Below are 51,758 nucleotides of genomic sequence, written 5' to 3' on the forward strand. Positions count from 1 at the left end.
TGATCTCGTCATGCACGATCTGATACGCCGTATCCGGCAGAGACTCGGCCTGCGGGATGCGGTGCCGCGCCGCGACCGTCGCCTCCCCCGGCCTCGAGAAGTTCGGCGTCTCATCGGAGTCGAGTCGATCGGACATGTGGCCCCCCAGCATCGAGATCCGGCACCGGAGCTCGGTGCCGGCGCGGATGCCGCGGGCGGCGACGGATGGGTCCCCCCGAACCTGCATCCGAGTCGGATGCTACGGAAGATCGCGGGCGGCGTCCAGAGCCCGCGGGAAGACGGCGGATGCCGCGGGCCGGGGTGGCCCGCGGCATCCGCGTGGGCGACGCACCTCGCGGTGCGCGCGTGTGTTACTTCGTCAGGCCGTCGACCCACTCCTGGTTGTCGGCGATCCAGTCGGCCACGACCTGGTCGTAGTCGTCACCGGTGTGCTCGTTGAACATGGCGTTCTCGAGCGAGTAGAGCAGCTCGCTGTCCATCGTGAAGTTCGACAGCCACTCGGCGACCTCGGGGTGGTCGTCGGCGAAGCTGCCGCTGCCGAAGGCGTGGATGCCCTCGGCGGTGCCGAGCGTGCCCTCGGGGTCCTTCAGGTCCTTCAGCGGGAAGGCGTCGTAGGCCCAGTGCGGGCGCCACAGCGTGACGACGATGTTCTCGCCGGCGTCGGTCGCCGCGGTCAGCTCGGAGAGCATGGCGGGCGTCGAGGAGGTGACGAACTCCATGCCGTCGAGGCCGTACGTCGGGATGGTCTCGTTCTGCACCGCCTCGGTGAGGCCCGCGCCCGGCTCGATGCCGACGATGCGGTTGTCGAACTCGTCGGCGTGCTTCGCCAGGTCGGCGAGGGAGTCGATCGGAGCGTCCTCGTTGACCGCGACCGTGAGCGAGGCCTCGTCGTTCCAGGCGCCGAGGTCGGTCAGGTCGGCCCCGAACTGCTCGAGGTAGCTCGCGTGCGTCTGCGGCAGCCACACGTCGAGGGTGAGGTCGTAGTCGCCGGTGGAGAGGCCGGAGAAGACCGGCGCGACGTCGGCGTACTCGAGCGTGACGTCGTAGCCCTGCTCGGTCAGCACCGCCTTCCAGAGCTCGGAGGCGGCGATGCCCTCGTCCCAGCCGTTGAATACGGCGATCGTGAGCTGCTTGTCGGAGGCGGCGTCGCCGCTGCCCCCGCCGTCGCCCGCGCAGCCGGCCAGGGCGATCGTCGCGGCCGCGCCGATGGCGAGGGCCGAGGTGAGGTGTCGCTTCTTCATGGTGCTTCCTTTCCTCCCGCGTGCTGTGTCGCGGGTGTTGGGGATGTTCCGCGCGGGGGCGCCGCGCGGGATCGACGGGCGCCGGCGGTCGGGCGCCGGCGCCCGCGAGTCGGGGCGCCGCTCAGGCGGTCGCGGCGGGCACGCGTGGCGGCTGCGGCTCCGGGTCGGCCTCGGCGGCGGTCTGCGGCGTCGCCGCCTTGGCCTTCGTCGCCGCCTTGGCCGTGCCGGCCTTGCCGCGGAAGCCGCCGCCGAACGCACCGGTGATGCGGTCCAGGATGACGGCGAGGATGACGACGGAGAGCCCGGCCTCGAAGCCGAGCCCGACGTCGAGCCGGGTGAGGCTCGCGACGACCTGGCCGCCGAGGCCGCCCGCGCCGACCATGCCGGCGATGACGACCATCGACAGCGAGAGCATGATGACCTGGTTCACGCCGGCCATGATCGACGGCATCGCGAGCGGCAGCTGGATCTGCCGCAGGATGCGGCCCGGGGAGGAGCCGAAGGCCTGCCCCGCCTCGACCACCTCGCGGTCGACACCGCGGATGCCGAGCTCGGTGAGCCGCACGCCGGGCGCCATCGCGAACACGATCGTCGCGACGATGCCGGGCACGACGCCGACCCGGAAGAGCACGAGGGCGGGGATCAGGTACACCATCGCCGGCATCGTCTGCATGAAGTCGAGGATCGGCCGGATGATGCGGGACGCGACGTCGTTCCGCGCCGCCAGGATGCCGAGCGGCACGGCGACCGCGATCGCGATGGCGCTCGCGACGAGCACGAGGGCGAGCGAGTCCATGGCGTTGTCCCACTGGTCGACGCCGAGGATGACGAGGAGGCCGAGGGCTGTGCCGACCCCGAGCTTCCAGCCGCGCGCCCACCAGGCGAGCGCCGCGATCGCGATGATCACGGCCCAGAACGGGGGCGCTGAGAAGAGCCAGTCGACCGCGTCGTAGGCGCCGAGGAAGATCGTGCGCAGCGCGGAGAAGAAGCCTCCGGCGACGTCGGTGATGGTGCGGAAGATCGCTTCGATCCACTCGCCGAGGGGCAGGCGGAAGCCGTTCATCGTGCACCCCCCTCCGTCGCGGCGGCGACCGGCCGGGCGAGCTCCGGCGCGGCATCCGCGGTGGGCTCCGCCTCGCTCGCCGCCGCCTCGACGTCCTCGTGGGCCGCGCCCGCCGTTTCGCGGAGCGTCGCGGTCACCACGTCGATCGGCACGGTCGCGGGCGGCTCGACGATCTCGAGCTCGCCGGTCACGGCTGGGACGTTGCCGAGCGCGGCGAGCAGGGTGACGCGCGGGACGGCGCCGAGCAGGCGCCCGGCGTCGTCGACCACGGCGAGCGGCAGGGGGCTCTCGACCGAGGTCTCGAGGAGTTCGCTGAGGTGCTCGTCGGGGTGCACGACGGGGTGGTCGTCGCGGATCGCGCTCTCGAGCGAGCGGTCGCCGCGCTGCACGAGCCGGAGCGCGTCACGGTCGCGGATGACGCCGCGCAGCCGGCGCCCGCCGGTGACGACGAAGGCCATCGAGGTCTGCAGGTCGCGCATGGTGCGCAGCGCGCCACGCGGGCCGGCGGAGGCGGACACGACCGCGCGCGGGGGTTCCATCACGTTCGCGGCGGTGAGCACGCGGGCGCGGTCGACGTCCTGCACGAACTGGGCGACGTAGTCGTCGGCGGGATCGGTGAGGATCTCCTCCGCGGTGCCGAGCTGCACGATGCGGCCGTCGCGCATGACCGCGATGCGGTCGCCGAGGAACATCGCCTCGTTGAGGTCGTGCGTGATGAAGACGATCGTCTTGCCGAGCTCCTGCTGCAACTCGATGAGCTGCTCCTGCATCTCGCGGCGGATCAGCGGGTCGAGGGCGCTGAACGCCTCGTCCATCAGCAGGATGTCGGTGTCCGCGGCGAGCGCGCGGGCGAGCCCCACCCGCTGCTGCATGCCGCCGGAGAGCTCGGACGGGAGCTTGTCGCCCCAGCCGCCGAGGCCGACGCGTTCGAGGATCCGGTCGGCGCGCTCGCGACGCTCCGCGGGCGCGACGCCCTGGATCTCGAGGCCGTAGGCGGCGTTGTCGCGCACGTTCCGGTGCGGCAGCAGGGCGAAGTGCTGGAACACCATCGACACGTGCCGGCGGCGCACCTCGCGGAGCCGCTTCGGGGCGATGCCGGTGATGCGCTCCCCCATCACGGAGACGGTGCCGGCGGTCGCGGGCAGCAGACCGTTCAGCATCCGGATGAGCGTCGACTTGCCGGAGCCGGAGAGGCCCATGACGACGAAGATCTCGCCCTGCGCGACCTGGAAGTCGGCGTCGATGACGGCGGCGGTGCCGAGTCCGGCGAGCTCCTCGCGGCTCGCGCCGCGGCGCAAGCGTTCGAGGGCCTCGCCGGGACGGCGGCCGAAGAACTTGGTGAGGCCGGCGACCTCGATCGCGGGCGTCTCGGCGGCGACGGGCCGGAGCGCGAGCGGGTCCGGGTGCTGCTCGGGCTGGGACGTCGGGGGCTCGGTGCCGGGGTCGGGTCGGGTGCTGGGGTCGGGCTGCTTCGGGCGCACGGGCATAGACGGGTGCTCCTGGCGCGCCGGCGGAGGGTGCTGTGGGCTGACGCGCACGAGTCACGGCCGGGTCAGGGCGATCCGGGATCCGGGAGCGGAGCGCGATACGCGGTCCAGCGATCCGGGGATCCAGCGCGACCGGCCATCGGGACCGGGCACCACGCCCCCACCATACGTCCCCTGGCACCACGGTGCCGCGGGGCCGCGGACTGGGTTCAAACGGTCACGAGGACCTCGTCCACGCTATCCACCTTCGGGAGCAGAACTCAAACCGAACGGTTGGAAATCTGACCTGACCTGGGCTTCTGCGCCCGCTCAGCCGGCGGCGGCGAGCTTGGTGCAGTTCGCGCAGAGCCCGAAGACGTCGACCACGTGGGCGGCCTGGGTGAAGCCGTGCTCGGCGGCGACGCCCTTGGCCCAGGCCTCGACCTCGTCGGCTGCGATCTCCACCGTGAGCCCGCAATTGCGGCAGATCAGGTGGTGGTGATGGCCCGTCGTCGAGCACGCGCGGTAGAGCGCCTCGCCCTCGGGGGACTGCAGGGAGTCGGCCTCGCCGCTCGAGGCGAGGTCGCCGAGCGCACGGTACACCGTCGCCAATCCGATCGGCGAGCCATTCGCGTGCAGCGCCGAGTGCAGGGCCTGCGCGCTGATGAAGCCCTCGGTGTCGTCGAGGGCCTCGCGAACGGCTTCGCGCTGCCAGGTGTTGCGTTTCATGCGATGCGTGCGTCCTCTGCCGTCTCGACCGGGATCTGCCCCCTCCACGGTAGCCGTCGAAGCTTGGAAACGCCCAAGGCGACGGCGAAGAACGCCGTGGCGGCGAGCGCGATCGACGGCCCGGCCGCGATCGCGAAGGCGCGCGAGACGAGCACGCCGATGATGCCGGATGCCGCGCCGATCACGGGCGCGACGAAGAGCACGCCGCGATAGCTCGACACGACCAGCCGTGCCGCGGCGGCCGGTGCGGCGATGAGCGCGATCGCGAGGATCGCCCCGACCGCCGGCAGCGAGGAGACCACGGAGGCCGCGATGAGCGCCAGCACCAGGAGTTCGACGGGCCACTCGCGGAAGCCCGCGGCCCGGAATCCGGACGGGTCGAAGGTCGAGAAGAAGATCCGCGTGCCGAAGGCCGCGACGAGCACGACCGCGGCGACCGCGACGATCCCGGCCAGCAGGATGTCGCCGTCGGTGACCGTGAGGATCGAGCCGACCAGGAACGATTCGGCGTGCACCGGCATGCCGGGCAGGCTCGCCTGCAGCAGCGCGCCCGCGGCGAATCCGGCGGTCAGCACGACGCCCGCGGCGACCTGGGCGCCCTGCCGGCGCACCCGGGCGATCCCCGCCATGACCGCGACGATCGCGACCGAGGCGACCGCGGCGCCGAGCGGGACGCTGACGCCGAGGGCGGCCGCGGCGACCGCTCCGGGGTAGGTGGCGTGTGTGAGCGCCTGCGCGAAGAAGGTGCGGCGGCGCAGCACGACGAGGGCGCCGACGAAGCCGGCACCGGCGCCGATCACGACGGCCGCGAGGAGGGCGCGCTCGAAGTACCCCATCAGGCCGCCTCCCCCGCCGTCGCGGCTGCCGCCGTCGTGGTCGCCGGCGACTCGGCCGCGCGCTCCGGGCGCCGACGCGGTGCGCGCCGCCCGAGGAGCAGTGCGATCGCGAGCACGAGCCCGTAGCCGAGCACGAAGACCGCGACGATCGTCGAGCCGGCGGGAAGGTCGACCCCGGCACCCAGCGAGATCGCGTAGTTCGCCGCGAGACCGAGCCACGCCGCGACCGCGGCGAAGGCCGCGGCGATGGGGAACAGCCACCACAGGCGCACCGTCACCAGCCGGGCGACGGCGCCGGGCACGATGAGCAGGGCGAGCACGAGCAGCGAGCCGATCGTGGCCGACGCCGCGACGACGACGAGCGCGACGGCGGCGTTCAGCACCAGGTCGAGCCCCAGCGCCGAGTCGCCCATCGCGCGGCTGCCGGCGGGGTCGAAGGCGCGCAGCAGCTGCTGCTTCATCGTCACCCCGATCGCGAGCAGCGCGAGCAGCGAGACGCCGACGAGCGGCACGAGCTGCTCGGGCGGCACCGTGAGCACCCGCCCGAAGAGCAGCGCCTCCAGTTCGCCCGCGTAGTCGTCGCTGCGGGACACCACGATCACGCCGATGCTGAAGGTCGCCGTGAGCACGATCGCGATCGCCGCATCGGAGGTGATGCCGGCGCGGTCGAGCCACGTGAGCACGAGGGCGGCGCCCAGCGCCGCGACGGCGGCTCCCGGGATGAGACCCGCCGTGCCGCCGAGGGCCAGTCCGATCGCGAGTCCGGGGAAGACCGCGTGCGTCAGCCCGTCGGTGATGAACTCGAGTCCGCGCAGGTTCACGAGCACGCCGATCACCCCCGCGACGATGGCGAGCACGAGCATCACGAAGAGCGCCCGGCCCATGAACGGCATCGCGAACGCCCCGAAGAGGGCGTCGCCGAGGCTCATGCGCGCCACTCCCCCGCCGGCGACGCGTCGCCTGCTGCGCGAGCCGTGACGGTATATACGGATCGCGGCATCAATGTCCCTCGTGGCCGGGCACGACGAGGGTGTGCTCGTCGACTTCGACCTCGACGCCTTCGAAGCACTCCTGCACGTTGGCGAGGGTGAGCACCTCGTCGATCGGGCCGAACGCGAGCTGTTCGCCGTTCACGAAGAGCACCGCGTCGCAGACCTGGCGCGCGAGCTCGAGGTCGTGCGTGGAGACGAGCACCGAGACCCGTTCGGTCTTCAGCCGGCGCAGCGTCTCGATCAGTGCGTCGCGATTCGGCTGGTCGAGCCCGTTGAACGGTTCGTCGAGCAGCAGCAGCACCGGCTCCGAGGCGAGTGCGCGGGCGAGCAGGCCGCGCTGGCGCTGGCCGCCCGAGAGCTCGCCGTAGCGCCGCTTCGCAAGGGGGCCGAGTCCGACCGACTCGATCGCGCGACGCACCGCCGCGCGATCGGCGCGACCCGGCCAGCGGAACAGCCCGAGTTTGCGATACCGCCCCTGCATGACGACCTGCTCGAGCGTGATCGGGAACTCCGGATCGAGCTCGGCGGTCTGTGGCAGGAATCCGATCATGCCGTTCGCGGCATGTTCACTGCCCGCGATGCGCACCCGGCCCGCGGTCTTCGGCACCAGGCCCAGCAGCCCCTTCAGCAGGGTCGACTTGCCGGCGCCGTTGGGACCGACGAGCGCGACCGCTTCCCCCGGGGCGATCGCGAAGTCGAGACCCGAGACGCCGGAACCGCCGGGGTGCGTGAACGCGGCCCCCCGCAGCTCCAGGACGGGATCGGTCATGCCCGTCATTTTTGCAGCACGGCGGGGAGCTCGCTCGGCACGACGCCCCACGACTCCAGGATCAGCCGAACGTTGTGCTCCTGGCTGCCGAGGTAGGTGGCGCCGTCCGTGCCCTCGGCGCCGAGCGCGTCGCCGTAGAGCGCGTCCTCGCCGGAGTACACGGCGACCCCCGCCTCCGAGGCGATCGTCTCCGCGGCCTTCGGCGAGATCGAGCCCTCCGAGAAGACGGCCTTGACCCCGGTCTCGCGGATCTTCTTCACGAGCTCGTCGATCTCGGCGGCCGAGGGCTCGGCGTTGTCGTCGAAGCTCGGGATGACGCTGCCCACGAAGGTGAGGTCGTAGGCCTCGACGAAGTACGTGAAGGCGTCGTGATTGGTGACGAGCAGCCGATCGGCGACGGGCACCTGCGAGACGTTCTGCTCGATCCATTGGTCGAGCGCGTCGAGCTTCGCGGTGTAGGCCGACTCGTTCGCGTCGATCGTCGCGGCGTCGAGGCCGGGCACCTCGGCGAGGCCGTCGGCGATGTTCTCGACCATCTGCTCGGCGAGCTCGGGGTCGGTCCAGATGTGCGGGTTGCCGCCGCTGTGGTCGTGGCCGTCGTGGTCGGCGTCGGCCTCGTGTTCATGATCGGCGTGCTCGTCGTGGTCGGCGTGCTCGTCGCCCGACTCGTCGCCGTGGTCGTGGTCGTGCGTGCCGAAGAGCTCGATGCCGGTGCTGGCGTCGATGAGCGTGCCGTCGAAGCCGGAGGCGGCGACCGCGTCGTCGACCCAGTTCTCGAGGCCGGCGCCGTTCACCACGAGCGCATCGGCGCTCGCGATGGCGGCGAGCTGGGCGGCCGAGGGGTCGAAGCCGTGCGCACTCTGCCCCGGGCCGAGGAGCTGCGTCACCTTCGCCTCGTCTCCCACGAGCTCGCGGGTAAAGTCGCCCACCTGCGTGGTGGTCGCGACGATCGAGACGCCGCTGCCGTTGCCGTCGGCCGCCGCTCCCCCGGTCGAGCAGCCGGCGAGCACCAGCGCCCCGGTGGCGCCGATGGCGAGCGCGGCGATGGCGAGGGTCGGGCGGCTTGGGCGTCGTCGTGCGGTCATGCCACCGACGCTACGCTTATTGATAATGATTGTCAAAACCATCACGGCCTCGGCGGTGACCGCGTCGCTCCGGCCGTCGGCGGGGTCATCCGCCGTCTCACGGCGTCACCGCGTGACGCCGGACGCACATCGGAAACCTGCGCGTCATCGGAACGTGGGAGAGTGAAGCACGTGGATACGACGACCGAGCCCATCACGTTGCATCCGTTCACCGTCGCCGAAGCCGAGCGGCTGCTCGCCGGCGAGATCGCCGCCACAGACGGCTGGGAGGGCGGCTACGCCTTCACCGACGAGCCCGAGCTGCTCCGGGAGTTCGTGCGCACCGTGCGAGAAGACGGCGATCCGGCGCCCTTCGGCCCCTACCTCGTGCACCGTGGCGCCGAGGGTGCGGCGATCGGGGGAGTGAACCTCTTCGGCCCGCCCGACGAGCACGGCGCCGTCGAGTTCGCGTTCGGACTCGTGCCCGCGGTGCGCGGGCAGGGGCTCTCGGTCCCCACGGTCGTCGCGGCCCTCGAGCTGGCCCGCTCCGCTGGCGCCAGGCTCGTGCGCGCCCAGGCCGAGGTCGAGAACCTGCCGGCCCGTCGGGCGCTCGAGCACGCCGGCATGCAGCGCACCGCCGAAGCCGAGGGCCAGCTCGTCTACGAGCGCCGTTTCGCCTGATCGCTTCCGAACGGCAGGATGGGGGCATGCGAGTTCGACCGGCCGCCGCGTCCGTCCTCGTCCTCTCGTCCGCCGTCCTCCTCAGCGGCTGCGTCGGCCAGGCACCCGCCCTGCAGAACCTGGCCGGCCGGCTCGACGGCCTTCCCGGCGTCGTCTCGGCACGGGCGGAGCTCGCCGGGGGAGTGCTGTCCCCGGCGGAGCATCGGCTCTGGCTCGTCGTGGACCCCGCGCTGAGCGAGGACGAGGCCCGTCGCATCGCACAAGTGAGCTGCGAGGGCGACGTCGAGGTGGCCACGATGTCGATCGCGACGAACGAGGACTCGCTCGCGCCGGGCACGGTGCTGGACGTCTTCTCGCCGGAGTCCGGCACCACCTGCCTGTCGGAGCCCGGGCTCGTGCGCTTCGCCGAGGCGAGCGCCGCGATGCAGCGCCTCGGCGAGGAGTTCGAGGGGCGCTTCAACGTCTCGCTCGAAGGCCCGGATGCGGGCGGCGCGGACCCGGTCCTGGTGACGCTCGCCTCGACGGAGCGCGCGCGACTGCCGGAGGCCCTTCGCGACGTGCGCGCCGAACTGCCCGGCGTCCCGCTCGACTTCCGCGGCACCTGGGACGAGGACGGCGACCCGGCGACGCCCGGCCACGTGCACCTCGCCGCGCTGCTCGACGCGGAGACCGAGCTCGCCCCGTTCCTGCCGCTCGTCGAACGCGCGCAGGAGCTCGGCACCGGCACCGTCGCGATCGAGGGCGGCGCCGTCACGGTCGAGCTGCGCGACGACACCCCCGCGACCGCGTCGACCGAGCTGACCGCGCTCGCGGATCAGGGCGGGCTCACGCTCACCGTGCAGCCGCCGCTCCCGCCCACCGCGCGGCCGATCGCCCCGTGGGAATGAGCGGCCGCCGATCGACGTCAGTTTTTGCGGGTGCCGGGCCGAGCGCACCCGCAGAAACTGACGTCATGAGCGGCCACGACCGCGCCGCTCACTCGAGCAGCAGGGCGGGCTCCTCGATGATCGCGGCCACGTCCGCCAGGAACCGGCTCGCCACGTCGCCGTCGACCACGCGGTGGTCGAAGGAGCCGCCGATCGTCGTGACGTAGCGCGGGCGCACCTCGCCGTCGACGACCCAGGGCTTCTGCTTGATCGTGCCGAGCGCGACGATCGCGACCTCGCCCGGGTTCAGGATCGGCGTGCCGGTGTCCATGCCGAAGACGCCGATGTTCGTGATCGTGATCGTGCCGTGCTGCATCTCGGCGGGCTGCGTCTTGCCCTCGCGCGCGGTGAGCGTCAGCTGCTCGAGCGCGGCGGCGAGCTCGACCATCGACATGTTCTGCGCGTCCTTGACGTTCGGCACGATGAGCCCGCGCGGGGTCGCCGCGGCGATGCCGAGGTTCACGAAGTGCTTGACGATGATCTCCTCGTCGGTCCACTGCGCGTTGACCGTCGGATTGCGGCGGACGGCCCAGATCATCGCCTTCGCCATGATCAGCAGCGGCGAGACCTTCACGCCCGCGAAGTCGGGGGAGGCCTTGAGCCGCTTCACGAACTCCATCGTGCGCGTGGCGTCGACGTCGGCGAAGACCGAGACGTGCGGCGCGGTGAACGCGCTCTGCACCATCGCCGAGGCGATGGCCTTGCGCACACCCTTCACGGGGATGCGGGTCTCCCGGCCCTCAGGGAGCTCCGGCGTCTGGATGTTGCGGAAGACGCTCGCCTGCGTCGCCTCGCGGATGACGTCGTCGCGCGTGACGTCGCCGATCGGCCCGGTCGGGGTGACCCTGGTGAGGTCGACGCCGAGGTCCTTCGCGAGCTTGCGGATCGGCGGCTTCGCGATGACGGGGATCTGCGACTCGACCGAGGGGCGCGGAGCGGATGCCGCGACCGGCGCCGCCTCGACGGCCGGCGCCGTGGGGGGAGCGGGCGGCACGTGGGCGTCGCCGAGGTGGGCGTGCGCGCCGTCGGCGACGGGGTGCCGGCGACGGCGGCTGATCGCGGGACCGGATGCCCCGTGCCCGACGAGCACGGCGCCGCCCTCGTCGGCCGCGATGGACGCGGCGGTGTCGGCGACGAGCTCGGCCGCGTCGGACGCGGGCGCAGCGGGCGCGCCGGCCGGAGCCGCGGGCGCCGCGGCGTTCATGCCGTTCGAGGCATCCGTCTGGATGACCAGGATCGGCGTGCCCACGTCGACTGTCGAACCCTCGTCGACGAGGAGCTCGGCGACGACGCCCTCGTAGGCGCTCGGCAGCTCGACGAGCGACTTCGCGGTCTCGATCTCGACGAACACCTGGTCGAGCGCGATGCGGTCGCCGGGGGCGACCTTCCACTGCACGATCTCAGCCTCGGTGAGGCCCTCGCCGACGTCGGGAAGGGGGAACCGGATCTCGCTCATGGGCGGGTGCGCCTCTCGTTCGAAGGGTCGTGCGGTGTTGCGCGATGCCTGGTCCAGCCTGCTCGATGCCGCATGCTGGCCCCGGCATGCATCAGAAGGCCAGGGCCCGGTCGACGGCCTCGAGCACCCGGTCGGGGCTCGGCAGGTACTCGGTCTCGAGGGCGGCGGGCGGGAAGGGGGTGTCGAATCCGGAGACGCGCAGCACCGGGGCCTCGAGCGAGTAGAACGCCCGCTCGGCGACGGTGGCGGCGATCTCGGAACCGACGGAGACGTTGCCGTACGCCTCCTGCGCGACGACCAGGCGGCCGGTGCGGTGCACGGACTCGAGCAGGGGTCCGTAGTCGATGGGGGAGAGGCTGCGCAGATCGACGACCTCGAGGCTCGTGCCCTCGCCCGCGGCGATGTCGGCCGCCTGCAGGAGCGTGGCGACCATGGCGCCGTGGCCGACGACGGTGACGTCGGTGCCCTGACGGACGACGCGGCTCTCGTGCAGCGGGATGCCGGCGTGGTCGAGGTCGACCGGGCCCTTGGGCCAGTAGCGGCTCTTGGGCTCGAAGTAGAGCACGGGGTCGTTCGAGGCGATGGCCTCCTGGATCATCCAGTACGCGTCGTGCGGGTTCGAGGGGCTCACGACCCGCAGGCCCGGGGTGTGCGCGAAGTACGCCTCGGGGCTCTCCTGGTGGTGCTCGATCGAGCCGATGTGGCCGCCGTAGGGCACGCGGATCACGATGGGCATCGGCATGCCGCCGCCGTGCCGCAGGTTGATGCGGGAGAGCTGCGTCGTGATCTGGTCGAACGCGGGGAAGATGAAGCCGTCGAACTGGATCTCGATGACCGGGCGGTAGCCGCGCATCGCGAGGCCGATCGCCGTGCCCACGATGCCGGACTCGGCGAGCGGGGTGTCGAGCACCCGGCGCTCGCCGAACTCGGCCTGCAGGCCCTCGGTCACGCGGAAGACGCCGCCGAGCGGGCCGATGTCCTCGCCCATCAGCAGCACCTTCTCGTCGGCGCGCAGCGCCTCGCGGAGCCCGGCGGTGATGGCCTTCGCCATGGACAGGGTCTGCACGCCGCGCACGGCGGGATCGGCGTCCTGCTGCGAGGGCCGGGCGGATGCCTCGGCCGTCGAGTCGTTCGTCACGGGGAGCTCCTGGTCCTGCGCCCGGGCGGTGCCGGGCTCGTCGAGGGGTCGGATGGCGTCGCCGGCGAGGCTCATGCGTCGCTCCCGTCGAGCGAGCGCTCGAAGCGGTCGAGCCAGGCGTACTGCTCGGCCATGAGCGGGTGCGGCTCGTGGTAGACGTGCTCGAAGATCGTCTCGCGCGTGGGCGAGGGCAGCTCGAGCGCGCGGCGGCGCACATCGGCGGCGAAGTCCTGCGCCTCGGCGTCGACCTCGTCGAAGAACGCCGCGCTCGCGCCGCGGCCCTCGAGCCAGGTGCGGTAGCGGGTGATCGGGTCGCGGGTCGTCCAGAGGTCGACCTCGTCCTGCGTGCGGTACTTCGTGGGGTCGTCGGCGGTGGTGTGCGCGCCCATGCGGTAGGTCACGGCCTCGATAAAGCTCGGCCCCTCGCCGGCGCGCGCCTCTTCGAGGGACTGCCGCGTGACCGCGTAGCTCGCGAGCACGTCGTTGCCGTCGATCTGCACGCTCGGCATGCCGAAGCCGGTGCCGCGCAGCGCGAGCGGGCTCGGCGACTGGCGGGAGACCGGCACGGAGATCGCCCACTGGTTGTTCTGCACGAAGAACACCTGGGGCGTGCGGTAGCTCGCGGCGAAGACGAGCGCCTCGCTGGCGTCGCCCTGCGAGGTGGAGCCGTCGCCGTAGTAGACGAGCACGGCGGCGTCGCTCTCGGGATCGCCGGTGCCGCTCGCCCCGTCGAACTGGATGCCCATCGCGTAGCCCGTCGCGTGCAGCGTCTGCGAGGCGAGCACGAGCGTGTACAGGTGGAAGTTGCCGTTCTGCGCCGGGTCCCAGCCGCCGAGCGTCGCGCCGCGGAGCAGCGAGAGGATCGCGACGGGGTCGAGGCCCCGGATGATGCCGACGATGTGCTCGCGGTAGGAGGGGAAGAGATGGTCCTGCGGGCGGCTCGCGCGCGCCGAACCCACCTGGGCGGCCTCCTGACCGTGGCTCGGCACCCAGAGCGCGAGCTGGCCCTGCCGCTGCAGGTTCGCGCCGGCGACGTCGAGGCGGCGGGAGGTCACCATGTCGCGGTAGAACTGCTCGAGCGTCACGTCGTCGAGCGCCTCGACGAGGTGCAGGTACGGCTCGGCCTCGGCGCTCGGTCGCAGCTGGCCCTCGGGGGTCAGCAGCTGGACCGTCGGTACGGTGAAGTCTCGTTCGCGGGCTACCACTGTTCCACGCTATCCGTTCGTTTCGACGGGGTTCTTGTCAACCCTCGACAAGCTCATTCAGGATCCGGAGGAGGGTGTCGACAGACTCCTCCTCGCCGATCGAGACCCGGATGCCCTCCGGCGGGAAGGCCCGGGTCACGAGTCCGGCGTCGAAGAGGCGCTCGGCGATCTCGCTCGTGCGCTCGCCCACGGGGAGCCAGATGAAGTTCGCCTGGCTGACCGGGATCGGCCAGCCCTGGGCGAGCAGCGCGGCCCGCACGCGGTCGCGGCGCTCCGCGATGACGTCGACGCGCGCGCGCAGCTCGGCCTCGGCGGCCGGCTCGAGCGAGGCGATCGCGGCGGCGCTCGCGGCGGCGGTCACACCGAGCGGGATGGCGGTCGCGCGCGCCGCGTCGAGGATGCCGACCGGGCCGATCGCGTAGCCGACCCGCAGCCCGGCGAGGCCGTAGGCCTTGGAGAAGGTGCGGAGCACGACGAGGTTCGGGTGCCGGCCGATGAGCTCGCGGCCGTCGACGGCGCCGGCGTCGCGCACGAACTCGACGTAGGCCTCGTCGAGCAGCACGAGCCGGTCGGCGGGGATGCGGGCGAGGAACGCGTCGAGCTCGGCGCGGGTGATCGTGACCCCGGTCGGGTTGTTGGGCGTGCAGACGATGACGACGCGGGTGCGCTCGGTCACGGCGTCGGCGATGGCGTCGAGGTCGTGCCCGTGGTCGGGGCGGTTCGGCACGGCGACGCTCGTGGCGCCGGCGATCGTGACGAGCCCCGGGTAGGCCTCGAAAGAGCGCCACGAATAGACGACCTCGTCGCCGGGGCCCGCGGCGGCGAGCACGAATTGCGCGATGAGCGCGACCGAGCCCGCACCGATGATGACCTCGTCGGCGGAGACGCCGAAGCGGGCGGCGAGCACCTCGCGCAGGGCGAGCGCCGTCGCGTCGGGGTATCGGTTGATCGAGCCGGCCGTCTCGGCGACCGCCTGCTGCACCGAGGGCAGGGGATCGAAGGGGTTCTCGTTGCTGGAGAGCTTGAACCCGTCGGCGGGCGCGGGACGCCCCTGGCGGTAGGGCGGCAGCGCCGCGATCTCGGGGCGCAGGCGCACCCCGGTGCTGGCAGATTCCGTTGCGGTCGACTCCGTTGCGGTCACGCGTTCCACCGTACTCCGTTGCATATTCCGCGAGCGGTTCGGTTGCGCGCCCCCGTCGCGCGGCAATTTGCTTATCGGATCGGACATTCGGGGGCCAGCCCCCTTCGCAGACGCGCCCGGCTCTGGGAGAGTGGCGGTATGCGCTTCATCGTCAAAACCATCGTCGTCGCGCTCGCGCTCTGGCTGACCACGTTCATCGTGGCGGGCGTCTCGGTCGTGCCCTACGAGGACACGCAACTCGCCACGATCCTCACCTACCTGCTGGTGGCCGCGATCTTCGGCGTCGTCAATGCCATCGTCGGCGGGTTCATCAGGGTGGTGGCCTTCCCCATCTACGTGATCACGCTGGGCCTCATCTCGTTCATCGTCAACGGGCTGCTGCTGCTGCTCGTGGACTGGATCAGCGGGCTCATCGGCTTCGGCCTCGAGGTGGACGGCTTCTGGTGGGGCGTGCTCGGCGCGCTCGTGCTCGGCCTGATCAGCTGGCTCATCGGCCTCATCGTTCGCCCGTCGAAGGACTGAGCGGGGCTTCCGGCTCGCGCTCGGCGAGCCAGAAGCTGGCCTCGCCCTCGCGCCCGGCCGTGAAGTCGGTGACGAGCGCGCTGAATTCCACGAGCCTGGGGTCGCCCGAGGCATCCACGAGCTCAGCCGTGCGCCGGTAGGCCTCGAGCTCGTGGGCCGTGAGGATCGGGCCCGGTCGCTCGGGCGGGGTCGCCACCTCGCGCTGCACGACGAGCGGCCCGAGCGGCCGGTCGGCCCCGCCCGAGCCCGGCACCAGGTCGTCGCGGTGCTCGAGGTTCAGCAGCGGCGCCGACGGATCGACCCGCGCCGGCCCGCCGAGGTTCGCCCCCGCCGTGAAGCCGAGCTCGGGATCGGCCATCAGCTCGGCGACGATCGCACCGCCGCCGGAATAGCCGATGCCGATGAGCTCGTCGCCCGGCCGCACCCCGGCCTCGGCGAGCGCGAGCCGCACCGCGCGCTCGCCTGCTGCCACGGGCAACGACCCTGCGACGACCTCCGCCCCACGCCCGGCGACGGTGTGCACATTGCTCGTCATGTCGAAGGGCTGCGCGCCGGCTGCGGGCGACGGCGCGATCGTGCCGGTCACGTAGACGACCCATCGGCGCGCCCCCTCGCCCGCGCGATCGCCGCCGACGGGCGCGGGGTACTGCTCGATGCGGATCTGCGGCGCACCCTCGCGCGGCGGGGGCACGCGCGCCGCGAGGCCGGCCACACCGACCGGGGGCGCAACCGGCGACGCCGCGGCGGGCGGCGCCGGCACCCGTGCGCCGCCGGGAACGCCGGCAGCCTCGGCGACCCGGCGCACCCCGACCGGGCGCTCGGCCAGGAGGCCGACCCCGAGCCCGCCGAGCGCCGAGGCCCCCAGCGCCACCGCGGCGGCGGAGTCGGGGGCGTCGACGAAGCCGCCCGCGACGACCGCCATGGGCAGGGGGACCCCGGCCGCACCGGCCACCAGTTCGTCGCTCGAGTCGAGTGCGGCGGCCAGCGCGTCGCCCGCTCCGGGGTGCACGAGGAGCTGTCGAAGGAGGGGGAGCGCGCCCTCCCGCGACACCCCGAGGGCGTCGAGCATGCGGTCGCCGAGGAAGACGCCGCCCGCCGCCGCGAGCAGCGGCCAGGCGAGGAACCGGGCGGAGGCGCCGAACGTCCAGGCGGCGAACTGCCCGGCGAGCTGCCGCAGCGCGCCGAGTCGCTGCTCGACGGCGCCGTAGCGGAGCGCGGATTCGTCGAGGTTGCGTGCGAGCGATGCGGCGAGCTCGGCCGACTGCCCGAACTGATGCGTGGCGAGCGCGAGTTCGTGCTCGGCGCGCCCGGCCGCACCACCCGCTCGACCGATCGTGGCGAGCAGCCCCGCCGCGCGCTCGGCGAAGCGCGAGCAGCCCACCTCGACGACCGCGAGCCGGGCCGCTTCGGCGAAGAGTTCGTCGACGGCGACCGCGGTGCTGCCCCCGCCGGAGACGAGCAGCTCGCCGCTCATCGCCACCCCCGCGTCGGCTCGGCCGGCGCGGGGCCGGCGCCCGCCATCGCCACGAGCCGCGCCTGCGCCTCATCTCGCTCGTCCTGCAGCCGGATCAGCGTCGCGTTCAGCTCGAGCTCGGCCTGCTCAAGGGCGGAGCGGGCGAGGTCGACCCGGGAGACGAGCTCGTCGAGGCGCGCCTCGTAGTGCTCGGCGGCGGCCGAGCGCCAGCTCGCGCAGCCGACGAGCGGCAGCGACTGCTGCAGGACCGGGAGCTCGTCGAGGAGCACCCGCGTCTGCACCGCGGTGGCGCGCACGGCCTCGATGCGGCGATCGAGGCCGACGAGCTCGGCGGCGAGGGGGTCGGTGAAGGGCACGGGGTGGAGGTGGGTCGGCGAGGCAAGCGGCATCTCTCGATCGTGCCCGGGCCGGGGCGCGCACCGGCCGCGGGACCCCGATCAGGGGAGAACGAACGGCACCGCCCGCCTGGGGAGGACGAGAACCCGCTGGGCTAGTCCGCGACGTCCGCGACGTCCGCGACGTCCGCGACGTCCGCGACGTCCGCGACGACCGCGGCGAGCGCGAGCGCCCCGACCCGCCCCATGGTGCTGACGGCCCCGACCGTCTCGACGATGGCCGAAGCGATGGCGAGGGCCCAGCCGCGCGCCCTCGCCCAGTCGGCGTCGGTGAACGCGGGCAGTCCGGCGCGGAACCGCTCCCGCCCGGCCGCGTCGAAGCAGAGCCACGCGGCGGAGAGGTCGGTCGCGGGGTCGCCCGAGGTCACGTCGCCGAAGTCGAGCACGGCGGCGAGGGGGCCGGCGGCGCGCTGGAGCAGCAGGTTCCCCGGATGCAGGTCGCCGTGCACCCAGCTCGGCGGCCCCGCCCATCCCGGTGCGGCGAGGGACGCCCGCCACACGCGCTCGAGCGCGGCGCGTTCGGCGACGGCGTCGAGCGCTCCCGAGGCGATCCGCGGCCCGACGACCGGATCGCGCTCGACGAGGGGCACGCCGCGGTACGGGTTCGCCGGGGCATCCGCCGGCGCCTCGCGCTGCAGGGAGGCGACGAACGCCGCCAGCGCGGGGGCGGCCTCGCGCCGCGCGGGCGGATCGAGTTCGATGGCGGCGACGCCGTCGAACCAGGGGCCGATGCTCCAGACGAAGGGGTAGCCCGCCCCCGGCGCCCCGGCGCGCACCGGCACCGGGAGCGCGACGGGGGAGTGCCGGGCGAGTTCGGGCAGCCAGCGCAGCTCGTGCTCGACGAGCCGGGCGGCGACGAGCCGGCGCGGCATCCGGATCAGGTGCTGTTCGCCGAGCCGCAGCATGGCGTTGTCCCAGCCGTTCGCGACGAGCCGCACCGGGGCGGCGAGATCCGGGTGCTGCTCGGCCACGAGGCGGGCGGCGAGCGCCTCGTCGATCTCGACGTCGGCGGTGGGCGCGTCCATCATCCCCCGGTCCTGCCCGTCGGTCGGGTGCCGGCAGTGCCGACCCAGCGTAGCGCCGCGAGCGCGAATGCCCCCTGTTCCCCGCCCGCCGATTCCAGCAGAATGGAGCCATGACGCGAGCGGAGCCCGTCGGCCTGCCCGCGCAGCCCTTCCGGGTCTCGTTCGTGTGCACCGGCAACATCTGCCGGTCGCCGATGGCGGAGGTCGTGCTGCGCCACCTCGCCGCGCAGGCCGGCCTCGAACGTGCGCTGCGCGTCGACTCCGCCGGCACGGGCGACTGGCACGTGGGCGAGCGCGCCGACCATCGCACGATCGCCGCCCTCGAGCGCGCCGGGTACGACGGCTCCCGGCACCGGGCGCGCCAGTTCGAGCCGGAGTGGTTCCGCGAGCTCGATCTCGTGGTGGCGTTCGACCGCGGCCAGGCGCGGATCCTGCGCAACTGGGCCCACCACGACGGCGAGCTCGACAAGGTGCGGCTGCTGCTCGAGTTCGAGCCGGAACCGACCGGCCTCGTCGACGTGCCCGACCCCTACTACTCCGACGATGCGATGTTCGATCGTGTGCTTGAGATGATAGAGCGGTCGACCACGGCGCTCTTCCGGCAACTCGCGCCGGCTCTCAGACAAGGAATCCGATGACTTCGCTGCCTCCCCAGCCGCTCAGCCCGCTCGATGGACGCTACCGCGCCGCCGTCGGAGACCTCGGCGAGCACCTGTCAGAAGCGGGCCTGAACCGGGCCCGCGTCCACGTCGAGATCGAGTGGCTGATCGCCCAGACCGACCGCGGCTTCTTCGGCACCTCCCCGCTCAGCGAGCACCAGAAGCAGGCGCTGCGCCAGGTCGTCGCCGACTTCGGGCAGCCCGACATCGACGAGCTCGGCTCGCTCGAGGCGACCACCCGTCACGACGTGAAGGCTGTCGAGTACTACGTGCGCCGCCGCCTCTCCGACCTCGGCCTCGACGCGATCGCCGAGCTCACCCACTTCGCCTGTACGAGCGAGGACATCAACAACCTCTCGTACGCGATCACCGTGCGCGACGCGGTGCAGCAGGTCTGGCTGCCGAAGTACCGCGCGGTCGTCGCGGCGATCGCCGAGCTCGCGCGCGAGCACCGGGACGCCTCGATGCTGTCCCGCACGCACGGTCAGCCGGCCACCCCCTCGACGATGGGCAAGGAGCTCGCGGTGTTCGCGCACCGGCTCGAGCGCATCGCGAAGCAGATCGAGGCGACCGAGTACCTGGGCAAGTTCTCGGGCGCGACGGGCACCTTCTCGGCGCACGTCGTGGCGCTGCCGGATGCCTCGTGGCCCGAGGTGTCGCGCGAGTTCGTCACCTCGCTCGGGCTCGACTGGAACCCGCTGACCACGCAGATCGAGTCGCACGACTGGCAGGCCGAGCTCTACGGCAAGGTCTCGCACGCGAACCGGGTGCTGCACAACCTCGCGACCGACATCTGGACGTACATCTCGCTCGGCTACTTCCGGCAGATCCCGGCGGCGGGCGCGACCGGATCCTCGACGATGCCGCACAAGGTCAACCCGATCCGCTTCGAGAACGCCGAGGCGAACCTCGAGCTCTCCAGTGCCGTGCTCGACTCGCTCGCCGCGACGCTCGTCACCTCGCGGCTGCAGCGCGACCTCACCGACTCGAGCGCGCAGCGCAACATCGGCGTCGGCTTCGGGCACTCGCTGCTCGCCCTCGACAACATCCAGCGCGGCCTCACCGAGATCGACCTCGACCGGGAGCTGCTGCTCGCCGACCTCGACGGCAACTGGGAGGTGCTCGGCGAGGCGATCCAGACCGTCATCCGCGGCGAGGTCGTCGCCGGGCGCTCGACGATCAGCGACCCGTACGCCCTGCTGAAGGAGCTCACCCGCGGCAAGCGAGTCGGCGCGACCGAGCTCGCGGCCTTCGTCGAGGGTCTCGAGATCGGGGATGCCGCGAAGCAGCGTCTGCTCGCGCTGACCCCGGCCTCGTACACGGGCCTCGCCGACGAGCTCGTCGACCGGCTGTAGCGGGACGGGCGGCGGTCGCCGCTCGCCGGTCGCCGGTCGCCGCTCGCCGCCCGTGCTTGCGCGCTGGCTGTCGCGTCAGCGCCACTTGCGCGCCGTTGCGCCAGCAGAGGTGGCGCAACGGCGCCGAAGTGGCGCGGGCGCGGGGGCAGGGCGGATGCCCCGGGCGAGGCGGGCCGCTAGACGCGTGCCCGAGCCTCCGGTGCCCGCCAGTGGGCGCTCGGCAGGTGGATGACGACGAGCGCGATGAGCGCGAGCACCGAGTTCCGGAACGCCGGGTCGAGGCCGTTCCACGAGGTCGACTTCCACATCTGGAACCACTCGCCGCCGATCGTGATGAAGCCGCCCATGAACAGGACCAGGAGCATCAGCAGGCCGATCGTGGAGAGCGCGCGAGCGAGGCGGTAGCCGCGGTGGCGCTCGCGGATCCAGAATACGACCGCGGCGATCAGCACGATCGCCGTCGCCGATTCCCAGACGATGACGCCGAGGTAGCCGAGGTTCTGCAGCACCGGATCGGTGATCGCCCGCCACATGACGTCGGGATCGAGGTCCTCGCCGGCGGGGGCGCCGAAGTTCGTGGTGTCCATCGCGAGCACGTGCTGCACGAAGGCCTGATTCGTGCCGAAGTCGGTGATGTTTCCGAACGCGACGAGCAGGATGTAGAGCCCGTTGAGCCCGACGAGCACGGCCGCGACGACCGGCAGCGTGCCGAGGCGCAGCCAGCCGCGCGTCGGTTCGTCGGGTGCGCCGAGCTCGGCGGCGGGGGCGGAACGGTGGTCGGACACGGCGTCTCCTCACTCGAACTGGATCCTCGTCGATCCGATCGAACCGTACCGCGAGGGGCGCGAGCCGCGACGGAGCGACCCACCCGCCCCCTCGCGGCCGCGCCCGCGCGGCGTCCGCGCGGCGCCCGCGCGGCGTCCGCGCCAGTTGCGCGCCATTGCGCCAGTAGAGGTGGCGCAATGAGGCCGAAGTGGCGCGCGCGGGCCGGGGCATCCCGCGGCCGGCGGGCAGGGGCTACGCTGACTCCGTGGAAGCTGCGCGTCATCCGAGGGACCCGATCCTCGACGACGTCGACCGGGAGATCATCGATCAGCTCCGAGTCGACGGCCGACGCTCCTTCGCCGAGATCGGGCGCCGGATCGGCTTCTCCGAGCCGACCATCCGCCAGCGCTACAACCGGCTCGTCTCGCTCGGCGTGATCTACGTCGCCGGGATGTACGACGAGACGAAGATCGGCGGCATCGCCGCGCACGTCGGGATCCGCGTCGCGGAGGTACCCGTCGCGCGAGTCGCCGAACAGCTCGCCGACCATCCGCAGATCAAGTACGTGGCATGCACGCTCGGCTACTACGACATCATCCTCGACGTGGTCGCGCCCGACGCCCAGGCCCTCGGCAAGATCGTGCTGCAGGACCTGCGGCGCATCCGCGGCATCTCCGACCTCGAGACGCTCACGGTGCTCGAGGTGCGCAAGGACACCTACCTCTGGCAGGGCTTCCGCGAGCCCTCGCCGCTCGCGCAGCTCGGCGACTGAGCGCGCGCGACTGAGCGAGCGCGAGCGCGACCGAGCCCGCCGCGGCTCAGCCGTCGGGGTCGCTGATGCTCTGCCCCGCGGTGCCGCGGAGGCCGCCCCAGCTGTAGTCCTTTGCGAGCGAGGTGACGATGATCGGCTGGATGGCGGCGACGCCCGGGTGCCGACGGATCTCGTCGAGCAGATCGATGAGCTGCGGCTGGTCGCGGCAGGTCGCCTCGAGGTAGAGGTCGTGCGATCCGGCGACGAGCGCGACGTGGTTGATCTGGCTGATGCCGACGAGCCCGTCGGCGACCGCGAGGGGCGTGAGGTTGCGCACCCGCAGCAGCAGCCGGACGACCTGGTGGCCGAGGAGCAGTGCGTTGCAGAGGGCGACGATCATGATGACGTCGTCCTCCTCGAGCTTCGCGAGCCGCGTGCGCACGGTCGACTGCGAGACGCCGAGGTCGTCGGCGAGCGCCGCGAACGTGCGCCGCCCGTCGCGGGCGAGCAACTCGATCAGCTTGCGGTCGAGGTCGTCGATCATGCGGCACCGGCCTCCCTCCCACGAGGGTATCGCGGGGCGGGAGGCCGGCCGGGTCGGCTCAGACGCGGGACAGCGTCGCGCGCTCGAGCGCGCGCACGGCGCGCACGAGCTCCGCGTTGTCGGCGGGCGTCGTGCCGTCGGCGAGCAGCACGCCGTCCTCGAAGCCGATGCGGGTCTCGCAGCCGTCGGCGATCGCGGCCTCGACGACCGGCCAGACGGTCTCGTCGTAGCCGTGGTAGAGGATCGGCGCCGTGACGCCGGCCTCCCGCAGCACCGCGGCGATCTCGCGGCACTGGGCCACGGCGGCCTCGGCATCCTCGGTCTCCGGCTCGATCAGCACGCGCACGTTCCGGTGCAGGGTCGGCGAGGCGAGCAGCGCCGGCACATCGTCCATCGACCACACCGCCGACTCGAGCACCATGCCGCGCTCGAGTACGAGCACGGCGGCCTCGGCGGCGCCCTCCTCGCAGAAGGCGACCGAGGCGAAGTCGGGCAGGGCGTCCGCCGGCCAGGCGGCGAGGTGGGCCATCCGCTCGGCGTGCGAGGCGACCGTCCAGAGCCCCGTCGTCGTGCCGATCACGATCGCGGGATCGGCCGCGCGCATCGCGCGCACCCACGCGCCGATCGCCTCGGGACGGATCGTCTGCTCGCCGTCCTCGTCGATGACATGGGCGTGCACCACGTCGGCGCCCGCCGCGATCGCGGCGACGCTGGCGGCGACGATCTCCTCGGTGGAGCGGGGGACCGCCGGGTGCTCGGTGACCGGGCGGCCGCCGTTGATGGCGGCTTTGAGCAGCATGGGATGCCTTTCCTAGGTGTTTCTCGGCATGGCGGAGCACGGCCGACGGAGCCGAAGGCCGCCGACCGCGAGTGGGAGTGCCGCGCTAGTGGGGCGTGGTGCGCGCCAGGAGCTCGGCGACGGTGTCGCTGGCGCCGGTGAGCGACCCGAGCGGCTCGCCCCGGCGGAGGTCGGCGATGAGGTCGGGCTCCTCGGCGTCGTCCTCGAGCGCGAGGTCGACGAGGCGCTCGAGCACCTCGACGGGCACGACGAGCACGCCGTTCGCGTCGGCGAGCACGACGTCGCCGGGGTGCACGACCGCGCCGCCGCACGTGACGGGGACGTTCACGCCGCCCGCGTCGATGCCGTGCAGCTTCGTGGTGAGCATGCTCGTGCCGCGGGCGTGCACGGTGAGCCCCAGCTCGGCGATCTCGTCGACGTCGGTGACGACGCCGTCGACCACCGCGCCGGCGGCGCCGCGGGCGACGAGCTGCGCGGCGACGACCTCGCCGAGCGGCGCGTGGCGGCGGTCGCCGCCGGTGTCGAGCACGAGCACCTGACCGGCGCCGATGAGGCCGGCGGCGTGGTGCAGGGCGGTCGAGTCGCTCGCGGTGGTGCGCACGGTGAAGGCGGTGCCGATGACCCGGCCGCCGGCCGCGACGATGCGACGCACCTCGGGGTCGACGAAGCCCTCCTCGAGGTAGTGGCCGAGGGTGGGGAAGCTCAGCCGTTCGAGCTTCTCGCGGAGCGGCTGCGACAGGGGTGCGGGGGCGGTCCCGGTGTGGAAGAACATGGTCCTCTTTCTGGGTGAGTCAGGCGAGGTGGGTCAGGCGACGGGGGTCAGGCGAGGGTGTACGCGAGCTCGATGCGGCGGTTGTCGAGCGCGGGCAGCATGGCGCGCGCCCGCTCCGAGCGCTCGAGGTCGAGCTCGGCGACGACGAGGCCCTCGTCGTGGGCGTTGAGCCCGGCGACGACGACGCCGAGCGGGTCGATGACGCGGCTCAGGCCGGCCGAGTCGGGGCCGACGGTCGCCGAGGCGAGCAGCCAGCTGACGTTCTCGATCGCGCGGGCCTGGGTCAGCACCGACCAGTGCTCCTCCTTGCCCTTGCCGGAGACCCAGGCCGCCGAGAGCGCGATGACGTCGACGCCGCGGTCGGCGAGGCTGCGGAACAGCTCGGGGAAGCGCACGTCGTAGCAGTTGGCGAGGCCGATGCGCACGCCGTCGATCTCGATCACGGGCGGCAGCTCGGCGCCGCGGGTGACGTAGGCCGACTCCTGGTAGGCGAAGGCGTCGTAGGTGTGCAGCTTGTGGTACCTCGCGAGCTCGGCGCCCGAGGCATCCACCGCGATCATCGTGTTGAAGGGCCGGCCGCCGGGGTTCGGCTCGTAGCCGGCCGCGATGACGGCGATGCCGTGCTCGCGGGCGAGCTCGGCGACGAGCGCCTCGAAGCGGGGCCAGACGGCCGGGAGGATCTCGTCGAAGCGGGGCTTCAGCTCGTCCTCGGCGAGGAGCATCGCCTCCTCGGGGAAGACGACGAGGCGGGCGCCGCGCTCGGCGGCCTCGGCCGTGAAGCGGCGGATGGTGGCGAAGTTCTCCTCGGCGTCGATGCCGGGGGAGGTCTGGGCGACGGCGACTCGCATCGCGCGGCTCCTCTCGTGTGAACGGTCGATGGGTGGGGCGGTGGGGCGTTCGTCAGCGCACGACGATGCGGGCGTCCTGCGGCCGCCAGCTGAGGCTGAGCCGGTCGCCGGCGGCGAGGCCGGGCAGGTCGCGCTCCTTGACGAGGCTGGAGACGGATGCCCGCAGCAGGTGCTCCCCGACGCGGAGGTGCAGGTGCCACTCCTCGCCGAGGAAGGTGAGGGTCTCCGCGACGCCGACGACCCCGTCGCCCGCGTCGGCGCGGCGCACCTCGATGCGCTCGGGGCGGAGCAGCAGCGTGCCCGCCCGCGGCGTCGGCACGGTCTCGCCGAGCACGCCGCGCAGCGCGCCGACGCCCGGCACCCCGACCGCGACTTCCTCGCCCTCGGCACCGGCGGGCGCCTGGACGTCGAGCAGGTTGCAGCTGCCGATGAAGCCGGCGACGAAACGGGTCTCGGGGCGGTTGTAGATGTCCTCCGGCCCGGCGACCTGCTGCACGACGCCCTCCGACATGACCGCGATGCGGTCCGACATCGTGAGCGCCTCCTCCTGGTCGTGCGTCACGTAGATGAACGTGATGCCGACCTCGCGCTGCATCCGCTTCAGCTCGTACTGCATCTCCTTGCGGAGCTGCTGGTCGAGCGCACCGAGCGGCTCGTCGAGCAGCACGACCTTCGGCCCCGACACCACGGCGCGGGCGAGGGCGACGCGCTGCCGCTGCCCGCCCGAGAGCTGGTCGGGCTTGCGGTCGCCGAGGTGCCCGAGCTTCACGAGCTCGAGCGCCTCCGTGGTGCGGCGGTTCGCCTCTGCTTTGGCGACCCGCCGCACCCGGAGCTCGAACGCGACGTTCTCGAACACGGTGAGGTGGGGGAACAGCGCGTAGCTCTGGAACAGCATGTTGAGATCACGGTTCCGCGTCGGCACGTCGGTGACGTCGACGCCGCCGAGCCGCACACGGCCCGAGCTCGGCGTCTCGAAGCCGGTGATCATCCGCATCAGCGTCGTCTTGCCGCATCCGGACGGTCCGAGGATGGAGAAGAACTCGTTCTCCCGGATCTCGAGGTCGAGCGGGTGCACCGCGAGGTGCCCGGCGAACTCCTTCGAGAGCCCCTGGATCTCGACGGCCGGGGCCGTCGTCGGCGCGGTGGTGTCGGCCGCGGCTGAGGTGGTCTGCGTCGTCATGATCTCGATCTGCTGTTCGTGGCGGACAGGGGGGTCAGGCCCGGGTCAGGAGGCCTTCACGCGGGTCCAGCCGTCCTGGTAGAAGCGCATGGCCTTGCCCGGGTCGACGATGAAGTCCGCGTTCGCGACCTGCTCGTCCGAGGCGTAGACCGCCGCGTTGCTGAGGAGGCCCTGGTCGGTGACGTGCTCCTGCGCCGCGGCGTTCGCGCTCGCGAGGCCGCCGTCGTTCGTCGCCATCGCGGCGATCTCGGGGCGGAGCAGGAAGTTGATGAACTCGTAGGCCGCGTCCTGGTGCGGGGCGCCCTTCGCGATCGAGAGGCCGTCGACCCAGAGGCTGCCGCCCTCCTCGGGGAGCACGTAGTGCACGTCGGGGTTCTGCTCGACGATCTTCGCCGTGCTGGTGCCGCCCCAGGCCTCCGAGATGCAGACGTCGCCGCTCGCGACGAGCTCGCCGTAGTTCGTGGAGTTGTAGCCGGAGAGCAGCGGCTTCTGCTCGATGAGGGACTCGGTCGCCTTCGCGATCTCGGCCTCGTCGGTGCTGTCTGCGCCGTAGCCGTTCACCTGCAGGCCGGCGATGTACGCGGCGAGCATGTTGTCGAGCATGTTGATCTTGCCCTTCCACTTCGGGTCGAAGAGGGAGGTCCAGCTCGTGATCTCCTCGCCGCCGGTGCAGGCGGCGTTGTAGAGCAGCCCGGTCGTGCCCCACACCCACGGCACGGAGTACTGCAGGCCGGGGTCGTAGCTCGGGTCGGCGAACTTCGGCGCGAGGTTGTCGATGCCCTCGATCTTCGACTTGTCGAGCGGCTCGAGGAGCTCCTGGCCGACGAGCTGCTGCACGGCGTACTGGCTCGGCTCGACGATGTCGTAGCCGGAGTTGCCGGCGGCGAGCTTCGAGATCATCGTCTCGTTGCTGTCGAAGTTGTCGACGTTGACGGCGATGCCCGTCTCCTCGGTGAAGGCGTCGAACACGGTCTGGGGGATCTCGTCGGCCCAGGCGTAGACGTTGAGCTCGGTCGAGGGGCCGGCGTCGCCGCCGGTGCCGCTGCAGGAGGAGAGCGCCAGGGCGGCGACGACGCCCACACTGGCGACGATCAGCTTCTTCATGACGTGGATCCTTTCGGTGGGGGATGGTGCTGCGGGGGACTGCGTGGTGCGTGGTGCTGGTGGTGCGTGCTGCGGTGGTGCTGGTGGTGCGGTTCGTGGCCGGCGGCGCCGGTCAGGTGCGGGACTCGACGAGGATGCGCCGCATCTGGCTGACGCCGACGAGGAGCACGATGACGAGGGTGAGCAGGATGAGCAGGGCGCCGAGGGCGTTGATGCTCGGCGTGAGGCCGGTCTTCAGGCTGGAGTAGATCTTCAGCGGCAGCGTCGTGGAGCCGACGCCGCTCAGGAAGGTCGACATCACGATGTTGCTGAACGAGGTCGTGAAGCTCAGCAGCCAGGCGGCGACCACGGCGGGCCGCAGGAGCGGGAAGTAGACGCGGGTGAAGGTCTGCCACGGCGTGCAGCCGAGGTCGGTGGCCGCCTCGGGCAGGCTCGGGTCGAGCATCGCGGCCGAGCTCATCAGCACGAGCGTGGCGAGCGGCAGCGAGACGATGAGGTGCCCGAGCACGAGGGTCAGGATGCCGAGCGGCACCTTCGTCGTGCTGAAGACGCTGAGCAGCGCGACGCCGAGCACGATCTCGGGCACGATCAGCGGGAGGGCGATGAGCGCCATCAGCGCACCGCGACCCCGGCCGCGGTACCTGGCGAGTCCGAGGGCGAACATGATGCCGATGATCGTCGCGACCGTCGCCGTGATGACCGCCACGAGGGCGCTCGTGCGCAGGGTCTGCATCAGCGAGGCATCCTGGAACAGCTCGACGTACCACTGCAGGGTGAGCCCGTCGAAGCGGGTGTTCGTGCCCGCGGCGTTGAAGGAGTAGACGATCACCGCGACGATCGGGATGTAGAGGAAGACGAAGACGCCGCGGGCGATGCCGTTCACGATCCGGTCCATGCTCAGGCCTCCGTCTTCTTCGTCGTGGCGCGCTTCGTCGAGGAGCGCTTCGTCGAGGAGCGCTTCAGCGCGAGCCCGACGAGCGCCATCGAGGCGAGCATCAGCACGAGCAGCACCATCGAGACCGCCGCGCCCATGGGCTGGTTCCGGAACTCGGTGTAGAGGGTCACGATGAGATTGCCGACGAGGGGGTCCTTGCCGCCGCCGAGCAGGACGGGGATGACGAAGACGCCCATCGTGGGGATGAAGGTCAGCAGCGCGGCGCCGAGGATGCCGGGGCTCGACAGCGGGAGGATGACGCGGCGGTGCACGCCCCACCAGCTCGCGCCGAGGTCGGTGGCGGCCTCCTTCAGCGAGGGGTCGATCGAGCGCATCGACGCGTAGATCGGGAAGATCGCCGTCGGCAGGAACGAGTAGAGCAGGCCGAGCACGACGGCGAGGTTGCTCGGGATCACCGAGAAGCCGGCGATGCCGAAGATGCCCAGGATGCCGGCGATGGGGCCGCCGGAGCCGAGGATCGTGATCCACGCGAAGGTGCGCACGAGGAAGTCGGTCCAGAACGGGATGATGACGAGCAGCAGCAGGAAGCCCTGCCGGTTCGTCGGCCGCGACACGATGTAGTACGAGGTCAGGTAGCCGATGACGAGGCAGACGACGGTGTTCAGCAGGCCGAGGCCGAGCGAGAAGAGCAGCGTCTTGGAGTACACGGGGTCGAGCAGCTTGGCGTAGTTCTCGAACGTGAGCCCGTCGGTGATGCCGCCGTAGTCGTCGGCGACGGCGAAGCTGTTGCGCGCCACGATGAACAGCGGCAGGACGCCGAGGAGCACCACCGAGGCGATCCCGGGGATGAGCAGCAGAAGCGAGCCGCGCTTCGGCTTCTCCTGACGACCCAGATGGATCGCCCGTGTGGTCGCGGTCACATTGCTCCTTCGCAGCTCGCCGGTGATGGGGTGTTCACCATCATGAGCCGCCGAGCTGTGCCTGCGCTCGGCCCGGCGGCGCGGAATCCGTGGAAGTCGGCGGCAATCCTGACGGAGTCCGCGATGGGCCGGTCGGCCGCCGACGACAACGGGCCGGCCACCGCAGCGCGGAGACCGGCCCGATCGGACGCGGGTCGTCTAGTTCGCAGGGCCCGTGGGCTCGTCGTCGCCCGGCGCGGCCGCGCCGGTGTCGCGGCCGGCGGCGTCGCCCGCACCGGGGCCGGGCGCGGCCGGCGCGCCGGGGCCGGCACCGTGGCCGGTCGACTCCGCGAGCTCGGCCTGCTCGAAGGCATCCGGCTTCAGCGCCATCTGCAGCAGCGCGAGCACCATCAGCACGACGATGAAGACGCCGCCGGTGCCGATGAGCGTGAGCATCCAATCGCGCGTCGCGATGAGCACGACGACGCCGACGAAGATCGCGGCGATCGCGGCGCCGCCGACGTACTCGGCCGGGCGGAGCAGCTCGCGGCGGCTCGGCTGGTAGGGCTCGCGCGGCGGCTGGCCCGGGTTCTCGTTGGTCACGACTGCTCCGATCCGGGGGTGGCGGCGCCGGCCGCCGGGGCCTCGCCGCGGCCGGGGGCGCCGGCCCACTTCTGCGACAGCCCGCCGATGACGAGGTAGACGCCGAGGATCGCGAGGTACGCGCCGAAGAAGCCGACCGCGGTCACCGAATCGGGCGGCAGCAGCACGAACAGCACCGCGAGCACCGCGGTGAACACGCCCGCCGCGAGGCGGTCGCGCGCACCGGCATCCCGGCCGCGCCCGCGCAGGCCGAGGTAGAGCTCGAGGAATCCGGTGATCGCTGCCCAGGCGCTCACGAGGTACAGGAAGAACGGCAGTCCGCCGCCCGGCACGGTCAGCGCGAGCAGACCCGCGACGGCCGTGGCGATCGCGGAGATCAGCATGATGGCGCGCGTGGTGCGGTCGGCGACGAAGCGCAGGCTCAGGGCGCCGACGACGACGCCCACGACGACGGCCCAGATGCCGAAGACGAGCAGGCCGAGCGCGGGGGAATGGTCCTGCGAGAAGGTGATGGCCGCCGTGGCGGCGAGGGCGAGCGCACCGCGGACGACGGGCACCGCCCAGTCCTGGGCGCGCGCGGATGCGGCGGTCACGGCGACCTCTTTCGCTGTCGATGGGTGCCCCGTCGCTGCCGGGGTACCCATCCATCCTACGCGCCGTCGAACTGGGGATTCGGCGTACGCGACGGGCCCGCGCGCGACGATGCGCAGTCCGCGGGATCGGGTCAGCTGCGCCGGCTCCGCTCCGCGAACGCATCGAGGTTCGCGATGAGGTCGCGCGCGACCCAGATCCGGTTGCGCTGACGCGAGTTCGCCTGGGTGAGGATGCCGCGATCGACGAGTGTCCCGATCGCGGAGAAGATCGCACGGCCCGACCGTGGCAGCCGGTCCTGCATGAGACGCGAGTTCAGGACCGGATGCTCGAGCGCGAGGTCGGCGATCGTCCGGGCGACCGCGTCCGAGCGGACCCCCCGCAGCTTCGCCTCCCACGACTCCCTCGTAGCTTGGATGTCGGCGACGAGCTGCCGACCGTTGACGACCGCGAGCACCGCGCCCTCGGCGAACACCCCGACGATCGGCTGGACGTCGCCCTCGCGGTAGCGGTCGAGCGCCGCGAAGTACCGGTCTCGCTGCTGGAGGATGCCGGCCGAGATCGGAGCGGTCACGGACTTCGTCAGTCCCGACCGCCGCAGAGCCGACTGCACCAGCGCGCGGCCCGTGCGCCCGTTGCCGTCCGGGAACGGGTGGATCGTCTCGAACTGCGCGTGCGCGACGGCGATGCTCGCGAGCGGGACCGCCGACGGCCGCAGCGAGAACTCGATCAGGTCGTCCAGCGCGGCCTCCACCCGCTCGTGGTGCGGCGGCACGAAGTCTGCGCCATGCGGCGAATAGTGCGTCCGGTCGCCGCCGCCGATCCAGACTTGATCCGTGCGGTACCGGCCGACGATTCCCGGGTCCGACTCCTTCAGCAGCTCTCGGTGCATCGCGATGATCGTCTCGTGGTCGAGGCCGTGGGCAGCCTCGACGGCCGCTTCCATCGCCCGAACGTTGCTCACGATCAGCGGCGCGTTGCCGTCGACTCGTTCCCCGAGCTCGGCCTCGGCGATCGCCCGTGCGCCGGAGGTGAGGTTCTCGATCTGCGAGCTCGACGCCGACTCGCTGCGCAGCAGGATCGACGCGAACGGCGCAGTGACGGCACCGACCTCGACGTCGAAGCGGACGAGCTGCTGCTGCGCGTTCTGGACAGCCTCGGCGAGCCCCTCGGAGAGCACGACATCGAGATCCGCGATCCTCGGGGTGACCGCGGCCTCGTACGGGCGGGTGATGGTCGCGCGGATGCTCGCGGGGAGCACGTCCAACGGGACCTTCGGCGTCCACGGGCGCTCCTCGTAGCTCACCGCGGTCTGCCGTGTCGGCTGAGTCATCTGCATCCTTCACCACCCGCTCGCTGTAATGAAGTTTAGCGCCATAACCTTCACTAACGAGAGGCCCAAGCGAAGGTTCTGGGCTGGGCGCGGCCGGTCAGCTCGTCGAAGGGCTCCCGAGCGACTCGTCGAGGAGCCACATCAGCGCGACGGAGAACAGCACCAGATTGATGAGGATCAGCGCGAAGCGATACCCGCGAGGGCCCCCGGTGCTGATGCCGGAAATCTGCGCGCCGATGTTCGCGAGCGCGAGTGCCGCGACGAGCAGCATCCACAGCGGAGAGAACAGAACGGCGAGGAAGAACGCAACGACGGCGCCCCCGAGCACCGCGAGGGTGAGCGGGCCGCCGAGCCGAGCGGGCGACTGTTCCGAACGCGCTTCTCCCAAGAGATCCTCCTTTCCTCGGATGTTTCCGCCGCACTCGGTTTCGTTACCGAAGTGACGCGACTGCCCCGGGCCGTCGGGCCCGGGGCATCGCACGAGGCGCGGCTACAGCGCCCGGAGGATGTCCTCGACGCGCTGCTTGGCGTCGCCGAACAGCATCTGCGCGTTGTCCCGTGTGAACAGCGGGTTCGCGACGCCCGCGTAGCCCGCCGACATCGAGCGCTTGAAGACGACCACGTTGCCCGCCTCCCAGACCCGCAGCACCGGCATCCCCGCGATGGGGCTGCCCGGGTCCTGCGCCGCTGCCGGGTTCACGGTGTCGTTCGCGCCGATCACGAGCACGACGTCCGTCTCGGCCAGGTCGTCGTTGATCTCGTCCATCTCCTCGACGATGTCGTACGGCACCTTGGCCTCGGCGAGCAGCACGTTCATGTGCCCGGGCAGGCGACCGGCGACCGGGTGGATGCCGAAGCGCACCTTCACCCCGCGCTCGCGCAGCCGGCTGGTGAGCTCCGCCACGGGGTACTGCGCCTGCGCCACCGCCATGCCGTAGCCGGGGGTGATGACCACGCTCGAGGCATCCCGCAGCAGCGCCGCCGCCGCCTCCGCATCGAGCTCGCGCACCTCGCCCTCGACCTCGCCGCTCGAGCTCGGCGCCGCGATGCCGAAGCCGCCCGCGATGACCGAGATGAACGAGCGGTTCATCGCCTTGCACATGATGTACGAGAGGTAGGCGCCCGAGGAGCCGACGAGCGCACCGGTGATGATGAGCAGATCGTTGTTCAGCAGGAAGCCCGCCGCGGCCGCCGCCCAGCCCGAGTAGCTGTTCAGCATCGAGATGACGACGGGCATGTCGCCACCGCCGATCGAGGCGACGAGGTGCCAGCCGAGCAGCAGCGCCAGCACCGTCACGACGACGAGGAGCCACAGCTCGGGCGTGATCACGTACCAGACGGTGAGGCCCACGAAGGCGACGAGCGCGCCCAGGTTCAGCGCGTTCTTGCCCGGCAGCATGAGCGGGGCCGACTTCATCCGCGCCGAGAGCTTCAGGAACGCGACGATCGAACCGGTGAAGGTGACGGCGCCGATGAAGACGCCGATGAACACCTCGGCGTGGTGGATGTCGAGCAGGGCGCCCGACATCGCGGACTCCTCGAGCGCGCCGTTCCAGCCGACGAGCACGGCCGCGAGACCGACGAAGCTGTGCAGCAGGGCGATGAGCTCGGGCATGCCGGTCATCGCGACGACGCGGGCCCGCCAGAGGCCGATGGCGCCGCCGACGAGCACGGCGACCACGAGCAGGATGAGCCCCGTCGTGACGGAGGCCGTGCCCCAGGCGCCGGCGAGCGTCGCCCACACGGTCGCGACGAGCGCGATGACCATGCCCGCGATGCCGTAACCGACACCGGCTCGGGCGGTTTCATGCTTGCTGAGGCCCGCGAGGCTGAGGATGAACAGCAGCGCGGCGACGAGGTAGGCGGCGCTGGCCACGGAACCGGCGACGGTGAGCGTCGAGAGCTCGGTCATGTCAGGCACCGGCCTTTCCGTCGGTTCCCGCGCGCTCGGTCGTGGCGGCGGTGCCCGCAGGCGGCGCGCCGACCGAGAACATGGCGAGCATGCGGCGGGTCACCGCGAAGCCGCCGAAGACGTTGATGCTCGCGAGCAGCACTGCGACGGCGGCGAGGATCTGCACGACGAGCACGTCGCTCGTGATCTGCACCATGGCGCCGACGATGATGATGCCCGAGATCGCGTTCGTCACGCTCATCAGCGGGGTGTGCAGCGCGTGCGCCACCTTGCCGATGACGTAGAAGCCGACGACGACCGCGAGCATGAGCACCGTGAAGTGCTGGGGGAGCGGCGGCGGTGCGACGGCGTTCACGAGGAACAGCGCGGCGACGCCGATCGCGACGAGGAGCGCCTTCTTCGCGGCGGACATCGGCGCCTTCGGTGCGGCGGGCTCGGCCGCGGCCGCCACGGGCGCGCCGGCGGCCGGAGCGGCCGAGACCTGCACGGGCGGCGGCGGCCAGGTGACCTCGCCGCCGCGGGCGACGGTGACGGCGCGCTGCACGACGTCGTCGAAGTCGAGCACGAGCTCGCCGTCCTTGCCGGGGGTGAGCAGCTTCAGCAGGTTGACGATGTTCGTGCCGTAGAGCTGCGAGGCCTGAGTGGGCAGGCGCGAGGCGAGGTCGGTGTAGCCGAGGATGACGACGCCGTTCGGCGTGACGATCCGCTCGCCGGCGACCGAGCCCTCGACGTTGCCGCCCATGCCGGCGGCCATGTCGACGATGACGCTGCCGGAGCGCATGCTCGCGACGTCGGCCGCGGTGATGAGCTTCGGAGCGGGGCGGCCCGGGATGAGCGCCGTCGTGATGATGATGTCGACGTCGGCGGCCTGCTCGGAGTAGATCTCGGCGGCGCGGCGGTCGTACGCCTCGCTCGTCGCCTTGGCGTAGCCGTCGGTGGACTGCTCGACCTCGACCTCGACCTTCAGGTACTCGCCGCCGATCGACTTCACCTGGTCGGCGACCTCGGGCCGCGGGTCGGTGGCGCGCACGATCGCGCCGAGGCTGGATGCCGCGCCGATCGCCGCGAGCCCGGCGACGCCGGCCCCGGCGACGAGCACCTTGGCGGGCGGCACCTTGCCGGCGGCGGTGACCTGACCGGTGAAGAAGCGGCCGAACTCGTGCGCCGCCTCGACGACGGCGCGGTAGCCGGCGATGTTCGCCATCGAGCTGAGCACGTCCATGGACTGCGCCCGCGAGATGCGCGGCACCGCGTCCATCGCGATCGCCGTGACGCCCGCGGCGGCGAGCCGCTCGAGCAGCTCGGCGCTGAAGGCCGGGGCGAGCAGGCCGATGATCGTGGTGCCCGAGCGCAGCGCGGCGACCTCGGCGTCCGTGGGCGCGTTCACCTTGAGCACGATCTCGCTCGCCAGGGCCTCGGCGCCCGCGACGATCGTCGCCCCGGCGTCGCGGTAGGCCTCGTCGAGGAACGCGGATGCCTCGCCGGCTCCCGTTTCGACGGCCACCTCGTAGCCCAGTGCGATCAACTGCTTCACGGTCGCCGGTGTCGCGGCGACCCTCGTCTCCGGCGGCTGCTCGGTGACGACCCCGATTCGGGTCATGCGGTTCTCCTCTGCCTTCGTCTTCGTCGACGCGTCCGCGCACGGTCGGACTGCGGGCTGCAGCACTCGCCGCGGTCCCGAGCGAATGCACGGGGCGGCGGCACTGCAGCAGGGCTGGCACCACTCTAGAGGACGCTTCTTCCTCAGTGTGAAAATTACATTTCATTATGCGGAAGCGGGGAGGGTCATCGTGGTGACTGCGGCCAGCGTATGGGGTGCTGAGCTGAGGATGCCGCGATTCTCCGCGCGCCGAAGATGAAGGATTCCCGGTTCTTTCCCCAGGCGGAACTTCGGCGGCGACGCTGCGCGTAGTCGCGCGCGCTCCGCTCTTGTCGATGAGAGAAACGGGTCGTAGAGTACGTTCCCAAGGCAGATCGTGCGTTTGCCTGCTCCGGTTCTTCGACCGCCTGGAGACGACCAGCGACCCGTCGCGGCTCCGGCAGCAGGGTCCGATTCCTTCGGAGAAGAACGAAATGGACGCACACTTTCAAACGGCCGAGGCGGTGACGGGCCGAATTGAACGCGGCGCTCGGCCCGCGGCCCGCAGAGGCGGCTCGGACGCCTCGTGGCAGTCGCTGGTGTGGCGGTTGCGCTGGTCATTGCTGGCCCGGCCTTTCATGCCTCCGCGGCGAGCACCACATGGAAGGACGGCAACACGACTTCCTGCAGCACATATTCAGAAGCAACCGCATACCAGTCACGAACCGGGATTCGCGCCTATCTACCTGCAGTATGGAGCTTTCAACAGGTACAGCTGCGGGTCTGGTTCGGAACCGCGAACACCACCCAGTGGTCGAGTGATGTGACCGTCAGCAACACCCGAAGCTACGGTTCGGGCAAGTTCACCTGGCGCAATGACACATGCGAGGACAAGACTCGGGGCGTCGGCCAGGCCCTCAATGTCGGCGGCCTGGCACGGGCAGCCTCTATTGGCGCTGCCGATGAAACCGACATCAGTCGGCACCAGGGAATTGTCGATGCCGCGTCGGGCTACGGGCTCGATATCTCCCAGGCGGAGTTGCTCGCAGACGACGGGGCGACCAAGATTTGGACGATCACCGTAGGCGAAGAGGTCTTCTTCGCGACGGCACGAGGCGAGTTCACTACCCTCGCCAGGACGACCGCCGCCCAGCTGGCGACCCACGCCTACACGGTTCTCATCGAGGACGAAGGAACCGCCGCCCAGTACGTCATTGTCGACGAGGCACACGTGGGCGCGGCCAGGGCAGTGGGAGGTTTGCGTGAGCTCACGAGCGGCGTCTCCGTCGATGATGCCGTGAACGCGCGGGCTTCGTCGAAGGTGACGACACTTCGAGGTGATGCGGACAGCACCAGTCCCGGATACGACTTGGCTCTCTTCAGCCCGGAGGCGAAGTAGCCCATGTTGGACGAGCAAGATGCTGCCACACTGACAAGGGACAGCCGACGATGAACGGAGGCGACATGTTCACTTCGCTGCAAGGTGGCGGATATCTGGCCGAGGCCGAGGTCCGGGCTCGCCAGGCCGCAGAGCAAGCCCAACGCACACCGGTCCCGGTACGCACGTCGGCGCAACGGCGACCGATCCGCACGTGGCTGCGGCGACTCGTTCGCAGGAGGAAGGGCTGAACCTCCCTTCTGGGACGTGCACCGCTCCTCCGAGACTCAGTCCACGAGTTCCGTCGAATCGAACAGCTCCCGTTCGAGGCCCGCGCGGATCGCTTCGCCTCGTCGCTCCCATGCATCGGGGCTCGACCCCGGCTTCCAGCCGGCAAACGGGTCGAAATGCTCCAGCCACTCGTCGTGCCATCGGCGAATCTCGGCGGCAAGTTCCTCGCTCAACCCGAGATCAGCCGGCGAGGCGTTGAACGGCTCTGATCCGATCAGCCACAGCGGCCATGGATGGCCCCAATCGGGAGCGAAGCGAAGCCTTCGCAGCCCACCCGCCCGCCGCAGGCGCTCCCGGCGCAATACCGCATCGGGCGTGGCGAATTCAGGGACCATGACCTCGACCTGCGTCTCGGGGTCGATCACCACTCGCATGAGTTCACCTCTCGGCCGGATCCCCTCCACGGGCCCCAGCTAAAAGTATGCACAACTCCTGGGTGACGCGACCTGTATCTCACCTGGTCGTCCGCACTCCGGTCACGGCGTTCTAGTATCGGACGAGAACGCGCGGCGCATGCCGCCGGGAGAGGCGGTCCAGGTGGCCAAGGATGCCCCGGCGAACGCCGCCGGATCGCAGACGCTGAGCCGCGGCATCCGGGTGCTCGAGGTGCTGGCGGACGCCGAGCGCCCGCTGACCATCGACGAGGTCGCCACGGCGCTCGCCGTGCACCGCTCGGTCGCCTACCGCTTGCTGCGCACCCTCGAGGATCACGGGCTCGTCACCCGCGACGCGGCCGGGCGGCTGCTGCTCGGCGCCGGCCTCGCGGCCCTCGCCGCCGGGGTGCAGCGCGACCTGCAGCAGCTCGCGCTGCCCGAGCTCGCCGAGGTGGCCGAGGACCTCGGCATGACCTGCCTGCTCGCGGTGCTGCTCGACGGCGACGAGGCCGTCACGCTCGTCAGCGCCTCGCCGCGGCGCACCGCGGCGGTGTCCTACCGGCCGGGGCACCGGCATCCGATCACCCGCGGCGGACCCGGCAAGGCGATCCTGCTCGGACTGCCCGAGCGCAGCTGGCCCGCGGATGTGCCAGAGCCGCTCCGCGCCGAGGTCGTCGAGAGCCGTCAGCGGGGGTACACGGTGAGTCACGACGAGGTCGTGCCCTCGCTGCGCTCGGTCGCCGTTCCGCTCAGCCTGCCCGGCCAGCCGCCGGCATCGATCGCGGTCATCCACGTCTCGTTCCCCCGGCCGGAGGCCGAGCTCGCCGAGCGGCTGCAGGAGGCGGTCGCCCGGCTGCAGCGCGCCTCCGGGGTGTGAGCCGCCTGGTCCCCTGAGCCGGTCGAAGGGAATGTGGCCTGGTTCCCTTCGACAAGCTCAGGGGACCAACGGGCTCAGGGGACCACCGCTACCGCTGGGGGCGCAGGGCTCCCCCGAAGAAGGCCGCGAGTTCAGCGGTCGCGGCGAGCGGCAGCACGTGCGCGACGTACTGGTCGGGTCGCACGACGACGACCGCGCCGTCGCGGGAGATGCCGCGCTCCTCGAAGATGTCGGTCTTGCACCAGGCGCTCGGGGCGGCGGCGAAGACCTTCTCCCAGTCCATGAGGCCGAGCGGTCCGGTCTTCGGCCGGAACACCTCGGGCACCGCCATGATGTCGACGCCCTCGTGCGGCTGCTGATAGATCACCTTCACGTCGAACACGGCGTCGACGTCGGCGCCCTCGGGCGTGAACCGCGCGAGCGGCGACTCGGCCGAGTCGGACAGCCACTCGGCCCACGACGCGAGCGCGGATGCCTCGCCGGCGGCGGGCGCGTCGGCGAAGGCGTAGATGCGCCAGCGGCCGTCGGCCTTCGCGTGGTGGCCGAGGTGCACGACGTTGCCGTCGCACACCATCGACACCTCGGAGGACTTGAAGCGCTTGCCGATCGGGAACCCGGTGGCGAGCGCCTGGTGGGTCGCCTCGCCGACGATCGCCGACGGGGCGTACTCGGTCATGAAGCCCGAGGGGAACTCCGCGGTGCCGAGGTAGTAGTTCGCGAGCTCCTGCGGGTCGGAGATCTCCTCCGGCTTGCGCGCCATGAGCGAGGACCACTCGCGGTCGAAGTCGATGAGCTGCTGGGCGACGGGCTGGCGCTCGGCCGAGTAGGTGGCGAGCAGCTCGGCCGGGGCGAGCCCGGCGACGACGGAGCCGAGCTTCCAGCCGAGGTTGAAGCCGTCCTGCATCGAGACGTTCATGCCCTGGCCCGCCTTCGCGCTGTGCGTGTGGCAGGCATCGCCGGTGAGGAACACGCGCGGCGAGGCATCCGCCCCCTCCCCGCGGTCGTCGAAGTGGTCGGTGACCCGGTGGCCGACCTCGTAGACGCTGAACCAGGCGACCTCGCGCACGTCGATCGAGTACGGCTGCAGGATGTCGTTCGCCTTGGCGATGATCGTCTCGATCGGCGTCTTGCGCACCTCGTGGTTGTCGTCGGCCGAGACCTCGCCGAGGTCGATGTACATTCGGCAGAGGTAGCCGCCCTCGCGCGGGATGTGCAGGATGTTGCCGGCGGCGGAGTTGATCGCGCACTTCGTGCGCCAGTCGGGGAAGTCGGTGTTCACGACGACGTCCATGACGCCCCAGGCGTGCGCCGAGATGCCGCCCACGTGCTTGCGCCCGATCGCCTCGCGCACGCCGCTGCGGGCGCCGTCGCAGCCGGCGACGTACTTGGCGCGCACCGTGCGCTCCTCCCCGGCGCGCTCGCCCGCGGTGTAGCGCACGCGCACCTCGACGGGGTGGTCGCCCGCCTCGGGCGAGCCGTCGGGGTGCACCGTGAGGCCGAGGAACTCGATGCCGTAGTCGGGCTTCATGCGGCCGGGACCGTTCGCGGCGGCCTCGGCGAAGTAGTCGAGCACGCGTGCCTGGTTCACGATGAGGTGCGGGAACTCGCTGATCTTGTAGCCGTAGTCCTCGGTGCGGGAGGTGCGGGTGATCTGCCCGGGGTGCTCGGGGTCGGGGCCCCAGAAGTTCATGTAGCCGATGTTGTAGGCCTCGGCGATGATCCGCTCGGCGAAGCCGAAGGCCTGGAAGGTCTCGACGCTGCGGGGCTGGATGCCGTCGGCCTGGCCGAGCACCAGGCGTCCGTCGCGGCGCTCGATCATGCGCGCCACGACGTCGGGGTACTGGGAGAGCTGCGCGAAGAGCAGCATGCCGGCCGGGCCGGAGCCCACGATGAGCACGTCCATCTCGTCGGGCAGCTCGTCGGGCCGGTCGAGGCCGACGCCGGCGGCGGGCTGGACGCGCGGGTCGCCCGAGACGTATCCGTTGTGGTGGAACTGCACGGGGGCTCCTCACCTCGTCGTGATGGGGCGCCGCTGCGGCGTCCCGCCCGAGCGCGGCTCGCGTCTCGCCATCCGCTCTCGTTCGATAATCGAACGTGCCATTCGGTTATCGCGCAGTGATCATACGCCCGCCCCGCGCGCGGGACAACCGCGGGCGCGGCGGGGAAGAGCCGCCGCGGCGAGGAGGAGGCCCCCGAGGCCTACTTGATGCTGCCCTGGGTGAGCCCGCCCACGAGCCAGCGCTGCAGGAACAGCGCCAGCAGGTACACCGGGATCATGCCCGTGAGCGACGCCGCCGCCATCTGCCCGAACATGACCTCGCGACCGCCCTGCATGAGGGCGATGCCGACCGGCAGCGTCTGCGACGCCGTGCTCTGCGTGAGCATCAGCGGGATGAGGAAGTCGTTGTAGACGAGGATGAACGCGATGATCGCGACCGCGACCACGCCTGGCGCGACGAGCGGCAGCACGATGCGCACGAGGGTGCGCACCGGCCCGCAGCCGTCGATCTGGGCCGCCTCGTCGATCTCCTCGGGGATGCCCCGGAAGAAGCCGTCGAGCAGCCAGACCGCCACCGGGGTCACCATCAGGCCCTCGATGAGGCCGAGGCCGATCACGTTGTCCATCAGCCCGGCGGTGCGCACGAGCATGAACAGCGGGATGACGGCGACGATCGGCGGCGCCACGTACGCCGAGACGATGAGCGCCATGGAGCGCGATCCCCCGGTGCGCAGCCGCGCCATCGCGAAGTTCGCGGGGATCGCCACGGCGAGCGCGACGACGGCCGCGATGGCGGCGGCGATGAGCGAGTTGCGCAGGTAGACGAGCACGGGGGCCTGCTCGAAGGCGGAGGCCCAGTTCTCCCACGCGATGCGGGAGGGCAGGATGCGGGTGGAGAGGATGTCGTCGGGGCTCTTGAACGACATCGTCACCAGGTACAGGATCGGCAGCAGTGTGAAGCCGATCGCGATGGCGATCACCGCCCACTTCAGCACGACGACGCCGCGGGGCGCCCGCCCGATGCGACTCGTCGAGCTGGCCCGGCGGGACCGGGGCGGCTGCCCGTCCGGCACGGTCATCGCGCGGGTGGTCGGCGCGTCGGCGGCCCCGGCGGGACCGCGCTCGATGGTGGTCGACATGGTCACTCACCGGCCTTCTGGAGTCGGGTGCGGTACGAGGAGAGCGGCACGATCACGATCGTGACGAGCACGAGGAAGACGATCGTCTGCGCGGCCGCCGCGCCGACGTCGAACTGCTGCAGCGCCGTGCGGTAGATGTTGAAACTGCTCACGGTGGTGTCGAGGCCGGGCCCGCCGCCGGTCATGATGAACACCAGGTCGAAGACCTTGAACGACACGATGAGCTTCAGCATCAGCACCGTGACGAGGGTCGGCAGCACGAGCGGGAAGGTCACGTGACGGAAGGTGCGCCAGACCCCGGCGCCGTCGACCTGCGCCGCCTCGAAGACCTCGCCGGGCAGCGTCTGCAGGGCCGCGAAGAGCAGCAGCACGCAGAACGGCACCCACTGCCAGACGTCGACCACGACGATCGAGATCATCGCCGCGGGCGAGCTGCCGAGGAAGAGGATCGGGTCGGCGCCCGGGGAGACGAGCTGCAGCACGTTGTTGAAGAGCCCGCCGGTCGGGGCGAACATGAGCTTCCAGATCACGCCCGCCATGACGGGCGGCGTCATCAGCGGCAGGAGGAAGATGACCCGCACGACCTTGCCGGACCGCACCGCCACGTCGAGTGAGAGCGCGATGACGAAGCCGATCACGAGGGCGAGCAGCGCGGACGGGATCGCGAAGACGAGCGAGCGGCCGAGCGACGGCACCGTCACCCCGTCGCTCAGCACCTTGGCGAAGTTGTCGAAGCCCACCCACTCGGCGAACGGCCGACCCAGCGACGACTCGCTGAACGACACCACGACCGTGTAGATCAGCGGGTAAATCGCGACGATCGCGATCGCGAGGAACGCGGGGGCGAGGAACGCCCAGCCGATGCGCCGGCCGCGCGGCTTCCGCAGCGCCGCCGTCTCCGGGGCCACCGTTGCCATGGGGGACTTCCTTGTCTCGAGCGACCCGGGCAGGCCCGGGCGGATGGGTCGGGGCCGGCCGGCCGGAACACGGAGTCCCGGCCGGCCGGGCCGGTCAGAGCTTCTGCCAGGCGTCCCAGGTCTGGGCCATGGCCTGCTCGGCGGTCAGGTTGCCCTGCAGCATGAGCGCGAGGTTGTCGTTCAGCGCCGAGATCATCTCGGGCGCCGCGGGCGACGTCGGCCACGACTGCGCCTCGGGCAGCACCTGCGCCGACACCTCGGCGACCTGCGGGGCGAACTCGCGGTACTTCTCGCTCTCGAGCGTCGAGGTGCGGATCGGGTCGACGCCGCTGCCCGTCGTCGTGATGAGCTGCTCGTTCATCGCCTTCGAGGAGGAGAAGCGCACGAAGTCCTTCGCGAGCTCTGCGTCGGAGGCGTTCGGGCTCACGCCCATCGCCCAGCCCGCGTTCAGCGCGCCCGAGACGTGCCCCTCGGGGCCGATCGGCAGCGGCGCGACGCCCCAGCCGTCGACGATCTTCGACTGCCCCGGGTCCTGGGCGAAGACGCCGAGGTCGGTCCAGAACTCGATCATGCCGACGTTGCCGGCGAGGAACTGCGGCAGCGCCTGCTCGAAGCCGATCTCGAGCGGGCTCGGCAGGGCGTAGGGCGAGGCATCCAGCATCGCCTGCGCCGCCGCGACCGCGGCGTCCGTCGTGAGATCGGGCATCGCCGGGTCGATCGGGTCGGGCGACATCGTCGCGAGCCGGTTGAAGAAGGTCGAGCCGATGTTGAACGCGCTCTTCGAGCCGAGCAACGCGGCGCCGTAGACGCCGTTCGCCTTCTCGGCCTCGGTGATCGTCTTGGCGGCGGCGACGTACTCGTCCCAGGTGGTGGGCACGGCGACGCCGTTCCGCTCGAGGATGTCGGTGTTGTAGAAGAGCACGTGCGTGTCGCCGTCGATCGGCAGCCCGTACGTCTTGCCCTCGAACTGCGTGTACGGCCCGAAGATGCTCTGGATGAAGTCGGGCTCGTCGATCTCCTCGTCCGACGAGGCCCAGTCGGTGAGGTCGGCGAGGGCGCCGGCCTCGGCGAGCGCGCCGACCGAGGTGTACCAGTACTGGATCGCGTCGTAGTGGTTCGTGCCCGACTGCGCGTCGAGGATCGCCTTGGTCTGGATCTGGTCGTAGGGCACGACCTCGATCTCGACCTTCACGCCCGTCTCCTCCTCGTACTGCTCGGCGAGGATCTTGCCCGCGCCCTCCTGGGGCTGCGCGATCAGGACGTTGAGGGTGCGGTCGCCGTCGCCGGCGTCGCCGCCGTCGGCCGCGCAGCCGGCGAGCGTGCCGGCCACGACGAGCGCGGTCGCGATCGCGGCCGTGCGGATGGCCCGTGCGGGACGGGTCGAGAAGCTCCGTTGCTTGCTCATTGCTCGGATTCCTTTCGTGGTTCTCTCGGGGGAGGTGCAGCTGGGTGGTTCAGTCGCTCGGGCGGTCGCCCGGGTGCCAGGGGCGGTCGATCTTGTCGGCCGCGACGCCGGGCGCCTTGATGAAGAGGGCCCGGAAGGGCGCCCCGCCCGTGTTGCGCAGGAAGTGCTCGACGTTCGGCGGGCAGCTGACGAACTCGCCCGCCGCGAGGCGCACGGGCCCCTCGCGGTCGATCCAGAGCTCCGCCTCGCCCTCGACCGCGAGGAACGACTCCTCGTGGTGCTCGTGCAGGTGGTTGGCGAACTCGTCGCCCGGCCGCAGGACGATGGTGCCGAAGGCGGCGTGGTCGGCCTGGCTCAGGTAGCCGGGGCCCCAGTCGCCGAAGCGGAGCTCGGCGTCGGCGAGGCGCACAGGGCGCACAGGCACGTCTGCGCCGCTCATGCCGCCCGCCGTGCGGCCGCGAGCTCAAGGTAGCGCTCGTGCGCCTCGGCGGGGTCGAGGCCGTCGTGCACGACGGCGCGCACGGCCTGGATCATGGCGGCGGGGTCGGCGCTCTGGAAGATGTTGCGGCCCATGTCGACCCCCGCCGCGCCCGCGCGGACGGCGTTCGAGGCCATGGTCAGGGCGTCGAGCTCGGGCAGCTTCTTGCCGCCCGCCATGATGACCGGCACGGGGCATCCCGCGACGACGTCCTCGAAGCCCTCCTCGCAGTAGTAGGTCTTCACGATCTGCGCGCCGAGCTCCGCGATGATGCGGGTCGCGAGGCCCAGGTAGCGGGCGTCGCGCACGAGCTCCTTGCCCACGGCCGTGACGCCGAGCACCGGGATGCCCGCCTCGTAGCCCTCGTCGACGAGCCCGGTGAGGTTCCGCACGCTCCGCGACTCGTGCTCGCCGCCGATGAAGACCTGCACGGCCACCGCGTCGGCGCCGATCCGGACCGCGTCGCGCATCGCCATGGCGGGGTACTCGTCGGAGAGGTCCTTCAGGATCGACGGCCCGCCGGACGCCCGTAGCACGAGACCGGAGCGGGTGGTCGCGGGGAACGAGGTGCGCAGCGCCCCGCGCGTGCCCATCAGTGCGTCGGCGTAGGGGGCGAGCGGCGCGATGTTCAGGTCGAGTCGCTCGAGCCCCGAGGTGGGGCCCTGGAAGTAGCCGTGGTCGAACGCGAGCATGACCGTGCGGCCCGTCTCGCCCTCGAAGATGCGGCCGAGGCGGTGCTGCATGCCCCAGTCGTAGGCGGCGGCGCCCTTGATCGCGTGCCCGAAGCTCGCGGCGGGGACGGTGGGGGCGAAGTCCTTCGCGTTGACGTTGCCGTCGAGGTCAGCCATTGGTGTCCTTCTTCTCTCGGTCGGTGGGTCGGGCGGGCCGGTAGTGCAGGCCGCCCGGCGGGGTGAACAGGGGATCGATGCCGGCGGCGCCGGTGGCGCGCACCTGCGCGTCGTACACGGCGAGCCAGCGGCGGTAGGCCTCGTCGGAGGCGGCGACGGCGGCTACCTCGGGCGCGAGCCGTCGTTCGCCGCCGCCGGCCGGCGGCAGCTCGGCGCCGATCGCGGCGGCCGCGAGCCGGGCCGCGCCGTAGGAGGTGGCCTCGGCGACCGTCGAGGTGACGACGGTGCGGCCCGTGGCGTCGGCGATGAGCTGGGGCCAGAGCCGCCCGCCGCTCGAGCCGCCGGCGAAGACGAGCTCACCGCTGCGACCGGCCGCGCCCGCCGTGAGCTCGTCGAGGATGGCGAGGTGGGCCCGGACGACCCAGGCGGCCGCCTCCTCGACGGAGCGCACGAAGGTGCCGCGGCCGAAGCGCTCGGGGTCGTTGATGTCGAACCCGACGAACGCCGGCGCCGCGTGGTGCCAGGCGTCGGCCTGCATCGCGTTCGCGAGCACCGCGACGAGCCCGTTCGAGCCGGGCGGGACGGCGGCGGCGAGCTCCTCCATCACGTCGAAGGCGCCCGACGGACCGCGCGCGGCGACCGCGTCGACGAAGAACACGTCGCGGAGCCACCGCATGGCCAGGCCCGAGAGGAAGCTGATGCCCTCGACCATCCAGCTGCCCGGATCGACGTGGCACAGGGTGCGCAGCCGACGCTCGGGGTCGATGACGGGCCGGTCGACGAGCGCGGTCGTCTGCCAGAAGGTGCCGCCGACCACGACGGGCGCGCCCGGCACCGCGCCGATGCCGTGCAGCGCGAGCTGCGTGTCGGCGCCGCCGATCACGACGGGGGTGCCCGCCGGCAGGCCGGTGGCGGCCGCGGCGTCGGGGGTGACCCGGCCGGCGATCTCGCCGCCCTCGAGCACGGGCGGGAGGATGCCGGGGTCGATGCCGACGAGGCCGGCCAGCTCGGGCGACCAGGAGCGCGCCGACAGATCGAACAGCGCGCTCGAGGAGCCGCACGTCGGATCGGTGGTGAACTCGCCGGTGAGCCGGGTGACGACCCAGTCGCTCAGCATGCCGAAATGCCGCGCCTCGGCGAGCACCTCGGGTGCCTCCTCGGCGATCCAGCGCAGGCGCGCCGGCGCCGTGATCGACACCCAGTCGCCGCCGAGGGCGAAGATGCGGTCGGCGGCGCCCTCGTCGACGAGGCGCTGCGCCTGCCCGCGGGCCCGTCCGTCGGTGTTCGGGCAGGCCCAGAGCTCGCGGCCGCGACCGTCGTAGAGCACGAAGCCCTCGCGCATGCTCGACGCCGCGACGGCGGCGACCGGGCGGCCGTCCAGGGCGGTGACGACCTCGCGCACGGCCTCGGCGACGAGCGCCCAGTTCGCGGCGGTGTCGAAGGCCGTGCCGCCGGGGTGCCCGGCGACGGCGCGGTGGCTCCACTCGCGTCCGGCACGGGCGACGACGGCGCCGTCGAGCGCGACGGCGAGCGCCCGGGCGGAGCCGGTGCCGGCGTCGATCGCGAGGACGACCGGGTCGCGGGTCACGACGCCCGCTCCTCGGTGTGTTCGAGGTGCTCGACCACCCGGTCGACGACCATCCGCGCGCCCCGGGCGAGCGTCTCGAAGGTCGCCCCGCCGATGTGCGGCGTCAGCTGCACCTGGGGCAGCGCGACGAGTTCCCGCCACGGGCCGTCGGGCTCGCAGACGTCCATCGCCGCGGCGCGGAGCCGACCGCTGCGGAGCGCCGCGAGCAGCGCCGCCTCGTCGACGAGCGATTCGCGGGCGGTGTTCACGAGCACGGCCCCCTCGGGCAGCAGCCCGAGTTGGGCCTCGCCGACGAGGTGCCGGTTCTCGGCGGTCGCGCGGGCGTGGATGCTCAGCACGTCGACCTCGGGGAGCAGCGCCTCGAGGCTCGGCGCGAGCGTCACACCCTCCACGGCGTCGGCGACGAAGGGGTCGTAGGCGGTGACGGTCATGCCGAGCGCCAGGGCGCGGGCGGCGACCAGGCGGGCGACGTGCCCGAGGCCGATGAGCCCGAGGCGCGCGCCCCGCAGCTCGCTGCCGAACCAGCGCGCCCCCTCGAAGGCGGACTCGGCGATCGCCCGGCCTTCGGCGGCCGCGGCATCCACGTCCTGCAGCGCCGGCCGCAGGTTGCGGAAGGCGGTGATGATGAAGCCGATCGTGAGGTCCGCGACCGCCTCGGCGTTCTTGCCGGGGGTGGTGGCGACCGTGACACCGAGCTCGGCGGCCGCGTCCAGGTCGATGTTGACCGGGCCGCCGCGGGCGCAGCCGATCATCCGCACCGAGGGGTTCTGCTCGAGCACGCGCCGGGTAATCGGCGCGCCGTGCACGACGAGCACCTCGTGCCCGTCGATGAACGCATCGACCTCGGCGGGATCGCCCTCGTACTCGCGGAGCCCGTCGAGCGGCCAGCTCGGGGCATCCGTCGGCGTCATCGTACGCAGCTCGACGGCGTCGACGCGGCCGTCGAGCGCATCGGCGAAGACCTCGGCCGACATGTAGCTGTCGCCGATGACGAGGATTCGGGGCGAAGTGGGCACAGACGTCTCCTGCGGGTGCGTGGGGTCGAGGAACGGGGGCACCGGCGGTGCCGCGACGTTCGGGGGAGGATTCGGGGGAGTCGGGGGATGGTGGCGCTCAGCGCCCGGGATAGGTGCCGGAGGTCGATCTCGCGTCGAGCCCGGCGGCGTTGTGACCGCTGTCGACGGTCACGCGCATGCGGTCGGTGCGGACCGAGGCCCGTGAGAAGTCGATCGGCTCGTCGTTCTGGTCGTAGGCGACCGCTTCGACGACGACGATCGGATGCCCCTCCTCGATCTCGAGCAATCGGGCGAGCGCCCGGTCGGCCGAGTGGGCTTCGATGGTGCGGTGCATCCGGGTGATCCGGGTGCCGAGCACCTGCTCGGCCGCGACGTAGAGGCTGGCCCGCGGGTCGCGCAGGCTCGGCAGGACGGCGGCGAAGCGCTTCGGCATGTAGTTCACGACGTGCACCGCCGTGAGGGTGCCGACCGCGCGGGTGCGTTCGAGCACGAAGCCGTGCCCGTCGCCCTTGAAGACCGCCGCGGCCCACGGCGGCAGCACGTCGACGCCCGAGCGCAGCACCGTCGAGGTGAGGGCGCTGCGGTCGCCGTCGGCAAGCTGGCCGAGCAGGCTCGGTGCGCTCTCCAGGGTCCAGGACGACGGCGCCTGCGTGGTGTCGACGAACGCGCCGCGGCCCTGCTGGCGGGAGATGATGCCCGACTTCTCGAGTCGCGCGAGCGCTTCCCGGATCGTCGTCCGCGACACCCGGTAGTGCTCGCGCAGCTCGTGCTCGCTCGGCAGCTTGCTGCCGTGCGACCACACGCCCGTCGAGATCCCGGACTCGATGCTCCGGAGCACCTGGAACCACATCGGTGACTCCGAGCTCCGGTCGAGCGCCGGGAGCGTCTCGAGCGCGTCTGCGTTGGTCATGTTCCGCCTTCTTCGGTGGGGTGCCTCAATCCTCACCGGGCGCACTTGTACCGGACCAGAGACAAGTTGGCGACGTTACCGTTCTGTGATATTCATATGAATCCGCTGATCAGTGCGATTTCTCAAACGGATGCCTCGGCGCCCGGCTCACCGCTCGGCGCGTTCTGTCCCCTCCGACCGGACAAGTCGCCGCCACCGGGCCGACCGCGGCGGCTCGACCACCGGCACCGACCCGGTCACGACCGCATCGACCGTCATCGAGCCGTCGACGGGCCCCACGACCGGGATGGGCGTGGTCGGCGTCGCGGTGCGGGGTTCGACCGGCATCCGCCCGAGCCGCCGATGCTCGCGCGCGTACGCCGGGATCAGCAGCACGACGGCGCCGATCCACGCGAGCGGGTTGCTCCAGACCACCCCGACGAAGCCGAACGCGGCGCCGAGCACGATCGCGGCGCCCACCCGCATGACGAGCTCGATCACGCCCGTCGCGGTCGGGATCATCGTGTGCCCGAGCCCCTGCAGCGCCCCGCGCAGCACGAACAGCACCGCCAGCGAGGCGTAGGTGTAGCCGTCCACCTCGAGCATGAGTGCGGCGTCGGCCACGACGCCGTCCGAGCCCTCCCCGACGAAGAGGCGCACGAGCTGCTCGCCGAAGAGGATGAACGGCACCCCGATCGCGACGGCCGTGCCGACCGCGAGCCAGGTGGCCTGCACGACCCCGCGGCGGATCCGGTCGGGCCGGTGCCCGCCGAGGTTCTGCGCCGTGTACATCGAGGCCGCGAGGCCGAGCGAGGCGAGGAAGGCGACCGCGAGCGAGTCGACACGCGACGCCGTCGTGTACGCGGCGACCGCGTCGGCGCCCAGCTCGTTCAGCGCGACCTGCACCGTGAGCGTGCCGATCGCGATGATCGAGGCCTGGAACCCCATCGGCAGGCCGACGCGCAGGTGCTCCAGCACCTCGGCACGGGAGACCCGCCAGTCCGCGCGGCGCACGTGCAGCGCCGGCACCCGGCGGCGCACGAACTCGAGGCACAGCCCGACCGACACGGCCTGCGCCACCACCGTCGCGAACGCGGCGCCGCCGACGCCCCAGCCGAGCACGCCGACCATGAGCACGACGAGCCCCACGTTCAGCAAGCAGGAGAGGGTGAGGAACACGAGCGGCGTGCGCGAGTCGCCGATGGCCCGGATGATCGCGGAGAGGTAGTTGAAGAACATCACGGCGGATGCCCCGAGGAAGCTGATCTGCGTGAACGCGGTCGCCTCCGGCAAGAGCTCGGGCGGCGTCTGCAGCAGCTGCAACGCCGGCCCCGCGATGAGCGGAGCGCCCACCGTGAGCAGCACGCTCATGGCGCCGGTGAGCAACGTGCCGGTCGCGACCGAACGGCGCACCCGCTCGTGGTCGCGGGCGCCGAACGCCTGAGCGGTCGGGATGGCGAAGCCGCTCGTCACGCCCCACGCGAAGCCGAGCAGCAGGAAGAGCAGGGGCCCCGTCGCGCCGACGGCCGCGAGGGACGCGATGCCGAGGTGCCGGCCGACGACGATCGCGTCGGCCACCTGGTAGAGCTGCTGCACCACGTTGCCGATGAGCAGCGGCACGGCGAAGAGCAGGATAACGCGCCAGGGGGCGCCGGTCGTGAGGGTTCTGGCCATGGGGCTCTCGACGGTGGGAGTGGCGGACGGGAAGGGTCGAGCAGGTGCGGCGAGCGCGCCCGGACCGAGCTGACCGCGGCGCTGCGCGCCATTCTATCGAATCGATTCGATTCTGCGCGAACCGGCCGTCCCCGCCTTCGCCCTCGTCGACCTCCGCGGCGAGGCCGCGCTGCTCGCCTCGAACGACGAGGTGCTGCTCGCCGAGCGGACCGAATGACGTCGGCGGCGCTCGGCCCGATCGAGCTGCCCGCCCCCTACATCGGTGCCATGTCGGCGAACTTGGAGAAGTGGCCCTGGAAGGCCACGGTCACCGTGCGGGTGGGACCGTTTCGGTGCTTCGCCACGATGAGGTCGGCCTCGCCGGCTCGGGGGCTGTCGCGCTCGTAGGCCGACTCGCGGTGCAGCAGGATGACCATGTCGGCGTCCTGCTCGATCGAGCCCGACTCGCGCAGGTCGCTGATCGCGGGCATCTTGTCGGCGCGCTGCTCGGGACCACGGTTCAGCTGCGAGAGCGCGATGACGGGCACCTGCAGCTCCTTCGCGAGCAGCTTCAGCGCACGCGAGAACTCCGAGACCTCCTGCTGGCGGCTCTCGACCCGCTTGCCGCTCGTCATGAGCTGGAGGTAGTCGATGACCACGAGCTTGAGCCCGACGCGCTGCTTGAGCCGGCGGCACTTCGCGCGGATCTCGACGAGCGTCATGTTGGGGGAGTCGTCGATGTAGAGGGGCGAGTCGTTGATGCGGCCGCGCGTCGAGGCGATGGTCGTCCAGTCGCGGGAGTCGACGCTGCCCTTGCGCATGTTCTGCAGGGGCACGTTCGACTCGGCGGAGAGCAGACGCATCGCGATCTCGCTCTTGCCCATCTCGAGGGAGAAGAAGACGGAGGGCAGGCCGTTCGTGATCGAAGCCGCGCGCGCGAAGTCGAGCGCGAGCGTCGACTTGCCCATCGCGGGACGGGCGGCGACGACGATCATCTGGCCGGGGTGGAAGCCGTTCGTCAGGTCGTCGAGGTCGGTGAAGCCGGTGGGCACGCCGGTCATCTTGCCGTCGGTGTGCTTGGCCGCCTCGATCTCGTCGATCGCGACCGTGACCGCATCGGAGAGCGGCACGTAGTCCTCGGTCTCGACCGAGCCGGTCACGGAGTAGATCTCGGCCTGCGCGTTGTTGACGAGATCGACGACCTCGCCCTCGCCCGCGTAGCCCATCTGCACGATGCGCGTGCCGGCCTCGACGAGCCGGCGCAGCAGCGCGCGCTCGGCGACGATCTCGGCGTAGAAGCCGGCGTTCGCGGCCGTGGGCACGAGGCTCGTGAGGGTGTGCAGGTACTCGACACCGCCGGCCCGCTGCAGCTCGCCCGACTTCGTGAGCTCGTCGGTCACGGCGATGACGTCGGTCGGCTCGCCGTGCGAGTAGAGGGTGAGCACGGCGTTGAAGACGACCTCGTGCTTCGGCACGTAGAAGTCGACGCCGCGGATCGTCTCGATGACGTCGGCGACCGCGTCCTTCGAGAGCATCATGCCGCCGAGCACGCTCTGCTCCGCGAGCAGGTCGTGCGGCGGTGTGCGCTCGCCCCGCGGGGCTGCGCCGTCGTCGACCGGCTCGGCGAGTCCGATGTGAGCGATCGACACGGTGATGACCTCCGATTCGGGGACGGCGGGCGGGCGCGGAACGACCTCGGTTCCGTTGTACCCGGGACCGCCGACATGATCGCGCGGGGTTCCCCGACCCACGCGCGCGAGACGATTGCTTCACCATAAGGAAGCACTCATCCACATACAAGCCAGCCTGTGGATAACTCTGGGGACAATCTGGGCGAAACGCCGATCAACATGTGCACTTCGCCTGTGGACAACTGTGGAAATCGTGTGAATTACATGAGTTGAATTCCGCGTTGACCAGGTCTTTCCACAATCCACACCTGTGGGGGAAAACTTTCTTGAGATTGCACGGATGAGCCTCACTCACCTGTGCACAAACATGTTGAAATCTCCGGAATGGGGGACTTGTGCGAGGGCTCCGGCAGGTGTAGTCCCGGTGAACCATCCGGAAACGACGAAGCGGGGGGACCCCCCCGGTGTCGCCCCTTTTTCCCGGGTTTGACCCCCTTTTCCCGACTCCCCCCCGGGTTGTCTTCCCATTCCCCTCCTCGCTTCAAAGGAAGGAGACCCCATTG

Annotated in this window: 50 protein-coding genes; 8 read left to right on the plus strand and 42 right to left on the minus strand. The window is 71.6% G+C overall.

Annotation, left to right across the window (positions count from 1 at the left end):
• Positions 1-350: 350 nt before the first annotated feature.
• The 8 genes from ACFWE1_RS13675 to ACFWE1_RS13710 all read right to left on the minus strand — a co-directional run bounded on the left by ACFWE1_RS13675 (position 351) and on the right by ACFWE1_RS13710 (position 8,181).
• A complete protein-coding gene (locus ACFWE1_RS13675) occupies positions 351-1,241 on the minus strand; it encodes a glycine betaine ABC transporter substrate-binding protein (protein WP_376933984.1) in 891 nt (296 codons plus the stop codon).
• Positions 1,242-1,362: 121 nt separating this feature from the next.
• Positions 1,363-2,304 (minus strand): ABC transporter permease, encoded by a 942-nt coding sequence (locus ACFWE1_RS13680; RefSeq protein WP_376933985.1) that lies wholly within the window; start codon positions 2,302-2,304, stop codon positions 1,363-1,365.
• Positions 2,301-3,791 carry a glycine betaine/L-proline ABC transporter ATP-binding protein gene (locus ACFWE1_RS13685; protein ID WP_376933986.1) on the minus strand — a complete coding sequence of 497 codons (1,491 nt, stop codon included), beginning with the start codon at positions 3,789-3,791 and terminating at the stop codon, positions 2,301-2,303. The genes ACFWE1_RS13680 and ACFWE1_RS13685 overlap by 4 nt, the downstream gene beginning before the upstream one ends.
• A 309-nt stretch (positions 3,792-4,100) precedes the next feature.
• Positions 4,101-4,499: a Fur family transcriptional regulator gene (locus ACFWE1_RS13690; protein WP_189084029.1), complete on the minus strand. Its 399-nt coding sequence runs from the start codon at positions 4,497-4,499 to the stop codon at positions 4,101-4,103.
• Positions 4,496-5,335, minus strand: a complete 840-nt coding sequence (locus ACFWE1_RS13695) for a metal ABC transporter permease (RefSeq protein WP_376933987.1) — start codon at positions 5,333-5,335, stop codon at positions 4,496-4,498. Before ACFWE1_RS13695 ends, ACFWE1_RS13690 begins: the two co-directional genes overlap by 4 nt.
• Positions 5,335-6,264 carry a metal ABC transporter permease gene (locus ACFWE1_RS13700; RefSeq protein WP_376933988.1) on the minus strand — a complete coding sequence of 310 codons (930 nt, stop codon included), beginning with the start codon at positions 6,262-6,264 and terminating at the stop codon, positions 5,335-5,337. The genes ACFWE1_RS13695 and ACFWE1_RS13700 overlap by 1 nt, the downstream gene beginning before the upstream one ends.
• Before the next feature lie 70 nt (positions 6,265-6,334).
• Positions 6,335-7,096, minus strand: coding sequence for a metal ABC transporter ATP-binding protein (locus tag ACFWE1_RS13705; protein ID WP_376933989.1), 762 nt, complete (start codon positions 7,094-7,096; stop codon positions 6,335-6,337).
• Positions 7,097-7,101: 5 nt separating this feature from the next.
• Positions 7,102-8,181: a metal ABC transporter substrate-binding protein gene (locus tag ACFWE1_RS13710; RefSeq protein WP_376933990.1), complete on the minus strand. Its 1,080-nt coding sequence runs from the start codon at positions 8,179-8,181 to the stop codon at positions 7,102-7,104.
• A gap of 171 nt (positions 8,182-8,352) precedes the next feature.
• On the opposite strand from ACFWE1_RS13710, the gene ACFWE1_RS13715 reads away from it, so the two are divergent.
• Both ACFWE1_RS13715 and ACFWE1_RS13720 read left to right on the plus strand, forming a co-directional pair.
• Complete coding sequence (locus tag ACFWE1_RS13715; protein ID WP_376933991.1) at positions 8,353-8,841, plus strand: GNAT family N-acetyltransferase; 489 nt, start codon at positions 8,353-8,355, stop codon at positions 8,839-8,841.
• Positions 8,842-8,867: 26 nt separating this feature from the next.
• Positions 8,868-9,728: a hypothetical protein gene (locus ACFWE1_RS13720; protein ID WP_376933992.1), complete on the plus strand. Its 861-nt coding sequence runs from the start codon at positions 8,868-8,870 to the stop codon at positions 9,726-9,728.
• Positions 9,729-9,816: 88 nt separating this feature from the next.
• Here ACFWE1_RS13720 and ACFWE1_RS13725 read toward each other — a convergent pair whose 3' ends face one another.
• The 4 genes from ACFWE1_RS13725 to ACFWE1_RS13740 all read right to left on the minus strand — a co-directional run bounded on the left by ACFWE1_RS13725 (position 9,817) and on the right by ACFWE1_RS13740 (position 14,707).
• Complete coding sequence (locus ACFWE1_RS13725) at positions 9,817-11,223, minus strand: dihydrolipoamide acetyltransferase family protein (protein ID WP_376933993.1); 1,407 nt, start codon at positions 11,221-11,223, stop codon at positions 9,817-9,819.
• Between the two features lie 91 nt (positions 11,224-11,314).
• Positions 11,315-12,274 carry an alpha-ketoacid dehydrogenase subunit beta gene (locus ACFWE1_RS13730; RefSeq protein ID WP_376934135.1) on the minus strand — a complete coding sequence of 320 codons (960 nt, stop codon included), beginning with the start codon at positions 12,272-12,274 and terminating at the stop codon, positions 11,315-11,317.
• A 158-nt stretch (positions 12,275-12,432) separates the two neighbouring features.
• Positions 12,433-13,566, minus strand: a complete 1,134-nt coding sequence (locus ACFWE1_RS13735) for a thiamine pyrophosphate-dependent dehydrogenase E1 component subunit alpha (RefSeq protein WP_376933994.1) — start codon at positions 13,564-13,566, stop codon at positions 12,433-12,435.
• Between the two features lie 37 nt (positions 13,567-13,603).
• Positions 13,604-14,707, minus strand: coding sequence for a histidinol-phosphate transaminase (locus ACFWE1_RS13740; protein WP_376933995.1), 1,104 nt, complete (start codon positions 14,705-14,707; stop codon positions 13,604-13,606).
• A gap of 138 nt (positions 14,708-14,845) precedes the next feature.
• Here ACFWE1_RS13740 and ACFWE1_RS13745 point away from each other — a divergent pair, with 138 nt between their 5' ends.
• Positions 14,846-15,229, plus strand: a complete 384-nt coding sequence (locus ACFWE1_RS13745) for a phage holin family protein (protein ID WP_230765204.1) — start codon at positions 14,846-14,848, stop codon at positions 15,227-15,229.
• Here the strand turns inward: ACFWE1_RS13745 and ACFWE1_RS13750 are convergent.
• The 3 genes from ACFWE1_RS13750 to ACFWE1_RS13760 all read right to left on the minus strand — a co-directional run bounded on the left by ACFWE1_RS13750 (position 15,204) and on the right by ACFWE1_RS13760 (position 18,126).
• The gene (locus tag ACFWE1_RS13750; RefSeq protein ID WP_376933996.1) at positions 15,204-16,703 is read right to left on the minus strand and encodes a hypothetical protein; all 1,500 of its coding nucleotides are present in this window, start codon (positions 16,701-16,703) and stop codon (positions 15,204-15,206) included. The genes ACFWE1_RS13745 and ACFWE1_RS13750 overlap by 26 nt on opposite strands.
• A complete protein-coding gene (locus ACFWE1_RS13755; RefSeq protein WP_376933997.1) occupies positions 16,700-17,092 on the minus strand; it encodes a hypothetical protein in 393 nt (130 codons plus the stop codon). Before ACFWE1_RS13755 ends, ACFWE1_RS13750 begins: the two co-directional genes overlap by 4 nt.
• A gap of 101 nt (positions 17,093-17,193) precedes the next feature.
• Complete coding sequence (locus tag ACFWE1_RS13760) at positions 17,194-18,126, minus strand: aminoglycoside phosphotransferase family protein (RefSeq protein ID WP_376933998.1); 933 nt, start codon at positions 18,124-18,126, stop codon at positions 17,194-17,196.
• A 107-nt stretch (positions 18,127-18,233) separates the two neighbouring features.
• On the opposite strand from ACFWE1_RS13760, the gene ACFWE1_RS13765 reads away from it, so the two are divergent.
• Both ACFWE1_RS13765 and purB read left to right on the plus strand, forming a co-directional pair.
• On the plus strand, positions 18,234-18,761 hold the full coding sequence (locus ACFWE1_RS13765; protein ID WP_376933999.1) for a low molecular weight protein-tyrosine-phosphatase: 528 nt from the start codon (positions 18,234-18,236) through the stop codon (positions 18,759-18,761).
• A complete protein-coding gene (gene purB / locus ACFWE1_RS13770; protein WP_376934000.1) occupies positions 18,758-20,137 on the plus strand; it encodes an adenylosuccinate lyase in 1,380 nt (459 codons plus the stop codon). Before ACFWE1_RS13765 ends, purB begins: the two co-directional genes overlap by 4 nt.
• A gap of 176 nt (positions 20,138-20,313) precedes the next feature.
• Here the strand turns inward: purB and ACFWE1_RS13775 are convergent, their stop codons facing one another.
• Positions 20,314-20,922, minus strand: a complete 609-nt coding sequence (locus ACFWE1_RS13775) for a DUF2165 domain-containing protein (protein WP_376934001.1) — start codon at positions 20,920-20,922, stop codon at positions 20,314-20,316.
• A gap of 245 nt (positions 20,923-21,167) precedes the next feature.
• Between ACFWE1_RS13775 and ACFWE1_RS13780 the strand changes: the two genes are divergently transcribed.
• The gene (locus ACFWE1_RS13780; RefSeq protein WP_229781518.1) at positions 21,168-21,674 is read left to right on the plus strand and encodes an Lrp/AsnC family transcriptional regulator; all 507 of its coding nucleotides are present in this window, start codon (positions 21,168-21,170) and stop codon (positions 21,672-21,674) included.
• A 46-nt stretch (positions 21,675-21,720) separates the two neighbouring features.
• Here the strand turns inward: ACFWE1_RS13780 and ACFWE1_RS13785 are convergent, their stop codons facing one another.
• From ACFWE1_RS13785 to ACFWE1_RS13850, 14 genes are all read right to left on the minus strand, one after another.
• A complete protein-coding gene (locus ACFWE1_RS13785; protein WP_189084011.1) occupies positions 21,721-22,197 on the minus strand; it encodes an Lrp/AsnC family transcriptional regulator in 477 nt (158 codons plus the stop codon).
• Between the two features lie 58 nt (positions 22,198-22,255).
• Positions 22,256-22,996, minus strand: coding sequence for a 3-keto-5-aminohexanoate cleavage protein (locus ACFWE1_RS13790; protein WP_376934002.1), 741 nt, complete (start codon positions 22,994-22,996; stop codon positions 22,256-22,258).
• A gap of 85 nt (positions 22,997-23,081) precedes the next feature.
• A complete protein-coding gene (locus tag ACFWE1_RS13795; protein WP_376934003.1) occupies positions 23,082-23,768 on the minus strand; it encodes an RraA family protein in 687 nt (228 codons plus the stop codon).
• Positions 23,769-23,815: 47 nt separating this feature from the next.
• A complete protein-coding gene (locus ACFWE1_RS13800; RefSeq protein WP_189084008.1) occupies positions 23,816-24,616 on the minus strand; it encodes a carbon-nitrogen hydrolase family protein in 801 nt (266 codons plus the stop codon).
• A 52-nt stretch (positions 24,617-24,668) separates the two neighbouring features.
• On the minus strand, positions 24,669-25,796 hold the full coding sequence (locus tag ACFWE1_RS13805) for an ABC transporter ATP-binding protein (RefSeq protein WP_376934004.1): 1,128 nt from the start codon (positions 25,794-25,796) through the stop codon (positions 24,669-24,671).
• A 45-nt stretch (positions 25,797-25,841) separates the two neighbouring features.
• Positions 25,842-26,900 carry a PotD/PotF family extracellular solute-binding protein gene (locus ACFWE1_RS13810; RefSeq protein ID WP_189084006.1) on the minus strand — a complete coding sequence of 353 codons (1,059 nt, stop codon included), beginning with the start codon at positions 26,898-26,900 and terminating at the stop codon, positions 25,842-25,844.
• Positions 26,901-27,012: 112 nt separating this feature from the next.
• A complete protein-coding gene (locus ACFWE1_RS13815) occupies positions 27,013-27,795 on the minus strand; it encodes an ABC transporter permease (RefSeq protein WP_189084005.1) in 783 nt (260 codons plus the stop codon).
• Between the two features lie 2 nt (positions 27,796-27,797).
• Complete coding sequence (locus tag ACFWE1_RS13820; RefSeq protein WP_376934005.1) at positions 27,798-28,715, minus strand: ABC transporter permease; 918 nt, start codon at positions 28,713-28,715, stop codon at positions 27,798-27,800.
• Positions 28,716-28,913: 198 nt separating this feature from the next.
• A complete protein-coding gene (locus tag ACFWE1_RS13825; RefSeq protein ID WP_376934006.1) occupies positions 28,914-29,297 on the minus strand; it encodes a hypothetical protein in 384 nt (127 codons plus the stop codon).
• Complete coding sequence (locus ACFWE1_RS13830; RefSeq protein WP_376934007.1) at positions 29,294-29,890, minus strand: DUF308 domain-containing protein; 597 nt, start codon at positions 29,888-29,890, stop codon at positions 29,294-29,296. Before ACFWE1_RS13830 ends, ACFWE1_RS13825 begins: the two co-directional genes overlap by 4 nt.
• 131 nt (positions 29,891-30,021) lie before the next feature.
• Positions 30,022-31,221 (minus strand): Fic family protein, encoded by a 1,200-nt coding sequence (locus ACFWE1_RS13835; protein WP_376934008.1) that lies wholly within the window; start codon positions 31,219-31,221, stop codon positions 30,022-30,024.
• 97 nt (positions 31,222-31,318) lie between these two features.
• The gene (locus tag ACFWE1_RS13840) at positions 31,319-31,609 is read right to left on the minus strand and encodes a hypothetical protein (protein WP_376934009.1); all 291 of its coding nucleotides are present in this window, start codon (positions 31,607-31,609) and stop codon (positions 31,319-31,321) included.
• Positions 31,610-31,711: 102 nt separating this feature from the next.
• The gene (gene pntB / locus ACFWE1_RS13845) at positions 31,712-33,133 is read right to left on the minus strand and encodes a Re/Si-specific NAD(P)(+) transhydrogenase subunit beta (RefSeq protein ID WP_376934136.1); all 1,422 of its coding nucleotides are present in this window, start codon (positions 33,131-33,133) and stop codon (positions 31,712-31,714) included.
• A 1-nt stretch (position 33,134) separates the two neighbouring features.
• Entirely contained in the window at positions 33,135-34,733 is a 1,599-nt protein-coding gene (locus ACFWE1_RS13850) for a Re/Si-specific NAD(P)(+) transhydrogenase subunit alpha (protein WP_376934010.1), read from the minus strand.
• A 565-nt stretch (positions 34,734-35,298) separates the two neighbouring features.
• On the opposite strand from ACFWE1_RS13850, the gene ACFWE1_RS13855 reads away from it, so the two are divergent.
• A complete protein-coding gene (locus ACFWE1_RS13855; RefSeq protein WP_376934011.1) occupies positions 35,299-36,111 on the plus strand; it encodes a hypothetical protein in 813 nt (270 codons plus the stop codon).
• 266 nt (positions 36,112-36,377) lie between these two features.
• Here ACFWE1_RS13855 and ACFWE1_RS13860 read toward each other — a convergent pair whose 3' ends face one another.
• Entirely contained in the window at positions 36,378-36,755 is a 378-nt protein-coding gene (locus ACFWE1_RS13860; protein ID WP_376934012.1) for a hypothetical protein, read from the minus strand.
• Between the two features lie 163 nt (positions 36,756-36,918).
• Here ACFWE1_RS13860 and ACFWE1_RS13865 point away from each other — a divergent pair, with 163 nt between their 5' ends.
• On the plus strand, positions 36,919-37,632 hold the full coding sequence (locus ACFWE1_RS13865) for an IclR family transcriptional regulator (protein ID WP_376934013.1): 714 nt from the start codon (positions 36,919-36,921) through the stop codon (positions 37,630-37,632).
• A gap of 88 nt (positions 37,633-37,720) precedes the next feature.
• Here ACFWE1_RS13865 and ACFWE1_RS13870 read toward each other — a convergent pair whose 3' ends face one another.
• From ACFWE1_RS13870 to dnaB, 11 genes are all read right to left on the minus strand, one after another.
• On the minus strand, positions 37,721-39,631 hold the full coding sequence (locus tag ACFWE1_RS13870) for an FAD-binding monooxygenase (RefSeq protein WP_376934014.1): 1,911 nt from the start codon (positions 39,629-39,631) through the stop codon (positions 37,721-37,723).
• A 200-nt stretch (positions 39,632-39,831) separates the two neighbouring features.
• Positions 39,832-40,770 (minus strand): carbohydrate ABC transporter permease, encoded by a 939-nt coding sequence (locus ACFWE1_RS13875; RefSeq protein WP_376934015.1) that lies wholly within the window; start codon positions 40,768-40,770, stop codon positions 39,832-39,834.
• Positions 40,771-40,772: 2 nt separating this feature from the next.
• Positions 40,773-41,687 carry a carbohydrate ABC transporter permease gene (locus ACFWE1_RS13880; RefSeq protein ID WP_376934016.1) on the minus strand — a complete coding sequence of 305 codons (915 nt, stop codon included), beginning with the start codon at positions 41,685-41,687 and terminating at the stop codon, positions 40,773-40,775.
• A 94-nt stretch (positions 41,688-41,781) separates the two neighbouring features.
• Complete coding sequence (locus tag ACFWE1_RS13885) at positions 41,782-43,092, minus strand: ABC transporter substrate-binding protein (RefSeq protein ID WP_376934017.1); 1,311 nt, start codon at positions 43,090-43,092, stop codon at positions 41,782-41,784.
• Positions 43,093-43,141: 49 nt separating this feature from the next.
• Positions 43,142-43,531 carry a cupin domain-containing protein gene (locus ACFWE1_RS13890; RefSeq protein ID WP_376934018.1) on the minus strand — a complete coding sequence of 130 codons (390 nt, stop codon included), beginning with the start codon at positions 43,529-43,531 and terminating at the stop codon, positions 43,142-43,144.
• Positions 43,528-44,418: a 3-hydroxy-5-phosphonooxypentane-2,4-dione thiolase gene (lsrF, locus tag ACFWE1_RS13895; protein WP_376934019.1), complete on the minus strand. Its 891-nt coding sequence runs from the start codon at positions 44,416-44,418 to the stop codon at positions 43,528-43,530. Before lsrF ends, ACFWE1_RS13890 begins: the two co-directional genes overlap by 4 nt.
• The gene (locus tag ACFWE1_RS13900; protein ID WP_376934020.1) at positions 44,411-46,006 is read right to left on the minus strand and encodes an FGGY family carbohydrate kinase; all 1,596 of its coding nucleotides are present in this window, start codon (positions 46,004-46,006) and stop codon (positions 44,411-44,413) included. Before ACFWE1_RS13900 ends, lsrF begins: the two co-directional genes overlap by 8 nt.
• The gene (locus ACFWE1_RS13905) at positions 46,003-47,022 is read right to left on the minus strand and encodes an NAD(P)-dependent oxidoreductase (RefSeq protein WP_376934021.1); all 1,020 of its coding nucleotides are present in this window, start codon (positions 47,020-47,022) and stop codon (positions 46,003-46,005) included. The genes ACFWE1_RS13900 and ACFWE1_RS13905 overlap by 4 nt, the downstream gene beginning before the upstream one ends.
• Before the next feature lie 97 nt (positions 47,023-47,119).
• Positions 47,120-47,932 (minus strand): GntR family transcriptional regulator, encoded by an 813-nt coding sequence (locus ACFWE1_RS13910; RefSeq protein ID WP_189083992.1) that lies wholly within the window; start codon positions 47,930-47,932, stop codon positions 47,120-47,122.
• Positions 47,933-48,079: 147 nt separating this feature from the next.
• Complete coding sequence (locus ACFWE1_RS13915; protein WP_376934022.1) at positions 48,080-49,585, minus strand: MATE family efflux transporter; 1,506 nt, start codon at positions 49,583-49,585, stop codon at positions 48,080-48,082.
• Positions 49,586-49,839: 254 nt separating this feature from the next.
• Positions 49,840-51,213, minus strand: coding sequence for a replicative DNA helicase (gene dnaB, locus ACFWE1_RS13920; RefSeq protein WP_243570920.1), 1,374 nt, complete (start codon positions 51,211-51,213; stop codon positions 49,840-49,842).
• Positions 51,214-51,758: the final 545 nt, after the last annotated feature.

It is taken from the genome of Agromyces sp. NPDC060279, assembly GCF_042726785.1.
GTDB lineage: Bacteria > Actinomycetota > Actinomycetes > Actinomycetales > Microbacteriaceae > Agromyces.

Excerpts from the sequence above, each read along its gene's own strand:
- ACFWE1_RS13675 (WP_376933984.1), bottom strand. The coding sequence starts at position 1,241 with ATGAAGAAGCGACACCTCACCTCGGCCCTCGCCATCGGCGCGGCCGCG.
- ACFWE1_RS13680 (WP_376933985.1), bottom strand. The coding sequence starts at position 2,304 with ATGAACGGCTTCCGCCTGCCCCTCGGCGAGTGGATCGAAGCGATCTTC.
- ACFWE1_RS13685 (WP_376933986.1), bottom strand. The coding sequence starts at position 3,791 with ATGCCCGTGCGCCCGAAGCAGCCCGACCCCAGCACCCGACCCGACCCC.
- ACFWE1_RS13690 (WP_189084029.1), bottom strand. The coding sequence starts at position 4,499 with ATGAAACGCAACACCTGGCAGCGCGAAGCCGTTCGCGAGGCCCTCGAC.
- ACFWE1_RS13695 (WP_376933987.1), bottom strand. The coding sequence starts at position 5,335 with ATGGGGTACTTCGAGCGCGCCCTCCTCGCGGCCGTCGTGATCGGCGCC.
- ACFWE1_RS13700 (WP_376933988.1), bottom strand. The coding sequence starts at position 6,264 with ATGAGCCTCGGCGACGCCCTCTTCGGGGCGTTCGCGATGCCGTTCATG.
- ACFWE1_RS13705 (WP_376933989.1), bottom strand. The coding sequence starts at position 7,096 with ATGACCGATCCCGTCCTGGAGCTGCGGGGGGCCGCGTTCACGCACCCC.
- ACFWE1_RS13710 (WP_376933990.1), bottom strand. The coding sequence starts at position 8,181 with ATGACCGCACGACGACGCCCAAGCCGCCCGACCCTCGCCATCGCCGCG.
- ACFWE1_RS13720 (WP_376933992.1), top strand. The coding sequence starts at position 8,868 with ATGCGAGTTCGACCGGCCGCCGCGTCCGTCCTCGTCCTCTCGTCCGCC.
- ACFWE1_RS13725 (WP_376933993.1), bottom strand. The coding sequence starts at position 11,223 with ATGAGCGAGATCCGGTTCCCCCTTCCCGACGTCGGCGAGGGCCTCACC.
- ACFWE1_RS13730 (WP_376934135.1), bottom strand. The coding sequence starts at position 12,274 with ATGGCGAAGGCCATCACCGCCGGGCTCCGCGAGGCGCTGCGCGCCGAC.
- ACFWE1_RS13745 (WP_230765204.1), top strand. The coding sequence starts at position 14,846 with ATGCGCTTCATCGTCAAAACCATCGTCGTCGCGCTCGCGCTCTGGCTG.
- ACFWE1_RS13750 (WP_376933996.1), bottom strand. The coding sequence starts at position 16,703 with ATGAGCGGCGAGCTGCTCGTCTCCGGCGGGGGCAGCACCGCGGTCGCC.
- ACFWE1_RS13755 (WP_376933997.1), bottom strand. The coding sequence starts at position 17,092 with ATGCCGCTTGCCTCGCCGACCCACCTCCACCCCGTGCCCTTCACCGAC.
- ACFWE1_RS13760 (WP_376933998.1), bottom strand. The coding sequence starts at position 18,126 with ATGATGGACGCGCCCACCGCCGACGTCGAGATCGACGAGGCGCTCGCC.
- ACFWE1_RS13765 (WP_376933999.1), top strand. The coding sequence starts at position 18,234 with ATGACGCGAGCGGAGCCCGTCGGCCTGCCCGCGCAGCCCTTCCGGGTC.
- purB (WP_376934000.1), top strand. The coding sequence starts at position 18,758 with ATGACTTCGCTGCCTCCCCAGCCGCTCAGCCCGCTCGATGGACGCTAC.
- ACFWE1_RS13785 (WP_189084011.1), bottom strand. The coding sequence starts at position 22,197 with ATGATCGACGACCTCGACCGCAAGCTGATCGAGTTGCTCGCCCGCGAC.
- ACFWE1_RS13790 (WP_376934002.1), bottom strand. The coding sequence starts at position 22,996 with ATGCTGCTCAAAGCCGCCATCAACGGCGGCCGCCCGGTCACCGAGCAC.
- ACFWE1_RS13795 (WP_376934003.1), bottom strand. The coding sequence starts at position 23,768 with ATGTTCTTCCACACCGGGACCGCCCCCGCACCCCTGTCGCAGCCGCTC.
- ACFWE1_RS13800 (WP_189084008.1), bottom strand. The coding sequence starts at position 24,616 with ATGCGAGTCGCCGTCGCCCAGACCTCCCCCGGCATCGACGCCGAGGAG.
- ACFWE1_RS13805 (WP_376934004.1), bottom strand. The coding sequence starts at position 25,796 with ATGACGACGCAGACCACCTCAGCCGCGGCCGACACCACCGCGCCGACG.
- ACFWE1_RS13810 (WP_189084006.1), bottom strand. The coding sequence starts at position 26,900 with ATGAAGAAGCTGATCGTCGCCAGTGTGGGCGTCGTCGCCGCCCTGGCG.
- ACFWE1_RS13815 (WP_189084005.1), bottom strand. The coding sequence starts at position 27,795 with ATGGACCGGATCGTGAACGGCATCGCCCGCGGCGTCTTCGTCTTCCTC.
- ACFWE1_RS13835 (WP_376934008.1), bottom strand. The coding sequence starts at position 31,221 with ATGACTCAGCCGACACGGCAGACCGCGGTGAGCTACGAGGAGCGCCCG.
- pntB (WP_376934136.1), bottom strand. The coding sequence starts at position 33,133 with ATGACCGAGCTCTCGACGCTCACCGTCGCCGGTTCCGTGGCCAGCGCC.
- ACFWE1_RS13850 (WP_376934010.1), bottom strand. The coding sequence starts at position 34,733 with ATGACCCGAATCGGGGTCGTCACCGAGCAGCCGCCGGAGACGAGGGTC.
- ACFWE1_RS13860 (WP_376934012.1), bottom strand. The coding sequence starts at position 36,755 with ATGCGAGTGGTGATCGACCCCGAGACGCAGGTCGAGGTCATGGTCCCT.
- ACFWE1_RS13875 (WP_376934015.1), bottom strand. The coding sequence starts at position 40,770 with ATGTCGACCACCATCGAGCGCGGTCCCGCCGGGGCCGCCGACGCGCCG.
- ACFWE1_RS13880 (WP_376934016.1), bottom strand. The coding sequence starts at position 41,687 with ATGGCAACGGTGGCCCCGGAGACGGCGGCGCTGCGGAAGCCGCGCGGC.
- ACFWE1_RS13885 (WP_376934017.1), bottom strand. The coding sequence starts at position 43,092 with ATGAGCAAGCAACGGAGCTTCTCGACCCGTCCCGCACGGGCCATCCGC.
- ACFWE1_RS13890 (WP_376934018.1), bottom strand. The coding sequence starts at position 43,531 with ATGAGCGGCGCAGACGTGCCTGTGCGCCCTGTGCGCCTCGCCGACGCC.
- lsrF (WP_376934019.1), bottom strand. The coding sequence starts at position 44,418 with ATGGCTGACCTCGACGGCAACGTCAACGCGAAGGACTTCGCCCCCACC.
- ACFWE1_RS13910 (WP_189083992.1), bottom strand. The coding sequence starts at position 47,932 with ATGACCAACGCAGACGCGCTCGAGACGCTCCCGGCGCTCGACCGGAGC.
- ACFWE1_RS13915 (WP_376934022.1), bottom strand. The coding sequence starts at position 49,585 with ATGGCCAGAACCCTCACGACCGGCGCCCCCTGGCGCGTTATCCTGCTC.